This is a genomic window from Thioalkalivibrio sp. ALJT, from assembly GCF_000381825.1.
Classification (GTDB): Bacteria; Pseudomonadota; Gammaproteobacteria; order Ectothiorhodospirales; family Ectothiorhodospiraceae; genus Thioalkalivibrio.
In genome coordinates, this window is record NZ_KB907129.1 from 57,672 (window position 1) to 112,395 (window position 54,724).

The 54,724-nt window shown below is 67.5% G+C and carries 52 protein-coding genes (1 of these 52 running past the window's edge); 29 read left to right on the top strand and 23 right to left on the bottom strand.

The window, feature by feature from the left end:
• On the bottom strand, positions 1–1,700 hold the 5' portion of the coding sequence (locus tag G332_RS0110255; RefSeq protein ID WP_019626909.1) for a PEP/pyruvate-binding domain-containing protein. 925 nt of this gene lie to the left of the window's left edge; the window shows 1,700 of its 2,625 coding nt (coding positions 1–1,700); it begins with the start codon at positions 1,698–1,700; its stop codon lies beyond the left edge, outside the window.
• Between the two features lie 130 nt (positions 1,701–1,830).
• Here G332_RS0110255 and G332_RS0110260 point away from each other — a divergent pair, with 130 nt between their 5' ends.
• The 5 genes from G332_RS0110260 (at position 1,831) to G332_RS0110280 (ending at position 9,022) form a co-directional block, all read left to right on the top strand.
• Positions 1,831–2,376 (top strand): glycine cleavage system protein R, encoded by a 546-nt coding sequence (locus tag G332_RS0110260; RefSeq protein WP_019626910.1) that lies wholly within the window; start codon positions 1,831–1,833, stop codon positions 2,374–2,376.
• Positions 2,377–2,561: 185 nt separating this feature from the next.
• Complete coding sequence (locus G332_RS0110265) at positions 2,562–2,882, top strand: BolA family transcriptional regulator (RefSeq protein WP_018138964.1); 321 nt, start codon at positions 2,562–2,564, stop codon at positions 2,880–2,882.
• 4 nt (positions 2,883–2,886) lie between these two features.
• Positions 2,887–4,098, top strand: coding sequence for an alkaline phosphatase family protein (locus G332_RS0110270; RefSeq protein WP_026340778.1), 1,212 nt, complete (start codon positions 2,887–2,889; stop codon positions 4,096–4,098).
• Positions 4,099–4,159: 61 nt separating this feature from the next.
• Positions 4,160–4,462 carry a hypothetical protein gene (locus G332_RS0110275; protein WP_019626912.1) on the top strand — a complete coding sequence of 101 codons (303 nt, stop codon included), beginning with the start codon at positions 4,160–4,162 and terminating at the stop codon, positions 4,460–4,462.
• An 18-nt stretch (positions 4,463–4,480) separates the two neighbouring features.
• Positions 4,481–9,022 (top strand): DEAD/DEAH box helicase, encoded by a 4,542-nt coding sequence (locus tag G332_RS0110280; protein ID WP_019626913.1) that lies wholly within the window; start codon positions 4,481–4,483, stop codon positions 9,020–9,022.
• 206 nt (positions 9,023–9,228) lie between these two features.
• Here the strand turns inward: G332_RS0110280 and hisC are convergent, their stop codons facing one another.
• The 11 genes from hisC to G332_RS0110335 all read right to left on the bottom strand — a co-directional run bounded on the left by hisC (position 9,229) and on the right by G332_RS0110335 (position 19,018).
• Positions 9,229–10,323 (bottom strand): histidinol-phosphate transaminase, encoded by a 1,095-nt coding sequence (gene hisC / locus G332_RS0110285; RefSeq protein WP_026340779.1) that lies wholly within the window; start codon positions 10,321–10,323, stop codon positions 9,229–9,231.
• A complete protein-coding gene (hisD, locus tag G332_RS0110290; RefSeq protein ID WP_019626915.1) occupies positions 10,320–11,621 on the bottom strand; it encodes a histidinol dehydrogenase in 1,302 nt (433 codons plus the stop codon). Before hisD ends, hisC begins: the two co-directional genes overlap by 4 nt.
• Positions 11,622–11,645: 24 nt before the next feature.
• A complete protein-coding gene (locus G332_RS0110295; protein ID WP_019626916.1) occupies positions 11,646–12,713 on the bottom strand; it encodes a 3-deoxy-7-phosphoheptulonate synthase in 1,068 nt (355 codons plus the stop codon).
• Between the two features lie 10 nt (positions 12,714–12,723).
• Entirely contained in the window at positions 12,724–13,374 is a 651-nt protein-coding gene (gene hisG, locus G332_RS0110300; protein WP_019626917.1) for an ATP phosphoribosyltransferase, read from the bottom strand.
• Between the two features lie 37 nt (positions 13,375–13,411).
• Positions 13,412–14,671: a UDP-N-acetylglucosamine 1-carboxyvinyltransferase gene (murA, locus tag G332_RS0110305; protein ID WP_019626918.1), complete on the bottom strand. Its 1,260-nt coding sequence runs from the start codon at positions 14,669–14,671 to the stop codon at positions 13,412–13,414.
• Positions 14,672–14,781: 110 nt separating this feature from the next.
• Positions 14,782–15,099, bottom strand: coding sequence for a lipid asymmetry maintenance protein MlaB (locus tag G332_RS0110310; protein WP_019626919.1), 318 nt, complete (start codon positions 15,097–15,099; stop codon positions 14,782–14,784).
• Positions 15,096–15,767 (bottom strand): phospholipid-binding protein MlaC, encoded by a 672-nt coding sequence (locus G332_RS0110315; RefSeq protein ID WP_026340780.1) that lies wholly within the window; start codon positions 15,765–15,767, stop codon positions 15,096–15,098. Before G332_RS0110315 ends, G332_RS0110310 begins: the two co-directional genes overlap by 4 nt.
• A gap of 26 nt (positions 15,768–15,793) precedes the next feature.
• Complete coding sequence (gene mlaD / locus G332_RS0110320; RefSeq protein ID WP_019626921.1) at positions 15,794–16,252, bottom strand: outer membrane lipid asymmetry maintenance protein MlaD; 459 nt, start codon at positions 16,250–16,252, stop codon at positions 15,794–15,796.
• Positions 16,253–16,312: 60 nt separating this feature from the next.
• Positions 16,313–17,095 (bottom strand): lipid asymmetry maintenance ABC transporter permease subunit MlaE, encoded by a 783-nt coding sequence (gene mlaE, locus G332_RS0110325; protein ID WP_026340781.1) that lies wholly within the window; start codon positions 17,093–17,095, stop codon positions 16,313–16,315.
• Positions 17,088–17,915, bottom strand: coding sequence for an ABC transporter ATP-binding protein (locus G332_RS0110330; protein ID WP_019626923.1), 828 nt, complete (start codon positions 17,913–17,915; stop codon positions 17,088–17,090). The genes mlaE and G332_RS0110330 overlap by 8 nt, the downstream gene beginning before the upstream one ends.
• A 440-nt stretch (positions 17,916–18,355) precedes the next feature.
• On the bottom strand, positions 18,356–19,018 hold the full coding sequence (locus G332_RS0110335; RefSeq protein WP_019626924.1) for a hypothetical protein: 663 nt from the start codon (positions 19,016–19,018) through the stop codon (positions 18,356–18,358).
• A 74-nt stretch (positions 19,019–19,092) separates the two neighbouring features.
• Here G332_RS0110335 and G332_RS0110340 point away from each other — a divergent pair, with 74 nt between their 5' ends.
• From G332_RS0110340 to G332_RS0110410, 15 genes are all read left to right on the top strand, one after another.
• Complete coding sequence (locus G332_RS0110340) at positions 19,093–20,190, top strand: LLM class flavin-dependent oxidoreductase (protein ID WP_019626925.1); 1,098 nt, start codon at positions 19,093–19,095, stop codon at positions 20,188–20,190.
• Between the two features lie 3 nt (positions 20,191–20,193).
• On the top strand, positions 20,194–21,126 hold the full coding sequence (locus G332_RS0110345) for an NAD-dependent epimerase/dehydratase family protein (RefSeq protein ID WP_019626926.1): 933 nt from the start codon (positions 20,194–20,196) through the stop codon (positions 21,124–21,126).
• Positions 21,127–21,183: 57 nt separating this feature from the next.
• Positions 21,184–22,158 carry a calcium/sodium antiporter gene (locus tag G332_RS0110350; RefSeq protein WP_019626927.1) on the top strand — a complete coding sequence of 325 codons (975 nt, stop codon included), beginning with the start codon at positions 21,184–21,186 and terminating at the stop codon, positions 22,156–22,158.
• The gene (locus G332_RS0110355; protein WP_019626928.1) at positions 22,155–23,132 is read left to right on the top strand and encodes a KpsF/GutQ family sugar-phosphate isomerase; all 978 of its coding nucleotides are present in this window, start codon (positions 22,155–22,157) and stop codon (positions 23,130–23,132) included. Before G332_RS0110350 ends, G332_RS0110355 begins: the two co-directional genes overlap by 4 nt.
• Positions 23,132–23,671, top strand: coding sequence for a 3-deoxy-manno-octulosonate-8-phosphatase KdsC (kdsC, locus tag G332_RS0110360; RefSeq protein WP_019626929.1), 540 nt, complete (start codon positions 23,132–23,134; stop codon positions 23,669–23,671). The genes G332_RS0110355 and kdsC overlap by 1 nt, the downstream gene beginning before the upstream one ends.
• Entirely contained in the window at positions 23,668–24,243 is a 576-nt protein-coding gene (lptC, locus tag G332_RS0110365) for an LPS export ABC transporter periplasmic protein LptC (protein WP_051080550.1), read from the top strand. Before kdsC ends, lptC begins: the two co-directional genes overlap by 4 nt.
• 4 nt (positions 24,244–24,247) lie before the next feature.
• Positions 24,248–24,820, top strand: a complete 573-nt coding sequence (gene lptA, locus G332_RS0110370; protein ID WP_369699374.1) for a lipopolysaccharide transport periplasmic protein LptA — start codon at positions 24,248–24,250, stop codon at positions 24,818–24,820.
• Complete coding sequence (gene lptB / locus G332_RS0110375; RefSeq protein WP_019626932.1) at positions 24,817–25,581, top strand: LPS export ABC transporter ATP-binding protein; 765 nt, start codon at positions 24,817–24,819, stop codon at positions 25,579–25,581. Before lptA ends, lptB begins: the two co-directional genes overlap by 4 nt.
• 361 nt (positions 25,582–25,942) lie before the next feature.
• Entirely contained in the window at positions 25,943–27,424 is a 1,482-nt protein-coding gene (locus G332_RS0110380; protein WP_019626933.1) for an RNA polymerase factor sigma-54, read from the top strand.
• A gap of 16 nt (positions 27,425–27,440) precedes the next feature.
• Entirely contained in the window at positions 27,441–27,779 is a 339-nt protein-coding gene (gene hpf, locus G332_RS0110385) for a ribosome hibernation-promoting factor, HPF/YfiA family (protein WP_019626934.1), read from the top strand.
• 3 nt (positions 27,780–27,782) lie between these two features.
• On the top strand, positions 27,783–28,250 hold the full coding sequence (locus G332_RS0110390) for a PTS sugar transporter subunit IIA (RefSeq protein ID WP_019626935.1): 468 nt from the start codon (positions 27,783–27,785) through the stop codon (positions 28,248–28,250).
• A gap of 69 nt (positions 28,251–28,319) precedes the next feature.
• Positions 28,320–29,351: an HPr(Ser) kinase/phosphatase gene (gene hprK / locus G332_RS0110395; RefSeq protein WP_019626936.1), complete on the top strand. Its 1,032-nt coding sequence runs from the start codon at positions 28,320–28,322 to the stop codon at positions 29,349–29,351.
• A gap of 7 nt (positions 29,352–29,358) precedes the next feature.
• Positions 29,359–30,231, top strand: a complete 873-nt coding sequence (gene rapZ / locus G332_RS0110400) for an RNase adapter RapZ (protein ID WP_019626937.1) — start codon at positions 29,359–29,361, stop codon at positions 30,229–30,231.
• A gap of 52 nt (positions 30,232–30,283) precedes the next feature.
• Positions 30,284–30,709 (top strand): PTS sugar transporter subunit IIA, encoded by a 426-nt coding sequence (locus G332_RS0110405; RefSeq protein WP_019626938.1) that lies wholly within the window; start codon positions 30,284–30,286, stop codon positions 30,707–30,709.
• On the top strand, positions 30,681–30,950 hold the full coding sequence (locus G332_RS0110410) for an HPr family phosphocarrier protein (RefSeq protein ID WP_019626939.1): 270 nt from the start codon (positions 30,681–30,683) through the stop codon (positions 30,948–30,950). The genes G332_RS0110405 and G332_RS0110410 overlap by 29 nt, the downstream gene beginning before the upstream one ends.
• Positions 30,951–31,002: 52 nt before the next feature.
• On the opposite strand, the gene G332_RS0110415 is transcribed toward G332_RS0110410, so the two are convergent.
• Entirely contained in the window at positions 31,003–31,872 is an 870-nt protein-coding gene (locus G332_RS0110415; protein ID WP_019626940.1) for a PfkB family carbohydrate kinase, read from the bottom strand.
• A 228-nt stretch (positions 31,873–32,100) separates the two neighbouring features.
• Between G332_RS0110415 and G332_RS0110420 the strand changes: the two genes are divergently transcribed.
• On the top strand, positions 32,101–32,511 hold the full coding sequence (locus G332_RS0110420) for a nuclear transport factor 2 family protein (RefSeq protein ID WP_019626941.1): 411 nt from the start codon (positions 32,101–32,103) through the stop codon (positions 32,509–32,511).
• Positions 32,511–32,948, top strand: a complete 438-nt coding sequence (locus G332_RS0110425) for a nuclear transport factor 2 family protein (protein WP_019626942.1) — start codon at positions 32,511–32,513, stop codon at positions 32,946–32,948. Before G332_RS0110420 ends, G332_RS0110425 begins: the two co-directional genes overlap by 1 nt.
• 7 nt (positions 32,949–32,955) lie before the next feature.
• Here the strand turns inward: G332_RS0110425 and G332_RS0110430 are convergent, their stop codons facing one another.
• The 6 genes from G332_RS0110430 to G332_RS0110455 all read right to left on the bottom strand — a co-directional run bounded on the left by G332_RS0110430 (position 32,956) and on the right by G332_RS0110455 (position 38,497).
• Entirely contained in the window at positions 32,956–33,498 is a 543-nt protein-coding gene (locus G332_RS0110430) for a shikimate kinase (RefSeq protein ID WP_019626943.1), read from the bottom strand.
• Positions 33,499–33,601: 103 nt separating this feature from the next.
• Complete coding sequence (gene pilQ / locus G332_RS0110435; protein ID WP_019626944.1) at positions 33,602–35,734, bottom strand: type IV pilus secretin PilQ; 2,133 nt, start codon at positions 35,732–35,734, stop codon at positions 33,602–33,604.
• A 12-nt stretch (positions 35,735–35,746) separates the two neighbouring features.
• On the bottom strand, positions 35,747–36,289 hold the full coding sequence (locus G332_RS0110440) for a pilus assembly protein PilP (RefSeq protein WP_019626945.1): 543 nt from the start codon (positions 36,287–36,289) through the stop codon (positions 35,747–35,749).
• Entirely contained in the window at positions 36,289–36,870 is a 582-nt protein-coding gene (locus G332_RS0110445) for a type 4a pilus biogenesis protein PilO (protein ID WP_019626946.1), read from the bottom strand. Before G332_RS0110445 ends, G332_RS0110440 begins: the two co-directional genes overlap by 1 nt.
• A complete protein-coding gene (locus tag G332_RS0110450; protein ID WP_019626947.1) occupies positions 36,870–37,433 on the bottom strand; it encodes a PilN domain-containing protein in 564 nt (187 codons plus the stop codon). The genes G332_RS0110445 and G332_RS0110450 overlap by 1 nt, the downstream gene beginning before the upstream one ends.
• A complete protein-coding gene (locus G332_RS0110455) occupies positions 37,430–38,497 on the bottom strand; it encodes a pilus assembly protein PilM (protein ID WP_019626948.1) in 1,068 nt (355 codons plus the stop codon). Before G332_RS0110455 ends, G332_RS0110450 begins: the two co-directional genes overlap by 4 nt.
• A 144-nt stretch (positions 38,498–38,641) precedes the next feature.
• Between G332_RS0110455 and G332_RS0110460 the strand changes: the two genes are divergently transcribed.
• Together G332_RS0110460 and G332_RS0110465 are read left to right on the top strand one after the other, a co-directional pair.
• On the top strand, positions 38,642–41,017 hold the full coding sequence (locus tag G332_RS0110460; protein ID WP_019626949.1) for a penicillin-binding protein 1A: 2,376 nt from the start codon (positions 38,642–38,644) through the stop codon (positions 41,015–41,017).
• Complete coding sequence (locus G332_RS0110465; protein WP_019626950.1) at positions 41,017–41,649, top strand: hypothetical protein; 633 nt, start codon at positions 41,017–41,019, stop codon at positions 41,647–41,649. Before G332_RS0110460 ends, G332_RS0110465 begins: the two co-directional genes overlap by 1 nt.
• 90 nt (positions 41,650–41,739) lie before the next feature.
• Here G332_RS0110465 and hemE read toward each other — a convergent pair whose 3' ends face one another.
• From hemE to rpsU, 4 genes are all read right to left on the bottom strand, one after another.
• Positions 41,740–42,795, bottom strand: coding sequence for a uroporphyrinogen decarboxylase (gene hemE / locus G332_RS0110470; protein WP_019626951.1), 1,056 nt, complete (start codon positions 42,793–42,795; stop codon positions 41,740–41,742).
• Positions 42,796–42,802: 7 nt separating this feature from the next.
• Positions 42,803–44,206, bottom strand: a complete 1,404-nt coding sequence (locus G332_RS0110475; RefSeq protein ID WP_019626952.1) for an FAD-dependent oxidoreductase — start codon at positions 44,204–44,206, stop codon at positions 42,803–42,805.
• 288 nt (positions 44,207–44,494) lie between these two features.
• A complete protein-coding gene (locus tag G332_RS0110480) occupies positions 44,495–44,938 on the bottom strand; it encodes a GatB/YqeY domain-containing protein (RefSeq protein WP_026340782.1) in 444 nt (147 codons plus the stop codon).
• Positions 44,939–44,979: 41 nt separating this feature from the next.
• Positions 44,980–45,195, bottom strand: a complete 216-nt coding sequence (gene rpsU, locus G332_RS0110485) for a 30S ribosomal protein S21 (protein WP_012981683.1) — start codon at positions 45,193–45,195, stop codon at positions 44,980–44,982.
• 170 nt (positions 45,196–45,365) lie between these two features.
• On the opposite strand from rpsU, the gene aroB reads away from it, so the two are divergent.
• From aroB to G332_RS13705, 5 genes are all read left to right on the top strand, one after another.
• Positions 45,366–46,475, top strand: coding sequence for a 3-dehydroquinate synthase (gene aroB / locus G332_RS0110490; RefSeq protein WP_026340783.1), 1,110 nt, complete (start codon positions 45,366–45,368; stop codon positions 46,473–46,475).
• Entirely contained in the window at positions 46,459–47,649 is a 1,191-nt protein-coding gene (locus G332_RS0110495) for a deoxyguanosinetriphosphate triphosphohydrolase (RefSeq protein ID WP_019626955.1), read from the top strand. The genes aroB and G332_RS0110495 overlap by 17 nt, the downstream gene beginning before the upstream one ends.
• A gap of 10 nt (positions 47,650–47,659) precedes the next feature.
• A complete protein-coding gene (locus G332_RS0110500) occupies positions 47,660–49,588 on the top strand; it encodes an SPOR domain-containing protein (protein ID WP_026340785.1) in 1,929 nt (642 codons plus the stop codon).
• A 321-nt stretch (positions 49,589–49,909) separates the two neighbouring features.
• The gene (gene gltB / locus G332_RS0110505) at positions 49,910–54,373 is read left to right on the top strand and encodes a glutamate synthase large subunit (RefSeq protein WP_019626956.1); all 4,464 of its coding nucleotides are present in this window, start codon (positions 49,910–49,912) and stop codon (positions 54,371–54,373) included.
• Between the two features lie 145 nt (positions 54,374–54,518).
• Positions 54,519–54,724 (top strand): hypothetical protein (locus G332_RS13705; protein WP_038059721.1); only part of this gene is annotated, 206 nt, incomplete at its 3' end.

Consider the following 54,724-nt stretch of genomic DNA (forward strand, 5'->3'; position numbering starts at 1 on the left):
CGGTTGGCCTCGATGTCGAGTACGTCGGCGGCGTGCTGGGAGTAGCGGTAGGCCTCGTCCCGACTGTGGAACGGTCGCCGTTCGGGCTGATCCAGCGCCACCACGCAGGCGTGGTCGCGCGCGACCCGGTCCACCGCGCGAGTGCCCAGCCCCAGCACCAGGCGCAGCATCCCGGCGGACGGATCCAGCGCGCCGTCCCACACGAAGGTATTCCAGGAGACCCCGACGCCGGCGGCGTCCGGCAGGTAGCGGGAGCCGTGGTAGCGCCCGTTGACCCGCTGCAGCAGCAGCGCCATGGGCTCTTCCCGGTCCATCAGCCCGCGCTGCTGGCGGTAACTCAGCGCATCATCACTCATGGTCGAGGCATAGACCCGGCGGATGGCGTCCTCCAGCCGCGCCAGGCGCTCGCCGGGGCTGCCCTGGTTCACGCAGAACACGCTCTCGTACTTGCCGGCAAAGGCGTTGCCGAAGCCGTCTTCCAGCAGGCTGCTGGAACGCACCAGGATCGGGTACTGCCCGTAGTGGTCGAGCACCCGCTCCAGTTCGCGGCGCACCTCCGGCGGGATCTCGCCGTGCAGCATGTCTTGGCGCAGGCTGCGCGCCTCGTCGAAGTAGCCTTCCGGGGTGCGCTGGCGCATCAGCCGCGGCCACCAGCCATTGTGTACCAGATAGGCGTAGTACACATCCGCGCCGATGAAGTGCGAGTCGTGCGGTTCCAGCGCCCGCCCCCAGCGCTGCGGGTCCTGCGCGAGCAGGATGCGCCGCGCCAGCAGCATACCCGCGGCCTTGCCGCCGATGTAGCCGCTGCCGACCATGCGTTCGCGGATCGCCAGCAGCTCCTCCAGCCCGAGGTGGCGCCGCGCCAGTTCCAGCATGCGCTCGTCGCGGCCGATCAGCACCCGCAGGATGTCGTCCTGCACCCGGGCGCGGTCGGCCGCCGGCGTGCCCTCCGCCAGCGCGTCGGAGGCCGCGAGGAACAGGCGGTCCCAGTAGTCCAGCAACTGCCGCCCGTGCGGCTGGCCGGGGCGCTGTTCCTCCAGCAGCGCCTGCAGCCGCGTGGCCTCGCTGCTGTCCACCACCGGTTCGAACTGCATGCCGCACTGGCGGTGCGGCAGGAACATGGTCGGCGAGCTGCGCTGCCACACCTTCACCGGCTGCACGTGCACCGCGTCGCCGGCGCGGCGCACGTCGATCAGTACCTGCGTGGTCTCGCGGATGCGCGCCAGCGTGGTATGCGAATGGCTGTGCGGATGCAGTGCGAACCAAGCCACCGTATCCATCTCGTACAGATACGGACAGATGGCGCGGAAGAAGTTGCCCACCATGTGGTCGGTGGCCCAGGCCTCCAGCAGATCCGACAGGCAGTCGCACAGATAAAAGGCGCCGCGGCCATGCTCGGTGATCAGGCGGAACACGTGGCGGGTGAACGGCTCGAAGCCGCGCAGGGCGTCGATGGCCACCACCTTGACCCCCGGCCCCGGCTCCACCAGCGGCACATGGCGGCCGAAGCGCAGGTAGATAATGGTACGCCCTCGGGCACGAGCTGCCGCCACGAATGGCTCGACGAAGCGGCGGTAGTCCTCGATCGCGTCGACCCGCCAGACCACGTTATCGCCGACCCGCAGTCCGTCAAGCACATGGTCCAGGCCTTCCAGCCCGGTGGAGACGGCTGCCTGCTGCGCCTGCGGATCATGGGTCATGGCGTGCCCGTGCGGTCAGGGAAATCGGCTCAATGTACCTGTTTACGCTCGCCAGACACCACGATACCCCCGGAGGCTTTCTTTCCGTACGATGGTGGGCCGCGCGCTGCAGCGACACAGGAGACTGACCATGAAGACTTCGCTCATTCTGACGCTGGTAGGACCGGACTCTCCGGGGCTTGTCAGTACGGTGGCGGCCCGCGCCCGGGCGGCTGGCGGCAACTGGCTGGAGAGCCGGATGGCGCAGCTCGCCGGGCAGTTTGCCGGGGTCGTGCTACTGGAGGTAGATGCAGACAAGGCCGACACGCTAGAGGCCGCGCTGCGCGAGCTGGAAGGCGACGGGCTGCAGGTGCAACTCCAGCGCGGCAGCGAACGGCCGGCGGCGGCGCAGCATCCGGTGGTACTGGATCTGGTCGGGCACGACCGACCGGGGATCGTGCAGGACATCACCGCCGTACTCTCGCGCCACGGTGTGAGTGTCGAGACCCTGGAAACCGCCTGCGAGCCGGGCTCGATGAATGGAGAACCGATGTTCCGCGCAAAGGCCCGGCTGGGCGTTCCCGAGGGTCTGGACCTGCATACCGTACAGGACGACCTGGAGGCCCTGGCCAACGAGCTAATGGTCGACCTCGAACTCCACGACCCACTACAGGAACCACCCGAGGCCGTGGCCTGACCCTGACTGCAGCCCGCGATCAGCCCTGGAGTGCCGCCCGGCTACTGAAGGGAGCGCACGCGCGGCGAACGATGACTGCTCCGCCGGGCAGCGGCAGCCATGCGGCTGGCCAAGGATCTGGACATGCGGGTACGACACGGCACACTGAGTGCGATGTCCCGTTAATCGAAGCACTGGAGTCGTCGATGACCATGCAGGAGACCATTACCCGGAAGCTGGAGGAGCGCTTTGCGCCCGAGCATCTGGAGGTGGTGAACGAGAGCCACATGCACAACGTGCCCCCGGGTTCGGAGTCGCATTTCAAGGTGACGGTGGTATCCGAGGCCTTTCGCGACCAGAAGCTGATCGCGCGGCATCGGCTGGTGAACCAGGCCCTGGCCGACGAGCTGGCCGGCGGCATCCACGCCCTGGCGCTGCACACGCTGGACCCGGACCAGTGGTTCGAGCGTGCCGGCAAGGTGGCGGACTCCCCGCCCTGCATGGGTGGCGACGGCGGCAAGGCCTGATCCCTTGCCGCTAACGGATATCCCCGCGGCCGGCTCGGCCGTGGATGCCGTCCTGCGCGCCCGGCTGGAAGCACCCGGGCTGATGGATCTGCTCGGCCCCATCGAGGCCAGCCTGAATCCGGCGGCCAGCCACCCGCCGCTGCCGGGCGTATCCGAGCACCTGGGGCCGGACCGCCACATCGTGCTGTGGCTGATCGACGGCTTCGCCACCCGCTATCGCCGCCACACGCCGCTGCTGGGCGCGGACTACGTAACCGACCTCGAGACCGTGTTCCCCAGCACCACGGCCACCGCGATCACCAGCATCCTGACCGGACGTGCGCCCGCGCAGCACGGCCTGCTCGGCTGGAACACCCGCCTGCCGTCCGCCGAGCGCACGCTGACGGTACTGATGGGCCAGGAGCGCGACACCGAGGACCGCCCGGCCACACTCGGCTACCGCGAGCTGACCGGGCGCGTACAGCCGGACCGCCTGGTCGACCGGCTCGGCTGCCACACGACCATGATCGGACCGGACTGGATCGGCGGCACGCCGTACAACCGGATGATGAACAGCTCGGCCGCATTCATCGGTTTCGAGGACCTGTCCGAACTGCCGGCGCGGGTGGCCGCGCACGTGAACGCGACACCGGGACCGCATTTCACCTACGTCTACTGGTCGGAGCTCGACCACCTGGGCCACGCCTACGGCCCGGAGAGCCCGGAGGTGGAGCGCCACCTGAAGCAGCTGGACCTGGCCTACACCGCGACCTGCGCGCAGATCCAGCGCCCGGAAAGCATCTTCCTGACCACCGCCGACCACGGCATGCGCACCATGGAGCGCCGCCTGGACCTGCGCGAACACCCGGCGGTGCAGGCCTGCCTGCGCCACCGCCTGACCGGCGAGCCACGCGCGGCCATCGCCCATGTGCGCGAAGGACGCGACACGGACTTCCTGACGGCCCTGGACGCCGCCTTCGGCGCAGACGTAGCCGCCATCCCCGCCGCCGACTGGCTGGGGCCCGGCACGCTGGGCCTGCCCCCAGGGCATCACCGTGAGCACCCCGAGCTGCGGGCACGCGCCGGCGACTACCTGCTGCTGCCCGCGGAGGACGCCTACCTGGTGGACCCGCCGGACGACGACGAGGGGCCGTTCTTCGTCGGTGCCCACGGCGGATTGTCCCCGGAGGAGCGGCATATTCCCCTGTTTCTTCGGAATATCGGCCAGTCGCGGTAAACTGCCGGGTTCGTTCGCGGTCGAAGGATCGCGGCTAGCTGAAAACCGATTTCGAGAACCCATGAACGACACCGCCGACCAGACCTACAACAATGCCGCCCAGCACCTGATCGAGCTGGCGAACCGGCTTGCCGATGACGGCCAGGCCGCCGAAACCGGCGACGTCGCCGACGGCCTGCTGGCCGGTGCCGTGCACTTCTGGCTGTACAGCCGCCAACCCTGCGGCGATCCGTTGTGCAAGGACTGCGCCCCGTTCGCGGACGCCGAGAGCCGTCTGGCCATGCTGCACGAGCTGATCGACGAGCTGGCGCGCGACAGCGACTACTTCCACGCCACCACCGACACCACCGTCGGCCACGCCTGACCCGCCACGCCCGAGCCGATGCCGGTCACGCCCTTTCGCCCCGCGACCGACACCTGGTTCGGCGAGGCCTTCGGGCAGGCGACCGCGATCCAGTCGCGCGGCTGGCCCGCGATCCGGGCCGGCCACCACTGCCTGCTGATCGCCCCCACCGGGAGCGGCAAGACCCTCGCCGCGTTCCTGAGCGCCATTGATCGCCTGACCGACGAGCCCCCGCCGGATGCCCGTCGCGGCTACTCGGTGCTCTACATCTCGCCGTTGAAGGCGCTGGCCACCGACATCGAGCGCAACCTGCGCGCCCCGCTGACCGGCATCGCGCAGACCGCCGCGCGTCTGGGCCAGACCACGGGCCAGATCGTGGACGAAAACGCAAGCGAACCGGTGGTACACATCCGCACCGGCGACACCCCGCAGGCCGAGCGCCGCGCGCAGGCCCGCGAACCCGGCGACATCCTGGTGACCACGCCGGAATCGCTGTACCTGCTGCTGGGCTCAAAGGCCGCGGAGAACCTCGAGTCCATCCACACGGTGATCATCGACGAGGTGCATGCGCTGGCCGGCAACAAGCGCGGCGCGCATCTCGCCCTGTCGCTGGAACGCCTGGCCGAGCGCTGCGGCGAGGACCCGCAGCGCATCGGGCTGTCCGCCACCGTGCATCCGATGGAGGTGGCGCGCGGCTTCCTCGGCGGTGATCGCGAGGTGGAGGTGATCGACGCCGCCGAGCCACCGCGCCTGGACCTCGAGATCCTCGCCCCCGAGGAGCCGCCCGCCGAACACGCACCCGCCACCGTCGAGGCCACGGAGGCGCAAAGCCACATCCCGTCCGGCTCCATCCTCGGCACGGTGTACGGCCAGGGCACCGGGCAGCTCCCCACCGCTGGCGGCAACCGCGCCGCAAGGCTGGAGCCGCGCCTGCTGGCCGCGATCCTGGAGCACCGTTCCACCATCGTGTTCGTGAACAGCCGCGGGCTGTGCGAGCGCCTGGTCCAGCGCATCAACGAGGCCTGGCGCGAACAGCAGCCGGAGGATGCCGAACCGGTGGAGGACCTGGTCGCCGCCCACCACGGCAGCGTATCCCACGAGCGCCGCGCCGAGATCGAGGGCCGGCTGAAGACCGGGCGCCTGCGCGGCATCGTCGCGACCAGCTCGCTGGAGCTGGGCATCGACATGGGCGCGGTGGATCTGGTGATCATGGTCGAATCCCCCGGCGCGGTCGCCCGCGGGCTGCAGCGCGCCGGGCGTGCCGGGCACGGCGTGGGCCAGGTCTCGCGCTCGCTGCTGCTGCCGCGCTTTCGCGGCGACCTGCTCGAATGCGCGGTGATCGGCGAGCGCATGCAGGCCGGCGCGCTGGAACCGATCCACGCCCCGCACAACCCGCTGGACGTGCTGGCCCAGCAGCTCGTCGCGATGGTCTGCGAACGCCCGCGCACAGTGGACGAACTGCACGCGCTGGTCCGCCGCGCCGCGCCCTGGCGCGAGCTGTCGCGCCCGCTGCTCGAGGCCACGCTGGACATGCTCTCCGGCCATTATCCGAGCACCGACTTCGCCGACCTGCGCCCCTGGCTCGCCTGGGACCGCGCCCGCGACGAGCTGACCCCGCGACGGGGGGCGGCGCTGGCCGCGCGCCTGAACGCCGGGACCATCCCCGACCGCGGGCTATACGGCGTACATGTCGGCGAGGGCGGGCCGCGCATCGGCGAACTGGACGAGGAGATGGTGTTCGAGCTGAAGACCGGGGAGAACGTGACCCTGGGCGCCAGCACCTGGCACGTGGAGGCGATCACCCGCGACCGCGTGCTGGTCTCCCCCGCCCCCGGCGAGGTCGGCAAGCTGCCGTTCTGGCATGGCGACGGCCCTGGCCGCCCGATCCAGCTCGGCCAGGCCATCGGCGCCGCCACCGAGCGGCTGGCACGCATGGGCCGCGCCGAGCGCGCCGCCTGGCTCAGGGAACACGCGCCACTGTCGGAGGCGGCGGTGGAGACCCTCTGCGACTACATCGACGAGCAGCGCGAGGCCACCGGACAGTTGCCATCCGACCAGCGCATCGTGGTCGAACGCTTCCGCGACGAGGTCGGCGACTGGCGCGTCTGCATCCTGACCCCGTTCGGCGCGCGCGTGCACGCCCCCTGGGCGCTGGCCCTGCAGGGCGCACTGACCAGCCGCTCCGGCTTCGAGGTGCAGGTGATGTACACCGACGACGGCATCGTGCTGCGCCTGGCCGACAGCGAGGACCTGCCCGAGTTGGACGCCTTGTTTCCCGACCCGGAGGAGCTGGAGGAGGCGGTCACCCGCGAGCTCGGCAACTCCACCCTGTTCGCCAGCGCCTTTCGCGAGAACGCAGCACGCGCCCTGCTGCTGGTGCGCAACCGCCCCGGCCAGCGCACCCCGTTGTGGGCGCAGCGGCTGAAGTCGCAGCAGCTGCTGGCCTCGGTGCGCGAGTACGCGAGCTTCCCGGTGGTGCTGGAGACCTACCGCCAGGTACTGGCCGACGTGTTCGATCTGGACGCCCTGCGTCAGATCCTGCGCGGCGTGCAGGAACGCCGCATCCGCGTGCACGAGGTGGAGACGCCACAGGCCTCGCCGTTCGCCCGCAGCCTGGTGTTCGCCTATGTCGCAGCTTACATCTACGAGCAGGACGCGCCGATGGCCGAGCGCAAGGCCCAGGCGCTGACGCTCGACCGCGGAATGCTGGCCGAACTGCTGGGCCAGGCCGAGCTGCGCGAGCTGATCGACCCCGAGGCCCTGGCCGAGCTGGAGGCCGAGCTGGCGCACGCCACCGAGGCGACCCGGGTGCCGGACGCCGACGCCCTGCACGACCTGCTGCGCCGGCGCGGGGACCTGACCGCGGACGAGGTCGCGGCCGCCTGCGCCGAGGCGCCGGGGCCGTGGCTGGAACAACTCGCCCGGTCCCTGCGCGCGGTGGAGGTGCGCATCGCCGGCGAGCCGCGCTGGATCGCCGCCGAGGACGCCGCGCTGTACCGCGATGCCCTCGGCGTGGTGCCCCCGCCCGGCCTGCCCGCCGCCTTCCTGGAACCGCCGCAGCGCCCGCTGGAACAGCTGCTGCGCCGCTACGCCCGTACCCACGGCCCGTTCCGCGTCGAGGACCTTGGCGCACGCTACGGCCTCGCACCGGGCGCGCTGCTTCCGGCGCTCGAGAGCCTGGAGCGCGCCGGCGTGCTGCTGCGCGGCGAGATCCGCCCGCAGGGCACGGGCGAGGACTGGTGCGAACTGGACATCCTGCGGCGGCTGAAGCGCCGCACCCTGGCGCGGCTGCGCGACGAGGCGGCCGCGGTGGACGCCCGTGCGCTGGGCCGCTTCCTGCCCGCCTGGCAGGGCCTGGCCGAACCCGGCCGCGGCGCCAGCGCCCTGCGCGAGACGCTGACGCAACTGGAGGGCATCGCCCTGCCCTGGTCCGCCTGGACCGCCCATGTGCTGCCGATGCGGGTGCGCGACTTCTCGCTGGATGCGCTCGACCGCATCACCGCCTCCGGGGAGTTCGTCTGGGTGGGCAGTGGCGCGCTGGGCCAGCGCGACGGGCGCATCCGCTTCCTGCGCCGCGAACAGGCGATGGTGCTGCTGGAACCGGAGGCCGATGCCGCGGATACCCCGGCCAGCGACGACCCGCTGGCGCAGGCAATCCTGGAGGCCCTGGACCGGCGCGGCGCCTGCTTCTACCTGGAGCTGGAACGCGCGGCCCGCAGCGCACAGCCGGACGCCCGCCAGGACGCGATCGAGGCCGCGATCTGGGACCTGGTCTGGGCCGGGCAGATCACCAACGACACCTTCGCGCCACTGCGCAGCCTGGGCCAGCGCAAGACCTCCGCACGTAGCCGGCGGCGACCGGGACAGGGCCTGGCCGGCGGGCGCTGGTCACGGGTCGCCGAACTGATCGACCCCGGCGTGTCGCTGACCGAGCGCGCCCGCGAACAGGCCGAGAACCTGCTGGCCCGCTACGGCGTGGTCAGCCGCGAGATGGCCCGCGCCGAGGGCCTGCCGGGTGGCTTCGGGCGCGTGTATCCCGTCTACCGCGCGATGGAGGACACCGGCAAGCTGCGCCGCGGCCACTTCGTCGAGGGCCTGACCGGTGCCCAATTCGCCCGCGCCGGCGCGGTGGACCACCTGCGCGCCCTGGAACGCGCGGCCGACGACACCCCCGAGCCTCAGTGGCTGGCCAGCGTTGACCCGGCCAGCCCCTGGGGCCTGCTCCTGCCCTGGCCACAGCCGCCGCAGGCGGCCGAGGGCCGCCTGCGCCGCGTCGCCGGGGCACTGGTCGCGCTGGCCGGCGGCCAGCCGCTGCTGTACCTGGCCGCCTCCGGCCGCCAGCTGTTCGTCTGGGAGACCATCCCCGGCATCGACACCGGCGAGGCCCACGCCGCCCTCGTCACCGAGGCGATCCGCCAGCTCGCCGGGAGCCGCTGGCTGCCGAAGCGCCGCGGTGTGACCATCGAGAGCATCAACGGCGAACCGGCGCGCCAGTCCCCGTTCGCCGCTGCGCTGCGCGCCGGCGGTGCACTGGGCGAGGTGCGCGGCCTGCGCCTGGAGCCACCCGCCGGCCGCCGCTAACCCACCTGGCAGAGTGAAGGGCCAGGAAGGGCTTTTCACCACAGAGGACACGGAGAAATTCGGGTCTCGGTGAACAGAAAGATGAGAAGGCTGGGAGGAGAGCTTCGAGGGTGTGGCCGATTGGGTGGCATTCGCATTCCCCCCAAGCCGGCAGGAGCCTGCTCGCAGGCGAAGCCCCTGCCCACGGTGGTACGACCCGGAAGGCGTCAGATGGAGAGGGCCTGCCCCAGCGCCGCCAAGAAGGCGTCGTTCTCGTCGGGCCGGCCGACCGTGACGCGCAGGCAGTCGGCGAGCAGGGGATGCGCGCGGCCGACGTCCTTGATCAGGATGCCGGCGTCGCGCAGGGCCGCGAAGGTCGCATGCCCGTGTCGCTCGCGCACCCGGAAGAGGATGAAGTTCGCCTGGCTGGGAAAGACTTGCTCGACGCCCGTCGTCGCGACTAGGCGCTCGCCCAGGCGGTCGCGCTCGTCGATGATCCCCCGCGCCTGGGCATCCAGCGCATCGCGATGCTCCAGGGCGAAGGCGACGGAGCGCTGGGTCAGCGTGTTGATGTTGTACGGCAGCCGCAGCCGGTCCAGCGCGTCGATCCAGGCCGGGGTGCCGGCCAGGTAGCCGAGCCGAGCGCCGGCCAGCCCCAGCTTGGAGACCGTGCGCATCACCATCAGGCCGTCGTCCGCGCCGACCCGCGAGAGGAAGCTGTGGGCGGCGAACGGGGCATAGGCCTCGTCGACCACGGTAACCCCCGGATTCGCGTCGACGACCGCCTCCACCGTCGCGGCGTCGTCCAGCGTCCCGGTCGGGTTGTTGGGGTAGGCAAGGAACACCACGGCCGGGTTGTGCTCGGCCATCGCCGCGCGCATCGCCGCGAGGTCCAGGGTGAAGTCCGCGTTCAGCGGCACGCCGACGAACGGCACGCCCAGCGCCCGGGCCAGCACGCCATACATCACGAAGGTCGGCTCCGGCGCCAGCACCGGTCGGCCGGATCCGGCGATCGCCGTGATCAGGATCTGGATCAATTCGTCGGAGCCGTTACCGAACATCAGCCCGGCGGCCTCGGGCACACCGTGGGCGGCGCGCACTTGTTCAGCCAGATCGCGGGCCTGTGCATCCGGGTAGCGGTTCAGTTGCGGGTCGCGAAGGGCCTCCAGCCAGGCGTCTTCCAGCGCGCCGGGCCAGGGGTGCGGGTTCTCCATCGCGTCCAGCTTGATCAGGCCGGTTGCGTCAGCCACCTGATAGGCGGGCTGCGCCAGCACCTCCGGGCGCATCAGGGCGTCCGGGGTTCGTGTCGAGCGTGCGGTCATCGACTGCGCAGTTCGGCGGATCGCGCGTGCGCGGTCAGGCCCTCGCCGTGCGCCAGCGCGGCGGCGGTCGTGCCGAGCTTCGCCGCGCCCTCGGCCGAGCAGTGGATGATGCTCGAGCGCTTCTGGAAGTCGTACACGCCCAGCGGCGAGGAGAAACGCGCGGTGCGGGAGGTCGGCAGCACGTGGTTGGGCCCGGCGCAGTAGTCGCCCAGGGCCTCGGAGGTGTAGCGGCCCATGAAAATCGCGCCGGCGTGACGCAGGCCGGCGTCCAGCATCGCCTGCGGATCGGCCACCGACAGCTCCAGGTGTTCCGGGGCGATGCGGTTGGCGACCGCAACGGCCTCGGCCGAGTCGCGCACCTTCACCAGGGCCCCGCGCTTGTCGAGGCTGGTGCGGATAATCTCGGCGCGCGGCATCTCGGCCAGCAGGCGGTCCATGGCCTCGGCGACGCGATCGAGGAAGGCCGCATCCCAGGACAGCAGGATGGACTGGGCCTGCTCGTCATGCTCGGCCTGCGAGAACAGGTCGGCCGCGATCCAGTCCGGGTCGGTCTCGCCGTCGCAGACCACCAGGATCTCCGAGGGGCCGGCGATCATGTCGATGCCGACCGTGCCGAACACCTCGCGCTTGGCCGCGGCGACAAAGATATTGCCGGGGCCGACGATCTTGTCCACCGCCGGGATGGTCTCGGTGCCGTAGGCCAGGGCCGCGACCGCCTGGGCGCCGCCCACGGTGAACACGCGGTCCACCCCGGCCACGGCGGCCGCGGCCAGCACCAGGTCGTTCAGTTCGCCGCCCGGGGCAGGCACGACCATTACCAGCAGTTCCACGCCCGCGACCTTGGCCGGCACCGCATTCATCAGCACGGACGACGGATAGGCCGCCTTGCCGCCGGGGACATACAGCCCCACCGAATCCAGCGCGGTCACGCGCTGACCGAGGACCGTGCCGTCTTCGTCGGTGAAGTCCCAGTCCTGCATCTTCTGGTGTTCGGCGTACTGGCGGATGCGCGTGGCGGCGGTCTCCAGCGCCTGGCGCTGCTCCGCCGGGATGGATTCCAGTGCGGCCTGCAGGCGCTCCTGCGAGATCTCCAGTTCCGCCACCGCGCTGCGGTCGAGGCGATCGAACTTGGCGGTGTAGCGCAGCACGGCGGCGTCGCCCTCGGCGCGCACGGCGCTCAGGATCTCGTCCACCGCATCGCGCACGCCGGTGTCGGCGACGGACTCCCAGGACAGCAGGTGCTCCAGGGCCTGATCGAAGTCGGGCTGCTGGGTATCAAGTCGGGCAATGGAGGGCATGATCGGGGTCCTCTGGGCGTTTTCCTAGGCGGAGACAGCGGTCTTGCGGCGCGTCCGCACGGCCTCGGCCAGCAGGCGCAGGGTGGCCTCGCTGTCGTCCCAGCCCATGCAGGCATCGGTAATGCTCTGGCCGTATTTCAGCGGCTTGCCGGGCAGGATGTCCTGACGGCCGCCGGTCAGGTGGCTCTCCAGCATCACGCCCATAATGCGCCGGTCACCGCCGGCGATCTGTTCGCCCAGCACCCGTGCCACCTCGACCTGCTGTTGCGGGTCCTTGCGGCTGTTCGCGTGGCTGCAATCGACCATCACCATCTCCGGCAGCTCGGCCATGCGCAGCTCCTTGCAGGCCTGTTCGATGCTCTCGGCATCGTAGTTCGGCTGCTTGCCGCCGCGCAGGATGATGTGACAGTCGTCGTTGCCGGTGGTGGAGAAGATCGCCGAGCGCCCGGCCTTGGTCACCGACAGGAAGTGGTGCGGGCGCGAGGCGGAGCGGATCGCGTCGATCGCCACGCGCAGGCTGCCATCGGTGGAGTTCTTGAAGCCCACCGGGCAGGACAGCCCGGAGGCCAGTTCGCGGTGCACCTGACTCTCGGTGGTGCGTGCGCCAATCGCGCCCCAGGCGACCAGGTCCGCAATGTATTGCGGGCTGATCAGGTCGAGGTATTCGGTGGCCGCCGGCATGCCCTTGATCGCCAGATCACGCAACAGGCCGCGCGCAACCCGCAGGCCCTTGTTGATGTGGAAGCTGCCGTCCAGGTCCGGGTCGTTGATCAGGCCCTTCCAGCCGACCGTGGTACGCGGCTTCTCGAAATACACTCGCATCACGATATGCAGGGCATCGGAGAGCTCTTCGCGCAGAGCCTTGAGCCGATCGGCATAGTCCAGCGCGGCATCCACGTCGTGAATCGAACAGGGGCCGACGATCACCTGCAGGCGGTCATCCTCGCCGTGCAGGATACGGTGGCAGGCCTGACGAGCCGCGAACACGGTCTCGGAGGCCGCATCGGTGATGGGCAGTTCCTCGCGCACGGTGTCCGGGGCGGACACCTCCTGGATGGCGCGGATTCGGAGGTCGTCGGTATCGGCGGTCATGGTGTTCTCGTTACGTCGTCGCGGGCGTGACGGCGTCGCGCAGGCCCTCGATCAGATTTTGAATGGTTCCATGTCTCATCTTCATGGCTGCCTGGTTCACGATCAACCGGGAACTGATGGGGGTAATCAGTTCCAGCGGCTCCAGGCCGTTGGCCTTAAGGGTGTTGCCGGTGTCGACCAGGTCCACGATGTAGTCGGCCAGACCGACCAGGGGCGCCAGCTCCATCGAGCCGTAGAGCTTGATGATCTCGACCTGACGACCCTGCTCCGCAAAGTAGCGCTGGGTAATGTTCACGAACTTGGTGGCGATGCGCAGGCGCTGCTGCGGGTCCGGCTGCTGGCCCGGACGCCCGGCCAGCATCAGGCGGCAGCGGGCGATGTGCAGATCCAGCGGCTCGTACAGCCCCGCGGCGCCGTGCTCCATCAAGACGTCCTTGCCGGCCACGCCTATCGCCGCGGCGCCGTGCTGCACATAGGTCGGCACGTCGGTGGCGCGCACCACGACGATCTTCACATCCTCGCGGTTGGTGTCGAGGATCAGCTTGCGCGTCTTGTCCGGATCCTCCAGTAGTTCAATCCCGGCGCTGGCCAGCAGCGGCAGGGTGTCCTTGAGGATGCGACCCTTGGACAGGGCGATAGTCAGGGCATTGGGATCCATCATGGGTCAGGCGTTCGTCCGGTTCGGTGTCAGTCGCGTATCAGACCGGCTCGCGACGGATGGTCGCGCCGATCTGGCTCAGTTTTTCCTCGATGCATTCGTAACCGCGGTCGATGTGGTAGATGCGGTCGACCTCGGTCTCGCCCTCGGCCACCAGACCGGCGATGATCAGACTGGCCGAAGCACGCAGGTCGGTCGCCATGACCGGCGCACCCACCAGCTTCTCCACCCCCTCGACGATCGCGGTATTGCCCTCGATGGTGATGCGCGCACCCATGCGCTGCAGCTCCAGGGCATGCATGAAGCGGTTTTCGAAGACCGTCTCGACCACCGAGCCGGTCCCCTCGGCGACCGTGTTCAACACCATCATCTGCGCCTGCATGTCGGTCGGGAAGGCCGGGAACGGCGCGGTACGCAGGTTCACCGCCTTCGGACGGCGCCCTTCCATGTCCAGTTCAATCCAGTCCGGGCCGGTCTCGATGCGTGCGCCGGCCTCGACCAGCTTGGCCAGTACCGCATCCAGCAGTTCCGGACGCGTGTTGCGGGTACGCACGCGGCCTCGGGTCACCGCCGCCGCCACCAGGAAGGTACCGGTCTCGATCCGGTCCGGCATTACGTCGTATTCGCAACCGTGCAGGCGCTCCACGCCCTGGACCCGGATGGTGTCGGTCCCCGCACCGCGGATCTGTGCCCCCATCGCCGTCAGGCAGTCGGCCAGATCGACGACCTCGGGCTCGCGCGCCGCATTCTCGATGACCGTTTCGCCCGCGGCCAGGGTCGCGGCCATCAGCAGGTTCTCGGTCCCGGTGACGGTGACCTGGTCAAACACGACCCGCGCGCCCTGCAGGCGATCCGCACGCGCATGGATATAACCGCCTTCGACCTCGATCTTCGCACCCAGGGCCTCAAGCCCGCGCAGATGCAGATTAACCGGGCGTGAGCCGATCGCGCAGCCGCCCGGCAGCGAGACCTCGGCCTCGCCGAAGCGCGCCAGCAGCGGCCCCAGTACCAGGATGGAGGCGCGCATGGTCTTCACCAGGTCGTAGGGCGCAACACACTGGGTCAGCGTGGTCGGGTCGACCTCGATGCGCATGCGCTCGTTGACCGTCAGGCTGACGCCCATCCGGCCCAGCAGCTCCATCGTGGTGGTTACGTCCTGCAGATGCGGGACGTTGCCGATCGTCATCGGCCCGTCCGCCAACAGCGTGGCGGACAGGATTGGCAACACGGCGTTCTTGGCCCCGGAGGTCCAGACCTGACCCTCGAGTCGGCCGCCTCCGGTAATGATCAGCTTGTCCATGGGGTGCCCGGATTCACCACCGAACCGACCATGGTCCGGCGAAACGCCCCATAATAACGAATCCGCGCGGCAGGCGCCCGGCCAGCCGACCACCGTGCCACCGGGAGGGGTCAGGCCAGCGCGCGCGCCGCCGAGTCGGTAACGATATCTTCCAGGTCATACAGCTGGAGCAGCGGCCGCAGGGCGTCCGGGATCGGCTCGAAGGTCAGGGTCTGTCCCTTCTCGTACGCCCGACGCCACAGGATCACCAGAAAGGCGACCCCGGCACTGTCGATCCGACCGACCTGCTCCAGATCCACACGTGCGTATTCCGGCAGCACGGAGGTCAGTTCACGCGCGCGCGCATCCAGACCGGCCACGGTCGCCAGACTCAGGGGGCCTTCCAGCACCAGCCCCCCGGCATCCGCGCGTATACGGGCATCGCTCACGAGCCCTCTCCGCCCCCATTCATCTCGATATCGCCCACCGTGTCTTCGATCAGCGCTTCGTCACCATCTTCCAGGCGTGCGATCAGGGCATCCAGGCCATCCCGATTGATCTCCTCGTTGAAACGCGTGCGGAAGTTGCCAACGAAACTCAGACCCTCGGCCTCAACGTCGAACACCTTCCAGTCGCCATCCACCGGACGCATGCGGTAATTGACCTGGATATTCGACTGCCCGGAGCCCATGACCACCTCGGTAGCCACCACGGCCATGCGATCGTCCTGACGCGAACGCCGCTCGATGATGCGCACCTCCTTGTCGAGGTGTTCACCCAGTTGCACGCCATAGGCCTGAAGAAGCGCATCCGTGAAGGCCGCCGTAAAGCGGCTGCGCTGTTCGCTGGAGGCGTCGCGCCAGTGACGCGCCAGCACCAGTCGGGCCATGCCGTCCGCATCCACGTTGGGCAGGATCTCATCCTTGATCACCCCGATCACGAACTCAGGGTCCTCCCGGGCACGCGTTTCGTCGGCGCGCAGGGTCTCGTAGACCGCGTCGATCGACTGCTGAATCAGGTTAGAGGACTCATTCGCCTGCACCTTCGCCGAGACCATCAGCAGCAAGGCCAGCAGCGCCAGTGGCAGGATTCGCTTCGGTTCACGCAACCATTTCATGCTCTTCTGCTCCAGATTCCGGGCCATCAATCATTCCCCATATTGGTCAAGAAGCGGCCGATAAGGTTCTCCAGCACCACCGCGGACTGGGTAAACATCAGCTCGTCACCATCGCGCAGGGTTTCAAAGTCGCCACCCGGTTCCAGGGCAATGTACTGCTCGCCCAGCAGCCCTGCGGTGTGGATCGCCGCCTGGGTATCCTGCGGCAGATAGTCATGTTCCGCGCGAATCGCCAGGATCACCTCGGCTCGGAATCGGTCCGGGTCGTAGCGGATCTCCGCCACGCGCCCGATACGCACACCGGAGACCGTCACCGGGGCCCGCGTCTTGAGCCCGCCAATGTTGTCGAAATACCCCGTCACCGTGTAGGTGTCGCGGTCGTGGTAGTCGGTCACGTTACTGACCTGGACGGCCAGATAGAACAGCGCACCTATGCCCAGAAGCACAAACACACCGACTGCCAGTTCGAAGAAACGCATCTTCATTCTTGCCACCTGCTAGGGAACTCCGATTTCAGCGCTTCCGCCGGGGAAGCACCGGTTGGGTCAGCCCGCACCGAACATCAGGCCGGTCAGGATGAAGTCGAGGCCCAGCACCGCCAGCGAGGAGACCACGACAGTCTGGGTGGTCGCGCGCGAGATGCCCTCCGAGGTCGGCTGGGCATTAAAGCCCTGGAACACCGCGATCCAGGTCACCACAAAGCCGAACACGATGCTCTTGATGACGCCGGAAAGGACATCCTCGTTCCAGTCCGTCACCGCCTGCATCTGCGAGAAATAGGCCCCGCTGTCGACGCCCAGCAGGCCCACCCCGACCAGGTAGCCCCCCATTACGCCCACCGCGCTGAAGATCGCCGCCAGCAGCGGCATGGAGAGGAACCCGGCGACAAAGCGCGGGGCAAAGATCCGGCGGTACGGGTTCACCGCCATCATCTCCATCGCCGAGAGCTGTTCGGTCGTTTTCATCAGACCCAGCTCCGCGGTCAGCGCGGACCCCGCGCGCCCGGCGAACAGCAGCGCGGTCACGACCGGGCCGAGCTCGCGCACCAACGACAGCGCCACCACGCCCCCCAGGGCCTCGGCTGCGCCGAAGTTGACCAGCGTGATGTAGCCCTGGTAGCCCAGCACCATCCCCACGAACAGGCCGGAGACGACGATAATCAGCAGTGAGCGCACGCCCACCGAGTAGATCTGGAACAGGGTCAGTCCGAATCGACGCAGCACCACATCGAGACTGGCCAGAACCCGCAGCAGAAAAACAAACGCGCGGCCGAACACTTCCAGGGCGTTCAGCGCACTCCGACCGAGACCGGTGATGGCGTCAATCATCGCGGCGCTGCCCCAGCAGGTCATCTCGGTAGGATGCCCCGGGATAGTGAAACGGTACCGGTCCGTCCGGTCGCCCCTGCAGGAACTGGGCGCTCCAGTCGGAGGCACGGGCCTTCAACTCGTCGGGGGCGCCGGCGTCCACCACCTGCCCGCCCGCGATCAGCACCACCTGATCGGAGATGGCCATGGCCTCCGCAACATCATGCGACACCAGCACGCTGGTCAGCCCCAGACTCTGGTTGGTGCGCCGGATCAGGCTCACGATCTGCCCCATGGTGATCGGGTCCAGTCCGGTGAATGGCTCGTCGTACATGATCAGGTCCGGATCCAGCGCAATCGCACGCGCCAGCGCCACCCGCCGGGCCATGCCGCCGGACAGCGAGGCCGGGTCCAGATCTCGCGCGGCGCGCAGGCCCACCGCCTCCAGCTTCAGAAGCACCAGGGTCTGCAGCACGTCTTCCGGGAGATTGGTGTGCTCGCGCAGCGGGAAGGCCACATTCTCGAACACCGACAGGTCGGTCAGCAGCGCGCCACTCTGAAACAGCATGCCCATGCGCTTGCGCAACGCGTACAGACGACGGGTGGAGAGCCTGGCCACCTCCTGACCGTCGACCCAGATGCGCCCATTGTCCGGGCGCAGCTGCCCCCCGATCAGGCGTAGCAGGGTCGTCTTGCCGCTCCCGCTGGGGCCCATGACGGTCGTCACCTGCCCTCGCGGGATGCGCATCGACAGGTCGTCGAATATGACCTTGCGTCCGCGCCGAAAGCACAGGTTCTCGATAACGATATGCGGACTGTCTGCGACGGGCGGCTCGGCCACGCGCACTCCTGGGCATTGGGAATACGGAACCCCGGAGTCTGGCGCCCGTCCGTGCACCCGTCAAAAAACCGGAATGCGGGTGTCCCGGCGTATGCCGGGCGCCCGGCTACGCGTACCGCGGGTAATGATGCAATTCAGCCGGGCGCCGACCAACAGGAATGTCGGCTGTTCGTCCCCCATGCACGCGCGATGACCGCTCAGACATGGAACCGGTGCGCAATCCCGTACGCACCTTGGGATGCGCTGATTGAATCGCGCGTCCGCGCTCGAGTCGCTTTTGCGTGCGTTTAATGCGCGGTGACGGCCGTGCAGTCACTCTGCTACAGGTGAACCGCAACGCCGTGCGCGCGCCCGTGCTTGATCAACAACGGGCGGCCAAGCCCCTGCTTTCACTGGCTTGTGGGGTTGGTGCCTCCCCCGATCAGCGTCTCCCTTGATCATCACGCCCCCAGTAACGTGGCAATGGTGCGAAAGTCGGAAAGCCGCTCCGGCCGCACTCGCAGAAACACCGGGATCTCGCCACCCCCGCCTGCCGGGTCCGGGGCTTGCGCTCGGGCCAGGGCCTCGACCAGCTCGCGCCATCCGGGCGCATCCAGGCCGTCTTCCGGCAGGACCTGCCACGCCCCGCCGCCCGCCGTACCCGGCGCGGCATGGAACGAGGCCGTCACTGCCCGCGCCACCGACCGCGGCTCACCGGCGCCATACACCACCACCCGTTCGAGCCCGACCCCACCCAGAGCCGCCCGGATCGCCGTTACCTGTTCCGGGGCCATCGGACCTGGCGCAACCGCCCGCAGCCCCTCGCCAACGGCGGCCGCCAGTGCCGCCGCCTGGCGGGCACCCGCCTCCGGCGCGAGCACCTGCGGCCACTCGAGGGTCAGCCGCAGCCTGGCCGGAACCGCCTCGGACCAGTCCCCGAATACCGGATCGGGCGCAGTCCAGACCGCAGCTGGCAGCAGCAACCGACTGTAGTGGTGGGTGTAGTACTCCAGCTGCCAGTCCTGCGGCAGGTCTTCGGGAAAGAAGCCCTCCCACCAGTCTTCACCGGGCGCGGCCACGCCGGCAGCCTGCAAGCGGGGCGATGTTGTTGCTGCCTGGGTCATCTGTCCTCCGTTGTCCCCACAACCGCGGTCCGGGTCGCTTGTATCGCATCCGGGTGCGCGGCACAGTTGGCGCCATGCGCTTTGATCTGTTCCATGAACTCTCGGTGCCGGACTTCCTGCAGACCTCCGAATCGGAGGTGCTGGAGAACACCCTGCGCCTGTGGGAGCGGGCCGACCACCTGGGCTTTGGCACCGCCTGGCTGGTGGAACACCACCTGATGCCGGAATTCTCCCACAGTACCGCGCCGGATCTGGTGCTGGCCGCCGCCAGCCAGCGCACCGAACGCCTGCGCCTGGGCCTGGGCGTGGTCCCGCTGCCCTACCACCACCCGCTGCGGGTGGCCCAGCGGGTCGGCATGCTGGACCAGCTCTCCGGCGGGCGCCTGGATCTGGGCATCGGGCGCGGCTTTTCGCCGCGCGAATATGCCACATTCGGGGCCGAGATGAGCGAGTCCCGTGCCCGGGTCGACGCCGGCCTGGACGCACTGCGCCAGGCCTTCGCCAGCGGCCGCATCACGCAGGACGGCCCGTTTCATCATCTGGATGATGTCCCCGTGATGCCGCGTCCGGTGCAGGCCCCGCATCCGCCGATCTGGACCGCCGCGGTCAGCCCGGAATCCTTCACCTGGGCCGCCGAGCAGGGCATCGGCGCGCTGGCGGGGCCGTTCAAGCCCTGGCAGATGATCCGCGAGGACATCCGCCTGTACCACGAGGCGCGGGACGCCGCGCGCACCGACATCGCCCACCCGCGGCGCGTCGGGATGACCCTCGGAGTGCTGTGCCTGCCGGATGGCAAGCGCGCCCGGCGCGAGGCGAAACCCGCCTTCGAGTGGTTCTACCGTCACATGTTCCAGCAGACCCTGCCGGTGCTGGAACGCCTGATCGAGGGCTACGACTATTACCGTTCGCTGGGCCGCTTCCGCCATCTGGTCAAGGCCGGGATCAACCTGAAGATCCTCGACATGCTGGGCATGACACTGGTCGGCACACCCGCGGAGTGTCGCGAGCGCATCGAAAACCTGCGCGCGGCCGGCGTCGATCAGGTCCTGCTGGCCTTTGGCGCCGGGGCCGTACCCCACGAACTGGCCCTGGAATCCATGCAGTGTTTTGCCGAGGAGGTCATGCCGGCCTTCTCCGACCCTGTCGCCCCGCCCGCCCGCGTCGCCACCTAGTCCATGCGCGTCATCGTGACCGGCGCCGCGGGGCGCCTTGGGCAGGCGCTGCTGCCCGCCCTTGCGCGCACTCCCGAGATCCGGGAGATCCACGCCCTCGACCGGTCCCCCCCGACGCCGCCCGCCCTGGATGCTGGTGCGCACTACAGCGCCCGCATCCTGGACCTGAGCCAGGTCGAGACCGCGGATCTGGCCACGGCGGACACCCTGATCCATCTCGCCTTCCAGCTGATGGGGGGCCATGGCGGACGCCGGCGGCATGACCGGGCCTGGGTCCGCCAGCAGAACGTGGCCGTGAGCGAACGGGTCTTCCGCACCGCCGTGGCCGCCGGCATCCGCCACCTGATATTCCTGTCCAGTGCCGCCGTCTACGGCCCCTGGCCGGACAGCCCGCAACCGCTGACCGAAGACGCCCCGACACGCCCCCGCTTCCCCTATGCCGAGGACAAGGTAACGGTGGAACAGGCCCTGCTGGCCGTTGGCCGTGACCATACCGAATGCCGCGTGACCATCCTGCGTCCCCCCGCCATCGTGGGCCCGCATGCGCATCCATTGCTGCTGCGCATTGCCCGCGGACGGCTGTATCCCGCCGGAGCGGAGCAGCCGGTGCAGATCCTGTGGGAAGAGGATGCCGCCGCTGCCATCGTGCGTAGCGTCATTACGCGGAAAACAGGGGTCTTCAACCTGGGGGCGGAACCGGCCTGGACACTGCGTGCCATGGCCCGGCACCAGCGTCGCTGGGGCATTCCGGTCCCGCTCGGGCTGGTCCGCGGGCTGCACCCTCTGGCCTGGCGGCTGAGCGCCGGCGCCGGCGATCCCGGATGGGTCCGCGGCCTGGATGGCCCTCTGGTGCTGGACTGCGCCCGCGCCCGCGAGCAGCTCGGCTGGACCCCTCGGGTCAACACCGCCGAGTGCCTGGAACGCCTGCGCCCCTGAAACCGTGCCCCGATCCGCTACAATCGCGGCCTGACCGTCCCGGGACCCGTCTGCCCCATGGCACTACCCATTGCCGCGATCATTGGTGGCCTGATCCTGCTGACCTGGAGCGCGGACCGCTTTGTGTTCGGGGCCTCCGCCTTCGCCCGGGGCGTCGGGGTCAGCCCGCTGGTCATCGGCCTGACCATCGTCGCCTTCGGCACATCGTCCCCGGAGATCGTCGTCTCGGTGCTCGCCAGCCTGCAGGGCAACCCGGGTCTGGCGGTCGGGAATGCCATCGGCTCGAACATTGCCAATATCGCCCTGGTGCTGGGTGCCGCCGCACTGGTCGCGCCCCTGGCCATCGGCCACGGCATGGTGCGGCGCGAACTCCCGATCCTGCTGCTGGTCAGTTTCGGCGTGCTGCTATTGCTGGCCAATGGCGAACTGGGGCGGCTGGAGGGGGCGGCCCTGCTGGCCGGCCTGACAGCCCTCACCGCCTGGATGGCGTTCAGCGCCAGCCGCGCACCGCCGCCCGGAGACGACACCCCGGCAGTGGTGCGCGGCATGATCGAGACCATCCCGGACACGCCCCGAACGGGTTCGGCAGTGGCGTGGCTGGTCCTGGGCCTGCTGTTCCTGCTGGCCAGCAGCCAGATGCTGGTCTGGGGTGCGGTGGAGATCGCCGCACATCTGGGGGTGAGCGACCTGATCATCGGTCTGACAGTTGTCGCCATCGGAACCAGCCTGCCCGAACTCGCGACCTCGGTGGTCGCCGCGTTCCGCCGCGAGGCCGGGCTGGCCATTGGCAACGTGGTCGGGTCCAACCTGTTCAACCTGCTGGCCGTGCTGGCGGTACCGGCCCTGATCGCACCACTGGCAATCGACGCCGAGGTCCTGACACGCGACTATCCGGTAATGCTGGCACTGACGGTGGTCCTGTTTCTGATCGCCCTGGGCCGGCGCGGGCAGGTCCTGCGCTGGCAGGGTGCCCTTCTCCTCACGGCCTTCGCGGGCTACCTTGTCCATTTGGGAATTACGGCAACGGCATGAACTTCAACCCCGAAACCACCCGCAACCTGGCACTGGCCGTCCTCAATGACGAGGCCGAGGCCGTGCGCAATCTCGGCCAGCGCATCGACGCAGGCTTTCTCGAGGCCTGCCGGCGCATCCTCGAGTGCACGGGCCGCGTGATCGTCACCGGCATGGGCAAGTCCGGCCATATCGGCAGCAAGCTGGCCGCGACCCTCGCCTCCACCGGCACCCCGGCATTCTTCGTGCACCCGGGCGAGGCCAGCCACGGCGATCTGGGCATGATCACCCGCGAGGATGTCGTCATTGCGCTGTCGAACTCCGGCGAGACCGACGAGATCCTGACCATCCTGCCGCTGATCCGGCGCCTAGGCGTCCCGCTGATCGCGATGACCGGCAACCCCGGCTCGCGCCTGGCCACCGATGCCACCGTGCATCTGGACGTTAGCGTCGAACGCGAGGCCTGCCCGCTGGGCTTGGCCCCCACTTCGAGCACGACCGCCGCACTGGCGATGGGCGATGCCCTCGCCGTGGCGGTACTGGACGCTCGCGGCTTTACCGCCAACGACTTCGCCCGCTCGCACCCCGGCGGCCGCCTCGGGCGCCGGCTGCTGGTACACGTCGCCGATATCATGCACACCGGCAGCGCGATCCCGAGCATCGGGCCGGGCGCCGCACTGAAGGATGCCCTGTTCGAGATCACCCGCAAGGGTCTCGGGCTGGTCATCGTGGCCGGCGACGACGAGCGCATCCAGGGCGTGTTCACCGATGGCGATCTGCGCCGCACCCTGGACGCCGGACACAGCCTGGATGGCCTGACCATCGGCGAGGCGATGACGACCGGCGGTCACACCGCGCAGCCCGACTGGCTGGCGGTCACGGCCCTCGAGACCATGGAGAGCCGCCGTATCAACGCCCTGCCCGTCACCGACGCCGACCAGCGCCTGGTCGGCGTCATCAACATGCACGATCTGCTGCGCGCAGGGGTGGCCTGATGAACCTCGACGCGACCACCCTGAATACCCGCCAGCAGGCCGTGCGCCTGCTGATCCTGGACGTGGACGGCGTGCTCACCGACGGCAGCCTGTTCCTGGGGGATGCCGGCGAGCAGTACAAGGCCTTCAACAGCCGCGACGGTCACGGTATCCGCCTGGCCCTGGACGGCGGTATCGACATCGCCATCCTCACCGGCCGCACCTCCGGCGTGGTCGAACACCGCATGCGCGACCTGGGCGTGGAACACCTGATCCAGGGTCGGCGCGACAAGGGCGCGGCGCTGCACGAACTGCTGCAGCGCACCGGGCATGACCCGGCCGCAGCCGCCTTCATGGGTGACGACATCGTCGACCTGCCGGCGATGCAGCGTGTCGGGCTGGGGATCGCCGTAGCCGACGCCCACCCACTGGTGCGCCAGCACGCGCAATGGGTGACCGCCGCCGGCGGCGGCCGCGGGGCCGTGCGCGAGGCCTGCGAGATGCTGCTGGCCGCGCAGGGCCGACTGGATGCACTGCTCGACACCTACCTGAAAGGATGAACAGACCATTGCGCCGCCTGCTCATTACCGGCCTCGCCACCCTGGCCACGCTCGCGGGCCCGGTGCAGGCCGAGGAACCCCCGGCCGTCATCGCCATGCCCACGGATGCGCTGACCCTGCAGATCGACGGCTTCACCCTGCATACGACCGACGCCGACGGCCAGCCCACCCACCGCCTGCGCGGCACGCGCCTGCGCGAATTCGGACGCGACGGCCCGCAGTGGATCGATGACCCCGTGCTGGATCTCTACGCCGAGGGCACGATCGACTGGCACTGGACCGCACCCGCCGCACTGCACCGCCCGTCCGCGCAGACCCTCGACACCGTAGGACCTACCCACGGTCGGCAACCAGCCCTCGAGGACCGCGTGGAAACCGTGATCGAATCCAGCGATGTCCGCATCGCCACCGATACCATGGTCGCGACCTCGCAGGCGTTCTCGACCCTGACCCAGCCGGGCCTGTTCCAGCGTGGCACTGGCCTGCGCGTGGACTCGCAAGCGGATACCATAGAGCTGTTGAATGACGTGTACTCGCTCTACAGCGAGACGAGCGAGGAGGGCCACCCGTAACATGTTGACCCCTAGAAGCCTGTCGCATTCGGGACAGACCGGCCAGGCCTGCAGCCGCCCCGGTCGCCGGCCCCGCTCCGCCATCTCCGTCGTGGTGACCGGCCTGTGGCTGGCCCTGCTCGCCGCACCGACAGCCGCGCAGATGAATCCCACCGCGGCTTTGCCGGTGGAGATCACGGCAGATCGCGCGGAGATGGACGACCGCCAGGGCGTCGGAACCTACACCGGCGATGTCATCGTGACCCGCGGGGACATGACCCTGGAGGCCGATACCCTCTACGTGCGTACCCGCGACCGGCGGCCCTATGAAATGGAGGCGCACGGCAATCCTGCGCGCCTGAAGGCCCCGGATCCGGAAACGGGCGCCACGCGCACCGCTACCGCGCTCCGCATCGACTACCTGCTGAATGCAGACCGCCTGATCCTCACCGAACAGGCCCATGTGGCGACCCCCGGTGAGGAGGCACGCGGAAGACGTATCACCTACGACCTCGCGACCGACGTGATCGAGGCCGAGCGCGGCGATGGCGAAGGCGATCGCGTGCGCATCACCATCCAGCCGCGCAACCAGGAATGAACGCCACGCCTCCCCCCCCCACCAGCATACCCGCGGATGGCCGCCTGTGCGGACGCGAACTGACCAAACGCTATGGCCAGCGCACAGTACTGGACCGCGTGGATGTCGATCTGGCTCCCGGAGAAGTGGTCGGCCTACTGGGCCCGAATGGCGCCGGCAAGACCACCTGTTTCTACAGCCTGGTGGGACTGATCCGTCCCAACGCCGGCCGCATCACCCTGGGCGAATATGACATCACGCGCGCCCCCATCCATGTACGCGCCCGTGCCGGCCTTGGCTACCTGCCGCAGGAGGCCTCGATCTTCCGGCGCCTGAGCGTATGGAACAACCTGCAGGCGGTACTGGAGCTGCGCCCCGAACTGAGCCGACTCGAACGCCGCCGCATTGGCGACGAACTGATCGAGGAATTCCAGCTGGAAACCGTACGCCACAGTCCCGGGATTGCGCTGTCCGGCGGCGAACGCCGGCGTGCCGAGATCGCCCGCGCCCTGGCCGGGGACCCGCGCTTTATCTGCCTGGACGAGCCCTTTGCCGGGGTCGACCCCATCTCGGTGGGCGATATCCAGGCCGTGATCGGCCACCTTGCCGCCCGCGGCATCGGGGTGCTGATTTCCGACCACAACGTGCGCGAGACGCTCGGCATCTGCCACAGGGCCTATATTCTGAGCGAGGGGCGTCTGCTGGCCGCCGGGACACCGGAAGAACTGCTGGACAACCCCAAGGTGCGCCGCGTCTATCTCGGCGAGAACTTCCGGCTGTGATGCCGACCCACGCGCCCGCCGGCCACGACACAAGCCACGGGCCAGGCAGCAAGGACACACCAGCGAATGCTCGCACTCGCGTTAGCGCCTCAGACTCCCCGGGACCCGGCGTGTCGCGCAGCGGGCGGTGGTTCCGCTCGGCCGCTGTCGCTGGATTCATGGATACGCACCGGGTTGCGGCTCCCTTATGCAGAGTGACTGCACGGCAGTCACCGCGCATTGAACGCACGCAAAAACGACCCGAGCGCGGATGTGCGATTCAATCAGCGTCTCCGGAAAGGCATGTAGAGGCGACGAGCGTGCACATTCATCAGCGTTTCCTTAGGATTCCAGTCATGGTCACTCAGACCCCCTACACACGATGCTGAAACCCGGCCTTAATCTGCAGCTGGGTCAAACGCTCACGATGACCCCGCAATTGCAGCAGGCCATCCGGCTGCTGCAACTCTCGACCCTGGAGCTGCAGGCGGAGATCCAGCAGGCGCTGGAAAGCAACCCCATGCTCGAACAGGTGGAGGACGACGACGCCAACGCGGCCCACGAGTCCGCTGCTGCCGAGAGCGAGATTGTCGAAGGCGACCGCCTGGAGGCCACCACAACCCATGACGACGTCATTCCCGAGGAACTGACCACCGACAGTCGCTGGGATGACATCTACGAACCGCCCCCCGCCCCCAAGGGCGTCGACGACCGTGACCCGCTGGAAAACACCAGCGACGATGACGGGGAGGGCCTGCAGGATCACCTGCTCTGGCAACTGCACCTGAGCCACCTGACCCCGCGCGACCAGCGCATCGGTGCGGCCCTGATCGACGCAATCAGCCCGGATGGCTACCTCGAGGGCGACCTCGAAACCTTCGCCGAGACCATCAGCCGCGGGGAAGACGAACCCGTCGGCATTGACGAGATCGAGGCCGTGCTGCACTGGATTCAGCAGTGCGACCCACTTGGCGTAGGCGCCCGCGATCTGCGGGAATGCCTGGAGATCCAGTTGCGCGAACTGGCTCCCGACGCCCCTGCCCGCGACGCCGCGCGCGCCATCCTGGAACATGGCATGGACAGCCTCGGCAAGCGCGACTACAAGGCCCTGCAGCGTCAATCGGGGGTGCGCGACCCGGATGAACTCGCGCAGGCACTGGACCTGATCCGCACCCTGAACCCGCGCCCGGGCGCCCAGATCAGCAGCAATACCTCGGAATACGTGGCCCCGGATGTCTATGTCCGTCACGACCACGACGGCTGGCGGGTGGAGCTGAACCCGGAGATCGCCCCGCGCATCCGCATCAACGACCTCTACGCCGGCATGGTGCGCCAGGTCTCGGACGCCCGTGACAGCGCATTCATGCGCGACCAGCTGCAGGAGGCACGCTGGTTCCTGAAGAGCCTGCACAGCCGCAACGACACCCTCCTGCGCGTCGCCGAGGCCATCGTCCGGCGCCAGCAGGGCTTTTTCGAGCACGGCGAGGTCGCGATGCAGCCACTGATCCTGCGCGATATCGCGGAGACCCTGGAGATGCACGAGTCGACCATCTCCCGCGTCACCACACAAAAGTACATGCACACCCCACGCGGAGTGTTCGAATTCAAGTATTTTTTCTCCAGCCACGTCGGCACCCAGGATGGTGGCGAGTGTTCCGCCACGGCCATCCGTGCCATGATTCGCGAATTGATCGGCGACGAACCACCGACCAAACCGCTCAGTGACGCCCGGCTCGCGCAGATTCTCGCGGACCGGGGCATCAACGTCGCACGACGCACCGTGGCCAAATACCGCGAGGCCATGCACATACCCTCATCCAGCGAACGCCGGCAGATGGCTTCCATGCCCACCGGCAACAAGTAACCAAGGAGTCTTGAATATGCAGATCAACCTGACCGGCCACCATGTGGACCTCACCGACGCCCTGCGCGATTACGTCAACGAGAAGTTCGCGAAGCTGGAACGCCACTTCGACAAGGTCATCGACGTGCACGTCGTGCTGACCCACGAGAAGAATCAGACCCAGCACAACAAGGCCGAGGCGAATCTGCAGGTCAGCGGCAACCATATCCACGCCGAGGCCTCCCACGAGGACATGTACGCGGCCATCGACGGACTGATCGACAAGGTCGATCGCCAGCTGATCAAGCACAAGGAGAAAATCAAGGATCATCACCGCGCCGAGGGCGCCCAGCGCAACCGCGAGCAGGCCTCCTGATCCATGTCGATCGCCGAGCTGATCACTGCCGAACGCATCCGTCTGGAGCCCGAATGCTCCAGCCAGAAGCGGGCGCTGGAAACCCTTGCGGCCCTCCTCGCCAGCGGCGGTGATACCGCGGAACCGGGCAGCGGTGCGATCTTCGAGGCCCTGTCCGCCCGCGAAAAGCTGGGCTCCACCGGGTTGGGCCATGGGGTTGCGATTCCCCATGGCCGCCTCGCCGGCCTGGACGCCCCCCGCGTCGCCGTGCTGCGCCTGGACCGTGGGGTGGATTTCGATGCCATTGACCACGAGCCCGTGGATATCCTGATCGCGCTTCTCGTCCCGGAAGACGCGACCAGCGACCACCTGGAACTGCTGGCCCAGCTGGCCCGTGGCCTGTCCCGGCCGGATACCATCGCCACCCTGCGCCGGGCCGGAGATGTCCCGGCACTGGAACAGGGGCTCGTCCACAGCTTCGGCCAAGGCTGAGCCCGTGACTGGCAAACTGCGTCGAACCCGCCACCTTGTGGCCCCGGCCAGTGTCCTCCAGAACCGGCCATGAACGAGGCCCTGGGGGAAGGCGGGATCGCCCGCGACATCACCGTAGACAGCCTGATCCGGGCGATGGGCAGTCGTCTGGATCTGCGCTTTGTACACGGCGAACACAGCGCGCCCGAGCGCAAACTGGTCGGGACGGACGGCGACGACCTGCCGCTGGCCGGTCACCTCAACCTGATCCGCCCCAACCGTATCCAGGTCATCGGGGACTTCGAGGCCCGCTACATCGACAGCCTGAACCCGCAGCAACGGCTCGACCTGATTCTCGAGATGTCTCGCGCCGGCACTACCGCCGTGATCTTTGCAGAAGACACCTGCCCGTTCGCGGACATGCCCGCAGCCCCGCAGGCAGAGCTGCCACTAATCCTGTGCTCCAGCACCAGCAGTCACGAAATCATTGCGCTGCTGCGCTACTTCCTGCAACAGCGTCTGGCGCACTTCGAGGTCCGCCACGGCGTATTCATGGAGATCCTCGGGATCGGGGTACTCATCAGCGGGGCCTCCAGCGTCGGCAAGAGCGAAGTGGCCCTGGAACTGGTCTCTCGCGGGCACCGCCTGATCGCCGACGATGCCCCGGAGTTCGCGCGCATCGCCCCGGATATCGTACGCGGGCATTGCCCGGCCCTGCTCCAGGACCTGCTCGAGGTCCGCGGTCTGGGCGTGCTCAACATCCGCGCAATGTATGGCGATTCGGCGATCAAGAGCGGCAAGTACCTGCGCCTGATCATCGACCTGCGCGATCATGGCGAACCCTCACCGGTACCCGACGATCGCCTGAACGGCCGCCGCGGCGAGATCAACATCCTCGGCCTGCGCATCCCGCTGATCAGCCTGCCGATCGCCCCCGGACGCAACATCGCGGTGATGATCGAGGCCGCGGTGCGCAACCACATGCTGCATATGCAGGGCTACATCGCCGGCGACGACCTGCGGGCACGCCAGCGCCGCCAGATGAGCGGCGCAGCAGGAGAACCGCTCTACCATCACGCCGCCCCCACAACGACCGTTACCCACCCGGACCCGGAGAGCTGAACACCCCGTGCGTCTGTTGATCGTCAGTGGCCTGTCCGGCTCCGGCAAGACCGTCGCCCTGCATACCCTCGAAGATGCCGGCTACTTCTGCGTAGACAACCTGCCGCTGCCCTTGCTGCAGGACCTGATCGAACAGGTCCGCAACGGCCATTACGATACCGAAGGCGACCGCCATCTCGCCGTGGGCGTGGACGTACGCTCGGGCCTGGAAGCCCTGCGCGGCTTTGGCGATCTGTTACGCGTGCTGCGCGCGGACGGTCACCAGGTCGAGGTCCTGTTCCTGCAGGCGGCCAGCGAGGTCCTGCTGCGCCGTTATCACCTGACTCGGCGGCGCCACCCGCTGGCGCGGGACGGGCTGCCGCTGGTGGAGGCCATCGAACACGAGCGCAAATGGCTGGGTCACGTAGCGGCCGAGGCCGACCTGACCGTGGATACCTCGCGTCTTTCGATGCACGATCTGGCGCGCACCTTGCGCGACCGCATGGGCGGTCACGGCGAGCATGAGCTGTCCCTGTTGTTTCAGTCCTTCGGCTTCAAGCATGGCGCGCCGATGGATTCCGACTTTGTCTTCGACGTGCGCTGCCTCCCCAACCCCCACTACGAACGCGCCCTGTCCAGCCTGACCGGCCGCGACCAGCCGGTTTGCGATTTTCTCGATCGACATACCGAGGTCGCGGCGATGTTCGGCAGCATCCAGGGCTATCTCGAACAATGGCTGCCACGCCTGCTGGAAGACCATCGCAGCTACGTGACCGTCTCCATAGGCTGCACCGGCGGCCGCCACCGTTCGGTTTATCTGGTCGAACGCCTGGCGGAGGCGTGGCGCGGGCGGGAACATGTTACTGTTAGCATCCGCCACCGCGAACTGGGCAAGCAATAGTCAGCAACCGCGGGCAGAAAGCCCTCCAGGAACCCGTAATCGGAGCCGATCCATGGGCGTTGGTCTCATCCTGATCACGCATCAAAATCTGGGCGATACCCTGTTGCAGACCGCTCAAAGCATGCTGGGCGGCCTGCCCGATGACTGCGAGTCCATGGCGATGACCCAGAACGATGATCCCGACGTCATTCTGGCGCGCGCCCGCGAACGGCTGACCACCCTGGACAGTGGCTCCGGGGTACTGATCCTGACGGACATGTTCGGCTCCACCCCATCCAACGTCGCCAGCCGTGTGGCCCGCGGCGCCAACGCGCGCGTGATCGCCGGCATCAACCTGCCGATGCTTGTCCGCGTACTCAACTACCAGCACCTGCCGCTGACCGAGCTGGTCAACAAGGCCCTGTCCGGCGGACACGACGGAATCCTTCTCTGCGACCAGGAGTGCAGCGATGCCGCAGCGCGTAGTCCCCATCGTTAACCGTCTGGGGATGCATGCACGCGCGGCCGCCAAGTTCGTGGGGCTGGCCAGCCAGTATGCTGCGGACGTAACCGTGTCCCGCAACCAGCAGGAAGTGAACGGCAAGAGCATCATGGGCGTGATGATGCTGGCCGCCGCTCAGGGCAGCGAGGTCACCATCACCACCGAAGGCGCGGATGCACAAGAGGCGCTCGACGCCCTCACCGAACTGGTCGGAGACCGCTTCGGCGAAGAGGCCTGAGCCGCGCCTTCGGTTCCAGGACCACGGCTCGCACCGGCACCGCCCTGCCCGTTCAGAACCCGGCCGTCCCCAGCCCCGCAAACCCGGTCTGCTCGAGCTTGCGCTCGGCCAGCCGCACCGCGCTGCCCAGGGCCTGCTCCGGCGGGTTCCCGGACACCAGGGCATGGATCAGGCCAGCATTGAAGGTATCGCCCGCCCCCACGCTGTCGACGATCCGCAACCCCGACGTCGGCGCACAGTGATGCAGTGCACCGCGCGCCGCCAGCCAGGCCCCGGCGCCCCCCGCCGTTACCGTGAAGATGCGATCCGGGAAGCGCTCTGCAAGGGCCGTCACCGCGGCCTCCGGAGTATCTGCGATAGTCGCGGCCCATGCGCGCGAGAGCATGATCACGTCGGCATACGGCAAACAGGCGTCCAGGCCCGGCCGCGGCTTCTCCAGCTCCAGCGAGAGTGGCTGGTCCACGATCTCGGCGCGCGCATCGGCCAGGATTCGGGCCAGCTCGGCGGGATTGCGCCCCTCGAAGTGCAACCAGTCGTATTCGGCCCACGGGACGCCCGTCAGGTCGTTTGCAGACAGTTCCGGCAGATCACGGTGATGGACAATGGTGCGGCTCCCGGTTTCCCGGGAACGCAGGATGCAAGAAGTCGGGGTGCCCCCCGGGCGTCGCACGCAGGCCCCCAGTTCCAGCCCCAGGTCTTCCAGGCGGTCGCCCAGGGCATCGCCGGCAGCACCCTCTGCGATCACCGCAGCCAGGCCGGACCGATGACCGAACTGCGCCAGGATTGTGGCGGTATTGGTCGCATTGCCCCCCGGTTGCGTGGTACTCGCCAGGGCCCGGATTTCGCTATCTTCTGGCGGGTAGCTGGCCACATCGAGGGTATGATCGAGCGTGACAATGCCAGTGGCGAGAATACGCGCCATACGAACTCCTGAGGGTAGAGGACGGGTCATTCTGGCCGTTCCGGATCGCGGGGTCACGCCCTCGGGGCCCGCCGGATCGGGGACGGACCGGCGGCGGGTGCAGGAGAATGGTCTTTTGGCCACGTCTCCATCACGGCCGCGAGTTTCGCCCAACCCCGACAGACCGCATTCGTCAGGACCGGCCCGGCCTGCGACAATGGCCCCCTGTGTTCAGGAACGTCCTCGCCCATGGTCATCTTCCCCTCCCCCGATTCCGTCGAAGCCGCCTTCTACGAAGCCTTTCAGGCCGGTGATGCCGATGCCATGCGCGCAATCTGGGACGACAGCACGGAATGCGTGTGCATCCATCCCGGCGGGGAGCGTCTGCAGGGAACCGATGTGATTCTCGACAGCTGGGACGATATCCTTCCGGGGATGCGCGGTGTGATCGTACATCGCAGTCAGGTCACCGCGATCGCGGGACAGGACGTGGTCCTGCATATGCTGCGCGAGAACCTGTACGTCCACGGGGAGCGCCGCGGCGTCATGCTGGCCACCAATGGCTACCGGCACGACGGCGAAAGTTGGCGCATGGTCCTGCACCACGCCAGTCCGGACCCGGACCCCGACCCGGAATTCCCGTCCGGAGGGATACACTGATGTCCACAGACAGCGACCGCTGCCTCACGGCCTATTACGCCGCCTTCCGCGCCGCCGACATCGAACAGATGATGGCGCTATGGGCAGAACGCCCCGACATCGTCTGTATTCATCCGGGCAGCCCGCGCGCGCACCGCGGCGTGGCGGAGGTCATGGAGAGCTGGCTGCTGGTCTTCGCGCGGGAGCTGAATATCGGGATCGAACCGAAGCTGGTCGGACGGCAGGAAATCGGGGAGGTCATCAGCCTGGTGATCGAAGAGGCCATCACCCGGCCGGGAGATGTAGCCCCGACCGGGTCCATCCTCATCAGTCAGACCTGGCGCCGACAGGATGCAGGCTGGCGCCTGCAATTCCATCACGCCGCACACGGGCGCCGCCCAACGCCATCCCGGGCGGGTATGTTCATGCCCGAGGGGGGAGGCAACACCCGCCACTGACAGACACTCAGGGGCGCGTCTGGCAAAGGTCGGGGCGCTGTATCTGCAGGGCCGAACAAACCCCCTTGACCGCGTCGCGTACACGCCGGCCCTTTCCCTCGAGGGTCAGGTTCGCCACCTCCTGGTAAAGAGGATCGCGGGCCTCGAACAGCTCCTGCAACCGGGCCCGGGGATCGGCGGTCTCGGTCAGCAAGGGGCGTTTGCGGTTGCGGTTGCGGTGGGTGCGCCGAAATTGCTCCTCGACCGGTACGCGCAGGTAGATCACGAACTGCCCGCGCAACAGGTCCCGGTTCTCCGGACGCTCCACGATGCCGCCCCCCGTTGCGATCACCGCCCCCTCCCGTTCCAGCAGGGACTGCAGCATCGCCGTCTCGCGCTTGCGAAACCCCGCTTCCCCCTCGAACTCGAAGATGGTCGGGATATCCACACCGGTACGGCGCTGAATCTCCTGATCGGTGTCGAAGAAGGGACGCCGCAGCAGCCCGGCCAGACCGCGACCAATTGTGCTCTTGCCGGCCCCCATGGGGCCTACCAGTACGATGTTCTGCATGGGGGCAAGGCTACTGGCTGGGCCCGACAAAGAAAAGCCGGGGCTGGCCCCGGCTGTTCGGATCCATTCCCGGTGGGTACGACCGCCGGGGTTTCACGTGCGCTCAATCGAGCACACGCGGCGTCACGAAGATCAGCAGCTCGGCCTTGGCATTCTCCGTGGAGCGGTTGCGGAAGAAATTGCCGAGGAACGGGATGTCGCCAAAGAAAGGCACCTTCTCCAGGTTGGTACGGCTGTCGATCTCGTAAACACCGCCCAGTACCACGGTTTCGCCATTCCCGACGAAGACCTGGGTCTCGACCTCGCGCTTGTTGATCCCCGGCACACCCAGAACCACACGCTGGCTGGGTTCATCCTTCGTGACGTTGATATCGAGAATCACGTTCCCGTTGGGCGTAATCTGCGGTGTCACTTCAGTGGAGAGCACCGCCTCGATGAATCGGGTCGAGGTTGCACCAGAGGCCGTCGCTTCCTGATAGGGAATCTCCTCACCCTGCTTGATGACCGCCGTCTGACCATTGGCCGTAATGACCCGTGGACTGGAAATAATCTCGCCGCGTCCCTCCACCTGCAGGGCCGAAAGTTCGAGGTCCAGCAAGACGCCACTGCGCAGGATGCTCAGACCCGCCTGGCCAGCATCGCCCCCGGCCGGCAGAGAGCTGTTCAACCGATTACCGAGGGCCACACCACCCAGGCCACCCGTGGTGGAGGCCCGCGCGGTACTGGCACCTTCCAGGGAACCACTCACCCCGAGCTGGGTTCTCCGGTCAGTCCCACGCGTTCCACTGATGCCAAAACGCGCACCCAGTTCCCGATTGAAGGTGTCCTCCGCAATGACAATCCGGGTCTCGATCAGGACCTGCTGTACCGGCACATCCAGCGTGGACACCAGGCGCCGCACGTCTTCGATGCGACTCTGGGTATCCTGGACCAGCAGGGTATTGGTCCGGCTATCGATGGTGATGCTGCCGCGCTCGGAGAGGAACTGACCCGCCTCGTCACCACGAATCAGGGACGCGATCTGCTCGGCCTGGGCGAAGTTGATCTGCACGAACTCCGTGCGCAGGGGCTCCAGTTCCTGGCGGTCGCGCTGGGCCTCCATTTCCTGACGCTCGCGCGCAGCGATTTCCTGACTGGGTGCCACATAAAGCACATTGCCCTGCATGCGCTTGTCGAGGCCACGAGCCTGCAGAATGATATCCAGCGCCTGATCCCACGGGACATTATTCAGGCGCAGGGTAATGTTGCCACCCACGGTGTCACTGACGACGATATTCAGGTCGGTGAAATCGGCCAGCAACTGCAACACGGACCGCACTTCGATGTCCTGGAAGTTCAGTGACAGGCGCTCGCCCTGATACTCCTCTTCTTCCTCTGCACGGGCGCGGCGCTCGGCCTCGGAGATTGGCGCGACCTCGAGCACGAACTGGCGGTCACTCTGATACGACAGGATTTCATATTCACCGCGCGCCTCGACCTCCAGACGGACCCGGTTGCGCTCGGCGACGGTATCGATGGTGTGCACCGGCGTGGCGAAATCGACAACGTCCAGGCGGCGCTCGAGCTGCTCGTCGATCATGGCACGCGGGAAGGTCATCTCGATGCGTCCGGCCTGTTCGCGCACGTCGACCTCGGCCCCGGAACGGGAAAGATCGATCTCCACGCGGCCTTCTCCTTCCGCGCCGCGGCGAAAATCGATACCGGTAATCTCCAGCGGGCGCGCGCTGCGCGAGGTGGTCGGGGTCGCGCCAACGCGCTCGACCACCTGGTCCACTTCCGCATCCGCCTCGGACACACCGCCACCCAGGGTGAGGATCAGGTTATTGCCCTCGACACGCGTCGTGTACTCGGACGCCCGGGTCAGATTCAGAACCACACGGGTACGATCACCCGCCTCGACTGCACTGGCGCGCAGGATCGGGCCCACGTTCAGATCGGTTTCGCGTTGTGGCAGGGCATTGCCCACCTCCGGCAGGTCCAGCGCGATCCGGGGGGGAGAGTCGATCGCGAATGCGCGCACGTCCGCGGGCGGGCCATCCGAGAAACGCAGGTTGACCTGTACCCGGTCACCACTCAAGCTGCCGGCCCGAATCTCTTCCAGCTCGGTGGCGCCGACCCCCTGGGACACCATGAACAGCAGGCCGGCCACGACGGTGCCTGCAAAAGCGCGCATGGAAGAGCCCATGTTGAATCCCCTGTTGGTTATGCCGATCTTGCGGCGAATGCTCGTGATCATTTTCTTCCTGCCCTAGTCGGTCAGCGCCAGCGAACTCTCGCGTTCCACATGACCACCGAAGGCATCCGGAACCACCTCGACCAAATGAATCCGGGTGGGCGTGATCTCGACGATTTCGCCGTGGTTCTGCCCCATGTAGTTCCCCTCGGTCACACGCTGGATACCGCGGTCCGGCGTCCGCACCAGGGCAAAACGCACCCCGTGCTGTTCCAGGGAGCCGACCATCCGCAGCGAATCCAGCGGGAAGCCTTCCAGGAATTCCCGCGGGCGGTCAGGATCGAGCTCGGCGTCACCCGGCTGGCCTTCCGCCGCAGCCAGTTCCGGCTGAGCGATGACCGAGGAATCAAACGGGGACCGCGTATGGCCCGGATACCGATACGGCTCGTGCGGCACCAGCGTCGGGATCGGCTCGATACCACTGCCGGGACGCTCATGGATCTCGGCGATGTACTGTTCCAGATCGCGGGAGTCCTGGGTGCAGCCCGTCAACAGGGCCGCACCGATCAGGACCACGGCGAGCCCGGGCCAGACCGTTCGCTTGGAAGAAGGCGTCATCAATTCTCCTCCAGGTAACGGTAGGTACGGGCGACGGCGTCCATCAGCAGGTCTCGGTCGGAAGCACCGGGCCGGATCTGGATGTTGTGCATCGTGACCACGCGCGGTAACGCCGAGACCCCACTGACGAACTCGGCAAGTTCCTCGTAGTTGCCGCGCACGCGCAGCCGAATCGGCACCTCGGCGTAGAAATCGCGCCGGGTCTCGCCGCGCGGCTCGAACAGCTCGATTTCGAGGCCGGCCTGAAGTCCGGTCTGCGAGACATCCACCAGCAGGCTCGGGATCTCGGCGCTGCTCGGCAGCAGCTCGAGCAGCGAGGCGAACATGCGCTCCATTTCTTCCAGCTGGTCCTCGTAGGCCGCCAGATTGGCGGCCCGCTGCTGCTTGTCCTCGAACTCGTCCCGCAGTTGCAGCTCACGGCTCTCGGCACGTTCCAGACTGGTGCGCTGATCGCCAATGAACAGGTAATAGGACAGCCCCAGTATGAGCAGAACGATCACGACCAGGATGATGCCCTTGACTCCCCAGGAGGCCTCACCAATGTTATTGAAATCGATCTGGTTGAGTTCCTTGAGGTCCATCAGGAATCCCCCTCTTCGACTTCCGGCCGAGTCTGCGTGGCATCCAGTCGGAAATCACGCACCTGGAGACGGCCCTCCTCGCGGGTCTCGATGATCTGCAGGTTGGAACTGCCCAGCCACGGCGAGGCGTCGATCTGTCGCATCAACGCGGAGATCCGGGTATTCGACTCGGAACGGCCCACCAGACGGACACTCTCGCCCTCCTGCCGGATCTCGCTGAGGTAGGTCCCGTCCGGCAGGGTCTCGACCAGCTGATCAAACAGATGTACGGCCTCGGGCCGACGCGCCTGCAGAGTCTGGATGACCTCCATGCGCGCAATCAGGGCCTCGCGCTGTTCGTCGAGATCGCGGATACGCGCGATCTGACGATCCAGCTCGCGGATCTCGCGTTCGAGCATCTGGTTGCGCGATTGTTGATGATCGATCAGCGCGCCGATGAAGCTGTAGCCGGCAAAGGACAGCAGGACACCGACTACCGCAGCCCCCCCGGCGGCGGTGAAAAACTGCTTGCGGCGCTGTTCGCGTGCCTTTTCACGCCAGGGAAGCAGATTGATATTGATCATGACGCATACCCCCGCAGGGCCAGACCACAGGCCGTCATCAGCGCCGGGGCGTCATTGGCAAAGCGTTCCTGATTGACCCGTTTGGCCAGCGCCATGCCGCGAAACGGGTTGGCAATGGACACGGGCGTGCCCGCTGCCTGCTCGAGCAGTTCGTCGACACCAGGAATCGCCGCGCAACCGCCACCCAGCAGGATATGGTCGATGGTGTCATGCGGGCGCGTCACGTAGAAGTACTGCAGCAGGCGCTGGATCTGATCGACCATGGTCTGCTTGAACGGCTCGAGGGTAGTGCTGGCGTAGTCAGCCGGCAGATCGCCACTCATCTTGGCGGCACCGGCCTCCTGATAGCTCATGCTGTAGCGGCGCATGATCTCCTCGGTGAGCATGCGCCCACCGAAGTTCTGCTCGCGGGTGTAGATCACCCCCTCGCTCTGGCTGACCACGTAGACCGCGGTTACCGAGGCGCCGACATCGACCACTGCCACCACCGGCTTGCTCTCGCGGTCCGCGACCTGCTCCATCAGGCGCGCCGCCGTATGCTCGATGGCGTAGGCCTCGACATCCACCAGCTCCGGGGTCAGCTTTGCGGCCTCGGCAATCGCCACCCGGGAATCGACGTTTTCGCGGCGCGAGGCAACCACCAGGACGTCGACCATTTGCGGGTTCTTCTCGTTCTTGCCCAGGACCTGAAAGTCCAGATTGACCTCTTCCAGCGTGTAGGGGATGTACTGATCCGCCTCCACGAAGACCTGGCCCTCGAGTTCCGCATCGCCCAGCGCAGCGGACATCTGGATGGTCTTGGTGATCACCGCGGACGAGGGAACGGCCATCGCACAGTGTTTCAGTCGGGTGCCGGAACGCTTGACCGCCCGGGCGAGGGCATTGCCTACGGCCTCGGTGTCCTGACAGACCTTGTCAACCATGACCCCGTCGGGCAAGGGCTCGACCGCAAAGGCTTCGACCCGGTATCCCTTGCCCTGCCGCGCCAGCTCCAGCACCTTGACGGCGGCCGAACTGATATCAACACCCAGGACGCCATATTTGGATTTTCCGAGACTTAGCACACATCCCCCTGTATACCCCAGCGCATGTAACTGGTAGCGTTACATCCTAAGTATGCTAGCTCGTTCACAATATACACCGCGACTTCAAGGTTGCAAGTTGCATTGAAAGCGACTTCTCATCTTCGCCACACTATCTCTACTGCCATGACCCCCCTGCTAAAGATTGTTACCGCGCTGCTGGCCCTGGCCCTCGCAGCCGGGATTGGCCTTTCCATCGCCGTGGCCGGGCTCTACATCCATTACGCGCCCACCCTGCCCGACGCAGACGCGGTACGCGAGGTGCGCCTGCAAACGCCATTGCAGGTACGCAGCGCGGACGGGCGCCTGATGGGCGAATTCGCGGAAGAACGCCGCACCCCCGTGCCGATCGATTCCATCCCCCAGCAGGTGCGGGACGCCTTTATCGCTGCGGAGGACGAACGTTTTTATGATCATCCCGGCGTGGATATCGTGGGTCTGGCCCGTGCCGCGCTGAACGTCGTCTCCACCGGTGGCGACCGCACCCAGGGTGGCAGCACCATCACCATGCAGCTCGCCCGGAATGTCTTTCTGACCCGCGACCGCACCTACGAGCGCAAGCTGCGCGAGATCTTCCTGGCCATCCGCATGGAACAGGAGATGACCAAGGACGAGATCCTCGAGCTGTACTTGAACAAGATCTACCTGGGGCAGCGCGCCTACGGCATCGAAGCCGCCTCGCGAGTCTACTTCGGGCGCTCCCTGGATGAACTGGAGCTGGACGAGATCGCTACGCTGGCGGCCTTGCCCAAGGCCCCATCGACCACCAACCCGGTCACCAACGCCCAGCGCGCCGAGATCCGGCGCAACTACGTATTGCGGCGCATGCTCGAGACCGGCGCCATCGACGAAGAGGCATTCGAGGCCGCCCGGGCTCGGCCGGTCCTGTCGGAACGCCACACCGCCGCCACCGACATCGACGCCCACTGGGTTGCCGAGATGGCACGCCAGATGGTGGTCAACCTGTGGGGTGACGAGGCCTACCGCCGCGGGCTCCAGGTCTACACCACCATCGACTCACGCCAGCAGGAGGCCGCCAACCACGCCCTGCGCCAGGGTCTGCTGGAATACGATGAGCGTCACGGGTTCCGTGGCCCGGAACTGCAGATGCCCGCCGCTACCTTCCACGATACCGAGGCCCGTGAACACGCCCTGACCGCGATCGGGGTGCACGGGCGCCTGCTGTTTCCTGCCGTCGTGCTCGAGCACGCGGAAGACGGGGCCCTGCGTGTGGACGGCGGCCGTATCGGCGAACAAGTCATCCTGCCGGAGGATATGGAATGGGCAGACTCCCCGCAGTTCGAAACCGGCGCCGTGATCCGTATCCGACCGCACACCGACGGACGCTGGCGCCTCGCACAAAAGCCCGAGGTGACCGGCGCGGTCATTGCCCAGGCCCCGGAAGACGGCGCGATCCTCGCGCTGGCCGGCGGCTTTGACTTCTTCGACAATCGTTACGACCACACCACGCAGGCACAGCGCCAGGCAGGCTCCGCGTTCAAGCCGCTGGTCTACGCCATGGCACTGCGCGAGGGCCAACGGCCGGACGGCACAGTCATCGATGCCCCCATGGTATTTGATGACCCCACACTGGGCGCGGAGTGGCGGCCGCAGAATTACACCCGCCGATTCCACGGTGAAACGACGCTGCGCGAGGCCCTGGCCAACTCCCGCAACCTGGCCTCCATCCGGCTGCTGGACGCCCTGGGCACCGGGAACGTCCATGAACAACTCGAGCGCTTCGGGCTGGAGCTCGACACCCAGCCCAACAACCTGTCCATGGTCCTGGGTACCGGCACCCTCACCCCGCTGCAGCTGAATAACGCCTATGGCGTCTTTGCCAGCGGCGGCCAGTTGAACAGCCCCTGGATCATTGCCCGGATCGAGACAGTGGATGGCGAAATTCTGTACGAGGCAGCAGCGGAACGGGCCTGCGGCGCCCCCTGTGAAAACCCGGCCGGCCAGGATCTGCCGCTGGTGGCCAGCGGCGGCCCATTGCAGTACACCGATCCGGTACCGGTACTCGAACCCGGTGTTGCCTGGCAGATGAGTGACATGCTGCGCAGCGTCATCACCGCCGGTACCGGCCGGCGCGCGCTCGAACTCGGGCGTTCCGACCTGGCCGGCAAGACCGGCACCACCAACAGCTACCGCGACGCCTGGTTTGCTGGTTTCAACGCCGAGCTGGTGGCAACCGCCTGGATCGGTTTTGACGACAACCGCGAACTCGGACGGCGCGAGAGCGGTGGCCGCGCCGCCCTGCCCATCTGGACACACTTCATGGGCAGCGTCCTCGCCGATCGTCCGGAACGGCCGGTCGAACGACCGGATGACCTGGTGCGAGTCGCGATCCTGCCCAATGGACACCGCGCCGCGAGCGCTGACGCCCCGGGCGCACGTAACCATTGGCTGCTGCCGCAGCAGATCCCCGAACGCGGACATGCCATCCCGGAGGACAGCAACAACGGCGACAGCGCTCAGCAACCCGAACTGGTGTTCTGATGCCCGCTCCGTCACGCGTACGCCAGGAGCTGGCCCAGGAGGCCGCCCGCATCATGCTGGATGACGGTATCCGCGACTTCGGCCTCGCCAAGCGCAAGGCGGCCGAGCACCTGGGCGTGGATGCCCGCCACGAGATGCCCGGCAACCTCGAGATCCAGGACGCCGCGATCGAACGCAGCCGCCTGTTCGCCAACGCCGATAGCCGCGCAGCCTATCGCAGCCGACTACAGGCCGCGCTGGTAGTCATGGAACGTCTGGCACATCTGGAACCACGCCTGGTGGGGCCATTACTGCAGGGGCTGGTGGAATCACAACCGCTGATCAACCTCCATGGCTTCGCGGAGACGGTCGAAGAAGTCATCCTGGAACTGGGCGAACACGGCATCCACTGCGAAACCGGGGAACACCGCTACCGCAGCCGCCAGGGCCGCGAACAACGCATGCCGTTCCTGGCGTTTCGCGGCCCGGACGATACCGATGTGGAGTTGACGGTGTTCCCGCTGGACGGGATGCGCCAGGCGCCGCCGTCCCCGGTGGATGGCCGTCCGATGCCGCGCGCGGCCCGCCACGAGGTAGAACGGATGCTGGAGAATGCCGCGCAGAGCACCGAGTTGTCCGCCGCGGCGGACTGAGCGCAAACAGGCAGCGGGGAGCCGAGCCCCCGGCAAGCCGTCATCGCAAGCTACGCAGCGCGCGCCCCGGCGACCGCCGGGCGGCAGCCGTTAGCGACGGTAGCTCGTGACCGTGTCCACCATCGCGGCGACGCGCTCGGGGTCGATGCCGGGGTGGATGCCATGGCCGAGATTGAAGACATGCCCGGTGTCACGGTCGAAACCATCCAGCACCCGGCGCGTCTCCTCGCGGACCACGGCCTCCGGTGCATACAGCACGGAGGGGTCGAGATTGCCCTGCAGGGCGACCCGGTCCCCCACCCGGCCGCTGGCGTCAGCAAGCTCAATCGTCCAGTCCAGGCCGAGGGCATCGGCCCCGGTATCCGCCATCGATTCCAGCCAGGCCCCACCCCCCTTGGTGAACAGCGTAACCGGCACACGGCGGCCATCGTTCTCGCGGATCAGGCCATCGACAATCCGCTGCATGTACGCCAGCGAGAATTCGCGGTAGGCCCGTGGCGTCAGCGAGCCGCCCCAGGTGTCGAACACCATCACCGACTGCGCACCGGCGCGAATCTGGGCATTCAGGTATGCGGTCACCGCATCGGCGACCTTCTGCAGCAGCGCATGCATCGCCTGCGGCTCGCCATACATCAGTCGCTTGGTCTCGGCGAAGTCGCGCGAGCCCTGGCCTTCGACCATGTACGTGGCCAGCGTCCACGGGCTGCCGGCAAAACCGATCAGCGGCACTTCGCCATTGAGCTCGCGGCGGATCAGGCGCACGGCGTCCATCACGTAGCGCAGTTCCTGCTCCGGATCCGGCACCGGCAGATTCTCGATCGCCTCGAGCGAGCGCACGGGGTCGCGGAAACGCGGACCCTCACCCGTCTCGAAATACAGCCCCAACCCCATTGCATCCGGAATCGTCAGGATGTCCGAGAACAGGATCGCCGCATCCATAGGGAAACGGCGCAGCGGCTGCATGGTGACCTCGCAGGCCAGCTCCGGGTTCTGACACAGGCTCATGAAGCTACCGGCCTGGGCGCGGGTCTCGCGGTATTCCGGCAGGTAACGCCCGGCCTGGCGCATGATCCAGATCGGCGGGCGATCCACCGGCTCGCGCAGCTGGGCACGCAGGAGGCGATCATTCTTGAGGGGCTGGGACATGGGAGGCTCAGACGCCGAGGTATTCAAGGATGCCTGCGGCGGCCTCTCGGCCTTCGAAGACTGCCGTCACGACCAGATCGGAGCCCCGTACCATGTCGCCGCCGGCGAACACCCTGGGGTTACCGGTCTGGAAGGCATGTTCGCCGACGGTTTGCACGCGCCCGCCCTCGTCCACGCCAATCTTGTAGTTGGCAAACCAGTCCGACGGCGACGGGCGGAACCCGAAGGCGATCAGCACGCGGTCGGCCGGGATCACGTATTCGGAGCCCGGCACCGGCTCCGGACGGCGACGCCCACGCTCGTCGGGCGCGCCCATCCGGGTGCGCACCACCTTCACGCCTTCGACCTTGCTGTCACCGACGATCTCGACCGGCTGCACGTTGAATTCGAACTGCACGCCTTCTTCCCGCGCATGCACCACTTCCTTGCGCGAGCCCGGCATGTTTTCTTCATCGCGGCGATAGGCGCAGGTCACCGCGGCCGCGCCCTGGCGGATCGAGGTGCGGTTGCAGTCCATCGCGGTGTCGCCACCGCCGAGGACCACGACACGCTGCCCGGCCATGTCGATGAAGCCGGCTTCATCGTGCTCCCAGCCCATCACCTGGCGGATGTTCGAGACCAGGAACGGCAGCGCCGGGTACACGCCCGGCAGGTCCTCGCCGGGGAAACCACCCTGCATCGCTGTGTACGTACCCATGCCGAGGAACACGGCGTCGTATTCCTCCAGCAGCGCGTCCATCTGGATGTCGCGACCGATCTCGGTATTCAGGCGGAACTCCACACCCATGCCCTCGAGGATCTCGCGGCGGGTACGGATCACCTGCTTTTCCAGCTTGAACGGCGGGATGCCGAAGGTCAGCAGACCACCGATCTCCGGGTAGCGATCAAAGACCACCGCCTGCACGCCGTTGCGCGCGAGGATATCCGCACAGCCAAGCCCGGCCGGCCCGGCACCAATCACGGCCACGCGTTTGCCGGTGGCGACCACATCGGACAGATCCGGGCGCCAGCCGGCCTTCAGCGCCTCGTCGGTGATGTACTTCTCCACCGAACCGATGGTGACCGCACCGAAACCGTCGTTCAGCGTACAGGCGCCCTCGCACAGGCGATCCTGCGGGCAGACGCGGCCGCAGACTTCGGGCAGGGAATTCGTCTTGTGCGAAAGTTCCGCGGCGGCGAACAGGTTGCCCTCGTCCACCAGCTTCAACCAGTTCGGGATGAAGTTATGGACCGGGCACTTCCACTCGCAATACGGGTTGCCACAGGCCAGGCAGCGGCCGGCCTGCTGGCCCGCGGTCGCCGGGTCGAACTGACCGATGATCTCGCCGAATTCGTGGATTCGGATCTCGGCCGGGGTCTTCTGGGGGTCCTGGCGCGGCAGGTCCAGGAACTGCATCGGATTGGAAGCCATGGATCACTCGCTCCGGCGAACACTCGCAGGCGCGGACGCCACGGGTGCCCCGTTGTTGCGTTCAGGAAACGAACATTTCGCGCAACCGCGCAAAACGGTCAAGAAATCTCCAGGGTAACGCGGGTGAATGTACGCATTCACGCTCGAGCCGATTCTGCATGCTGACCACCCGCGGCAAGGCCGGTGCAGCCGCGTTCCATCAAGAGAGCAGCACCCCGTCGGCCAGCAAAATCGGCCCAGCGCCTTCGCCCACCAGATGCCGGGGGCAGGTGCTTGCACGTGCCCGCGTTATCCGAGTGCAGTACGAACCTTCTGACTGACAACACCCAGGTCGGCACGCCCGAAGACCCGGGGCTTGAGGATGCCCATGACCTTGCCCATGTCACCGGGCGCGGTGGCCCCGGTCTCGGCAATCGCCGCGGCGATCATCTGCTCCAGTTCGGCGTCACCCAGCGGTTCGGGCATGTAGGCCTCGATGATGGCGACTTCGGCCGCCTCGCGCTCGGCCAGATCCTCGCGACCGCCCTTGCGGAACTGGTCAATGGAGTCGCGCCGCTGCTTGAGCATGCGGTTGAGGATCGCGAGAACCGCATCGTCATCGGCGTCGCGGCGCTCATCCACCTCGAACTGGGAGATCTCGGCCTGAACCATGCGCAGCGCACCCAGCCGGTCTTTCTCCCGGGCGCGCATGGCCTGTTTCACGTCATCCTGCAACCGGGCCTTGAGTGACATGTTGAAGTCCTCGGGTCCGAGCACGCGGCCCGGACAGGGGTTCAGTACAGCCGCACCCGGCGGGTCATATCGCGGGAATTCTTTTTCAGCTGGCGCTTCACCGCCGCGGCAGCCTTGCGCTTGCGCTCGGTGGTCGGCTTTTCGTAATACTCGCGGCGGCGGACTTCCGCGACCACGCCGGCCTTCTCGCAGGTGCGCTTGAAACGACGCAGGGCAACCTCGAAGGGCTCATTCTCGCGAACTCGTACGTGCGGCATACAATCTCCGAATCAGATGCAGATCATCTCGATCAAAAACAACAAAGTTGGCCGCCCGACATACCAGGCAACCATGCAGAACCCCGCATGATAATCCAACCTGCGCCGAATGCCAAAGTCCGTGAAGCGATCCACAGCGTGCGGCTTACGCCACCACCGGGGCGCACGCTATCATTGGTGACATGGAAAGTCTGAACGTAGAACTGGGTGAACGCAGCTACCCGATCCACATCGGCCCGGGGTTGCTGGACGCGGCACAACACCTGCGTGCCGCGCTGGAAGGCCGGCGCGTCGCGGTCATCACCAACACCACCGTCGCGCCCCTGTATGGCGAGTCGCTGCGCCGCAGCCTGGCCGCGTGCGGAATCAGCGGTGACCCGCTGTGGATCGAACTGCCCGACGGGGAACAGCACAAGACGCTGGCCACGGTCGAGACCATCCTGACCCGGCTGCTCGAGGCCCGCCTGGACCGGGGCAGCCGCATCGTCGCACTCGGTGGCGGCGTGGTCGGAGATATCGCCGGGTTCGCGGCCGCAATCTATCAGCGCGGGATCGACTTCGTTCAAGTCCCCACCACCCTGCTGGCTCAGGTCGACTCCTCGGTAGGCGGCAAGACCGGGGTCAATCACCCGCTGGGCAAAAACATGATCGGCGCCTTCCATCAACCGCGCACGGTGCTGATCGACACCGGCACCCTGAAGACCCTGCCCGAGCGCGAGCTGCAGGCCGGGCTGGCCGAGGTCATCAAGTACGGGCTGATCCGTGACGCCGACTTCTTCGCCTGGCTGGAGGAGCACATCGACGCCCTCGGCGCGCTGGACCCGGAGGCACTGGCCCACGCCATTCGCCGCTCCTGCGCCTGCAAGGCCGAGATCGTCGCCGCCGACGAGCGCGAGGGCGGCATCCGCGCCCTGCTGAACCTGGGCCATACCTTCGGCCACGCGATCGAGGCCGGCATGGGCTATGGCGCCTGGCTGCACGGCGAGGCCGTCGGCACCGGCATGGCCATGGCCGCACGCATGTCCGAACGCCTGGGGTGGCTGGACCCGGCGGAACGCGAACGCGCGGAGGCCCTGATCGCACGCGCCGGGCTGGCCCTGGCACCCCCGGATGCCGTCACGCCCGAGCGCTTCCGCGAACTGATGGCGATCGACAAGAAAGTCGCCGCCGGCCGCCTGCGCCTGGTGCTGCTGCGCGGCATCGGCAACGCGGTACTGACCGACCAGTTCGAGGACACGGCACTGGAACACACGCTGCGCGAGCATGCCCGTGTCGCCTGAGGCCCTGGCCACACCCAGTGTCGCCGCCCCGGGGCTGGCCGCATATGCCTCTGACCCCGCGCGCTCGCGCGGACGCGGTCACCACGAACCTGCACCGCAGCATCGCAGCGACTTCCAGCGCGACCGCGACCGGATCGTGCATTCCAGCGCCTTTCGCCGCCTCGAATACAAGACCCAGGTCTTCATCAGCCACGAGGGCGATCTTTTCCGCAATCGCCTGACCCATTCACTGGAGGTCGCGCAGATCGGCCGCTCGATCGCCCGCGCCCTGCACCTGAACGAGGATCTGGTCGAGGCCATCGCCCTGGCCCACGATCTCGGTCACACACCGTTCGGGCATGCTGGCCAGAACGCCCTGAACGCCTGCATGCGCGCACACGGCGGCTTCGAGCACAACCTGCAGTCGCTGCGCATCGTCGACCTGCTCGAGCGCCACTACGCCGACTTCGACGGCCTCAACCTGACCTTCGAAACACGCGAAGGCATCCTCAAGCACTGCTCCCCGGACAACGCGCGCCAGCTCGGCGAGATCGGCGTCCGCTTCCTGCAGAAGGAGCAACCGAGCCTGGAGGCCCAGCTCGCCAACGTCGCCGACGAAATCGCCTACAACAACCATGATGTCGACGACGGCCTGCGCTCGGGACTCCTGTCCATGGACGGGCTCTCCGAAGTCACTCTGTTCCGCGACTGCCACGACGCGGTGCAGGCCCGGTATCCCGGACTGGAACCCCGCAGGGTCCAGCACGAGACCTTGCGGCGCATGATCGATGCCCTCGTGGGCGACCTGATCGAGACCAGCCGTGCGGCCATCGATCGCTATCGCCCGCAGGACCCGGATGCCGTGCGCCAGGCCGAATCCGCGCTGATCCGGTTCAGCCCGGAAATGGCCGAGCAGGCCCGCGAGCTCAAGGCATTCCTGCGCGAGAACCTCTACCATCACCACCAGGTACATGGCGTGATGCACAAGGCCCGCCAGATCATTCAGGATCTGTTCGCTGCCTTCGAATCGGACCCGCGCCTGATGCCCGAACACTATCAGCGCCATGCGAACGCCATGAGCACGCAGGACCCGCACGGCCCGCAACGCGCCATCGCGGACTACATCGCCGGCATGACCGATCGCCATGCCATCCGCGAACACCACCGCCTGTTCGACCTCGGCACGCTGACCTGAGAACCCGGCGATGGCGCTCTCCGAACAATGCCTGGAACCGCTCGGCCTGGACGCCCCGCCGTTCGAGGATGCCCCCGACGAGACCTTCATCTACAGCGACCCGTTGCTGGACGGCCTGCTCGAGTCCGCCCGCACCGCATTGAACAAGCCCGGAGCGGTCGTCCTGATGACCGGCGAGAACGGCTCCGGGCGCAGCCTGCAACTGATGCGGCTGCTGGCCCTGCTGCCCGAGCCATTCGAACTGATCGCGTTTCGTGCCCGCATCAACACCCAGTTCGAATCGGTGGACAACACCATTCGCAGCTACCTGCGCGCGCAAAACGCCGACGACCCCGATCGCGCGCTCACCGAGCTCCTGGGCGACCGCGTGGCTGCAGGCGTGGACCCGGTCATCGCGATGGACGACGCCCACCTCGTCGGCACCGACATCGTCAACAACCTGATGCGCATGCGCAACGCGATCCTCGCCCGGCACGGACGTGCGCCACGCATCCTCCTGGTCGGCTCCGACGGGCTGCTGCGCCGGCGCCTGTACCTGCCGGACCCGTCCGACGAAGACCAGGTGACCCGCGTCGGTCTGCGCGCCTTCAACCTCGAACAGACAGCGGCCTACCTGCGGCACCGCCTGCAGGCCGCAGGCCTGGCCGACCCCGAGCGCCTGATCGACGCCGACACCATCCACCAGCTGCAGACCACCAGCCAGGGCCTGCCCGGCAATCTCAACCGCGAGGCGAACAGCTTCCTGGAGCGCCAGTGCCGCAACGAACGACGCAACGCGGCGGCCAGCGCCAGCGCAGCGGCCGGCGTGTCCCCCCGTGGTAGTGCCGCGGACACGTCCTCCGCCTCGGAGCGTTCGCAGGAACCCCAACAACCCGCATTCTCTGCGACTCGCGACGACCACCCGAGCCCCGCGCCGGACACCAGGCTCACCGCCACACGCGACACGGAACACAGCGACTTCACCCCGGCCGCCGAGGCCCTGGCCACCACGACCGGACAGCAGCAGATGGAACCGAACAAGCCCGCGGACGACTTTGATTACGACAGCTTCGACTACGACACCTACACACCGCCGTCCTCGGCCACGCAGAACCCCGCTTTCTGGAACCAGCGCTGGTTCGTGCCGGCGGTTGCCCTGACCGTCGCCGTCGGAATTGCGGCACCGGTCGCCTGGCAACTCCTGGAAAGGGAATCCGCCCCGACCGACAGCGAGGTCATCAAACTCCCCCTGCCCGAGCCCCGCATCACTGAGGCCGAACCGGCCGCAGAACCGCCTCTCCCGACGGAAGATACCCTCGCCCTGGGCGACCCCCTGGATCTGCCCGCGCCCACAGAATCCACGCCGGAACCGGACATGGGACCCACCGAACCAGCGCCGCCCCCCGCGCGCACCCCGGAATCGGGCATCCCGGAACGGACAACGGCCCCTGAGCCCGCGCCCACGCCCGAACCGAAACCGGAACCGGTGCCAGAGCCAGAGCCAGAGCCAGAGCCAGAGCCAGAGCCAGAGCCAGAGCCAGAGCCGGAGCCGGAGCCGGAGCCGGAGCCGGAGCCGGAACCCGCGCCAGAACCGGAACCCGCGCCAGAACCGGAACCCGAGCCAGAGCCGGAACCCACCACGACGGCCGCAACCGACGCGGACCGCCTGAGCAACGACCGCGCCTGGCTGAACAATCAGGACGGCAGTGCCAGCACCATCCAGCTCCTCGCCGCACCCAACCTGTCCGCCGCACGCGCCTACGCCGACCGCCATGCGCTGGGCGGTATTCGCTACATCCCGACCCGTGTCAATGACCGCGACTTCGTGATCATCCTGGCCGGCGCCTTCGCCAACCGCGAGGCCGCCCAACAGGCTGTGGAAGGCCTGCCGGAGGCGGTGCGCGACGACGGCCCGTGGATTCGCTCCATCGGTTCTGTACAGAACGTCGTTCGCGACTGATCCGCCGCCCCGGGCGCCTTACCGGCAACAGAGCCTCCGAAGACAGGACGACGGGCGGACCGTCACCAACGCTTCTCCCGCCCTTCCGATCCACCTGTTCCATCCCGGGACAGCCTGGCCAGGCCTTTGCAGCACACCGGCACTCACCGCCCGAACTTAACCTGCGCGGGCCGCATGCCTATTTGACCGCCCCCGGTTTGCCGGGAGAATGACGATTCAGTATATTCCTGCGCCTTTTTTCGTGTTCCTGTTTCCAGGGGCGCCCCTGGCCAACGTACCGCGCCCGCGCATCCGCCCGCGCGCTGCGACCGGAGTTCACCGATGCGACAGAACCAACTGAACGGCACCCTGTACCGCCCCGAATTCGAGCGCGACAACTGCGGCTTCGGCCTCATTGCGCACATGGACGGCGTGGCCAGCCACTGGGTGGTGGACACCGCGATCAAGGCCCTGGAACGCATGACCCACCGCGGCGCGATCGCCGCAGACGGCAAGACCGGCGATGGCTGCGGCCTGCTGATGAAGACCCCCGAGGCCTTCCTGCGCACCCTCGCCTCGGAATCGAACATCGAACTGGCCGCGCGTTTCGCCGCCGGCATCGTGTTCATCAACCCGGACCGGATCGCCGAGACGCGCGCCGCCGTGGAGGACGCGATCGAGCGAGGCCCGCTGGCACTGGCCGGCTGGCGCGAGGTCCCGGTCAACCCGGAAGACGCCTGCGGTGCCGAGGCCCTGAAGAGCCAGCCGCACATCCTGCAGGTGTTCATCAACGCCCCGGCCGACATGGACGGCGACGCCTTCGAGCGCGCGCTGTTCGTGTTGCGTCGCCGCGCCGAGATCGCGATGGGCGACGACCCGGTGTTCTACGTGCCGAGTCTCTCCGCGCACGTGGTCTCCTACAAGGGTCTGGTGATGCCGGAGAACCTGCCGGTGTTCTACCGCGACCTGCAGCGCCCGGAACTGGAAACCGCGATCTGCGTGTTCCACCAGCGCTTCTCCACCAACACCTTCCCGCAGTGGGGCCTGGCGCAGCCGTTCCGCTTCCTCGCCCACAACGGCGAGATCAACACCGTGCAGGGCAACCGCAACTGGGCAGTCGCACGCCAGCACAAGTTCGCCACCGAGAACCTGCCGGAACTGGCCGAGCTGGAGCCGCTGGTCAACCTGGAAGGCTCCGACTCGCAGAGCCTGGACAACATGCTGGAGGTCCTGCTGGCCGGCGGCATGGACCTGTTCCGCGCGATGCGCCTGCTGGTCCCGCCGGCGTGGCAGAACGTCGCGCACATGGACTCCGACCTGCGCGCCTTCTACGAATACAACTCCATGCACATGGAGCCCTGGGACGGCCCGGCCGGGATCGTGCTGACCGACGGCCGCTACGCCGCCTGCACCCTGGACCGCAACGGCCTGCGCCCGGCGCGCTACGTGATCACGAAGGACCGCCACATCACCCTGGCCTCCGAGATCGGCGTGTACGACTACGCCCCGGAGGACGTGGTCGCCAAGGGCCGCCTGAAGCCCGGGCAGATGCTGGCCGTGGATACCGAGTCCGGCGAGCTGCTGCAGCCCGAGGACGTCGACCGCATCAACCGCACGCGCCAGCCCTACCGCCAGTGGCTGCGCGCCCACGTGAAGCACCTGAAGAGCCAGCTGGACGACAACCAGCTGTTTTCCGGCGAGCCGATGCCGCCCGAGCGCCTGGAGACCTACGAGAAGCTGTTCGACGTGACCTTCGAGGAGCGTGACCAGATCCTGCGCGTGCTGGCCGAGGCTGGCCAGGAGGCCGTGGGCTCGATGGGCGACGACACCCCGTTCGCGGTGCTGTCGCAGCACACCCGTTCGCTGTACGACTACTTCCGCCAGCAGTTCGCCCAGGTCACCAACCCGGCGATCGACCCGCTGCGCGAGAGCATCGTGATGTCGCTGGAGACCTGCTTCGGCCGCGAGCAGAACCTGTTCGAGGAGACCCCGGACCACGCCCATCGTCTGGTCTCCGACTCCCCGGTGCTGTCCGAGGCCAAGTTCCGCGAGCTGTGCAACCAGACCGAGGACGCCTTCCGCGTCGAGCGCATGGACCTGAACTACGACGCCCATTCCAGCTCCCTGGAAGACGCCGTCAAGGCCCTGACCGAAAACGCGGTACAGGCCGTTCGCAACGGTGCCGTCGTATTGGTGCTGTCCGACCGCGGCATCGACCCGGAACGCCGGCCGATTCCGGCCGCGCTGGCCGTAGGCGCGGTGCACCACGCGCTGATCCGCGCCAAGCTGCGTACCGACGCCAACATCGTCGCCGAGACCGCCACCGTGCGCGACCCGCATCACTTCGCGGTCCTGCTCGGCTTTGGCGCCACCGCGATCTACCCGTACCTGGCCTACTCCGCGCTGCACGGCATGTGCGAGTCCGGCGAGATCCCGAACGCGGACCCACTGACGCTGGCGCAGAACTACCGCCGCGGCATCAACAAGGGCCTTTTCAAGATCCTGTCGAAGATGGGCATCTCCACCATCGCCAGCTACCGCGGCGCGCAGCTGTTCGAGATCGTCGGCCTGGCCGACGAGGTCGTGGACACCTGCTTCACCGGCACCACCAGCCGCATCAAGGGCACCCGCTTCGCCGATATCGAGGCGGACCTGGAGACGCTGTCCAAACGCGCCTGGAACCCGCGCAAGAGCGCCGGCCAGGGTGGCCTGCTGAAGTACGTCCACGGTGGCGAGTACCACGCCTACAACCCGGACGTGATCCAGACCCTGCACCGCGCGGTGCAGTCCGGTGACTACGGCGTGTACAAGGAATATGCGGACCTGGTGAACGAACGCCCGGTGACCGTGCTGCGCGACCTGCTCAAGGTGCGCGACGACATCGAGCCGATCGCGCTGGACGAGGTCGAGTCCGAGGCCGAGATCCTGCCGCGCTTCGACTCCGCCGGCATGAGCCTGGGCGCGCTGTCGCCGGAGGCCCACGAGGCCCTGGCCACCGCGATGAACCGCCTCGGCGGGCGCTCCAACTCCGGCGAGGGCGGCGAGGCCGTCTCCCGCTACGGCACCGAGCGCATGTCCAAGATCAAGCAGGTGGCCTCCGGCCGCTTCGGCGTGACTCCGCACTACCTGGTCAACGCCGAGGTGCTGCAGATCAAGGTCGCCCAGGGCGCGAAGCCCGGCGAGGGCGGCCAGCTGCCGGGCCACAAGGTCAACAAGATGATCGCGGAGCTGCGCTATTCGAATCCGGGCGTGGCCCTGATCTCGCCGCCGCCGCACCACGACATCTACTCCATCGAGGACCTGGCGCAGCTGATCTACGACCTCAAGCAGGTCAACCCGAACGCACTGGTCTCGGTGAAGCTGGTCTCCGAGGCCGGGGTCGGCACGATCGCCGCCGGCGTGGCCAAGGCCTACGCCGACCTGATCACCATCTCCGGCTATGACGGCGGCACCGGCGCCAGCCCGCTGACCTCGGTGAAGTACGCCGGCACCCCGTGGGAACTGGGCCTGACCGAGACCCACGCCACCCTGCGCGGCAACGACCTGCGCGACAAGGTGCGCCTGCAGACCGACGGCGGCCTGAAGACCGGCCTCGACGTGATCAAGGCGGCGATCCTGGGTGCGGAGAGCTTCGGCTTCGGCACCGGCCCGATGGTCGCGCTGGGCTGCAAATACCTGCGTATCTGCCACCTGAACAACTGCGCAACGGGTGTCGCCACGCAGGACAAGGTGCTGCGCATGAACCACTTCATCGGCCTGCCCGAGATGGTCATGCACTACTTCCAGTTCGTCGCCCGCGAGACCCGCGAGTGGATGGCGAAGCTGGGCGTGCGCAGCCTGACGGATCTGATCGGCCGTACCGATCTGCTGGAGATCCTGCCGGGCGCGACGCCGAAGCAGCAGCACCTGGACCTGAACGGCCTGCTGGCCAGCGGCGACCTGGACGGCAAGCCGCGCTTCTGCAAGGAGCCGAAGAACGAGCCGTTCGACAAGGGCGAGCTGGCGGAAAAGATGGTCGCCGAGATGCTCGAGGCGATCGAGAACAAGGCCGGTGGCGAGTACCGCTTCGACGTCGCCAATACCGACCGCTCGATCGGCGCGCGCCTGTCTGGCGAGATCGCCAAGCGCCACGGCAACCAGGGCATGTCCGATACCCCGATCACCGTGCGCATGAAGGGCACGGCCGGGCAGAGCTTCGGCGTCTGGAACGCCGGCGGCCTGCACCTGTACCTGGAAGGAGACGCCAACGACTACGTCGGCAAGGGCATGACCGGCGGCAAACTGGTAATCCGTCCGCCGGAAGGCTCGGGCTTCGCCAGCCAGGACACCACCATCATGGGCAACACCTGCCTGTATGGCGCGACCGGCGGCAAGCTGTTCGCCGCCGGCCAGTGCGGCGAACGCTTCGGGGTGCGCAACTCCGGCGCGATCGCCGTGGTGGAGGGCATCGGCGATCACGGCTGCGAGTACATGACCGGCGGCGTGATGGTGGTGCTGGGCAACACCGGCATCAACTTCGGTGCGGGCATGACCGGCGGCTTCGCGTTCGTGCTGGACCGGGAGAACGACTTCCCGGACCGCATCAACAACGAGCTGATCGACCTGCACCGCCTCGACACTGAGGAGATGGAGGCGCACCGCAACTATCTCGAGGAACTCATCACCGAGTTCGTGCACGAGACGGACAGCGCCTGGGGCCGCGAGATCCTGGAACGCTTCGACGACTACCAGGGCTCGTTCTGGCTGGTGAAGCCCAAGGCCTCCGAACTGCGGGGCCTGCTGGCCAACCTGCGCCAGGCCGCCTGACCCGACCATGCCGACCCACCCAAAGGCCCCTCAACAGGGGCCTTTTTTGTGCGCCTGCCTGCTGGCTTGCATTCCCCTGCCGGGTTGTGGATAAATACTGGCGTAACCCGGGCGACGGCGTCGCTCAACTACCAAGGACAAACTCATGAACAAAAGCCTCATCGCGCTTGGCATTCTCGCATTCGTTCTCGGCGCCTCTGGCTGCGGCAGTTCAAGTGACAGCGACAGCGCCGACAGCGGCAATGGCGACATAAGCAACGGCGACACCGGCAACGGCGACACCGACAACGGGGACACCGGCAACGGGGACACCGGCAACGGGGATACCGGCAACGGGGATACCGGCAACGG

Coding starts and splice junctions, on each gene's coding strand:
- G332_RS0110260 (WP_019626910.1), top strand. CDS start 1,831: ATGAAGACTTCGCTCATTCTGACGCTGGTAGGACCGGACTCTCCGGGG.
- G332_RS0110265 (WP_018138964.1), top strand. CDS start 2,562: ATGACCATGCAGGAGACCATTACCCGGAAGCTGGAGGAGCGCTTTGCG.
- G332_RS0110275 (WP_019626912.1), top strand. CDS start 4,160: ATGAACGACACCGCCGACCAGACCTACAACAATGCCGCCCAGCACCTG.
- G332_RS0110280 (WP_019626913.1), top strand. CDS start 4,481: ATGCCGGTCACGCCCTTTCGCCCCGCGACCGACACCTGGTTCGGCGAG.
- hisC (WP_026340779.1), bottom strand. CDS start 10,323: ATGACCGCACGCTCGACACGAACCCCGGACGCCCTGATGCGCCCGGAG.
- hisD (WP_019626915.1), bottom strand. CDS start 11,621: ATGCCCTCCATTGCCCGACTTGATACCCAGCAGCCCGACTTCGATCAG.
- G332_RS0110295 (WP_019626916.1), bottom strand. CDS start 12,713: ATGACCGCCGATACCGACGACCTCCGAATCCGCGCCATCCAGGAGGTG.
- hisG (WP_019626917.1), bottom strand. CDS start 13,374: ATGATGGATCCCAATGCCCTGACTATCGCCCTGTCCAAGGGTCGCATC.
- murA (WP_019626918.1), bottom strand. CDS start 14,671: ATGGACAAGCTGATCATTACCGGAGGCGGCCGACTCGAGGGTCAGGTC.
- G332_RS0110315 (WP_026340780.1), bottom strand. CDS start 15,767: ATGAAATGGTTGCGTGAACCGAAGCGAATCCTGCCACTGGCGCTGCTG.
- mlaD (WP_019626921.1), bottom strand. CDS start 16,252: ATGAAGATGCGTTTCTTCGAACTGGCAGTCGGTGTGTTTGTGCTTCTG.
- mlaE (WP_026340781.1), bottom strand. CDS start 17,095: ATGATTGACGCCATCACCGGTCTCGGTCGGAGTGCGCTGAACGCCCTG.
- G332_RS0110335 (WP_019626924.1), bottom strand. CDS start 19,018: ATGACCCAGGCAGCAACAACATCGCCCCGCTTGCAGGCTGCCGGCGTG.
- G332_RS0110340 (WP_019626925.1), top strand. CDS start 19,093: ATGCGCTTTGATCTGTTCCATGAACTCTCGGTGCCGGACTTCCTGCAG.
- G332_RS0110345 (WP_019626926.1), top strand. CDS start 20,194: ATGCGCGTCATCGTGACCGGCGCCGCGGGGCGCCTTGGGCAGGCGCTG.
- G332_RS0110350 (WP_019626927.1), top strand. CDS start 21,184: ATGGCACTACCCATTGCCGCGATCATTGGTGGCCTGATCCTGCTGACC.
- G332_RS0110355 (WP_019626928.1), top strand. CDS start 22,155: ATGAACTTCAACCCCGAAACCACCCGCAACCTGGCACTGGCCGTCCTC.
- kdsC (WP_019626929.1), top strand. CDS start 23,132: ATGAACCTCGACGCGACCACCCTGAATACCCGCCAGCAGGCCGTGCGC.
- lptC (WP_051080550.1), top strand. CDS start 23,668: ATGAACAGACCATTGCGCCGCCTGCTCATTACCGGCCTCGCCACCCTG.
- lptB (WP_019626932.1), top strand. CDS start 24,817: ATGAACGCCACGCCTCCCCCCCCCACCAGCATACCCGCGGATGGCCGC.
- G332_RS0110380 (WP_019626933.1), top strand. CDS start 25,943: ATGCTGAAACCCGGCCTTAATCTGCAGCTGGGTCAAACGCTCACGATG.
- hpf (WP_019626934.1), top strand. CDS start 27,441: ATGCAGATCAACCTGACCGGCCACCATGTGGACCTCACCGACGCCCTG.
- G332_RS0110390 (WP_019626935.1), top strand. CDS start 27,783: ATGTCGATCGCCGAGCTGATCACTGCCGAACGCATCCGTCTGGAGCCC.
- hprK (WP_019626936.1), top strand. CDS start 28,320: ATGAACGAGGCCCTGGGGGAAGGCGGGATCGCCCGCGACATCACCGTA.
- G332_RS0110405 (WP_019626938.1), top strand. CDS start 30,284: ATGGGCGTTGGTCTCATCCTGATCACGCATCAAAATCTGGGCGATACC.
- G332_RS0110410 (WP_019626939.1), top strand. CDS start 30,681: ATGCCGCAGCGCGTAGTCCCCATCGTTAACCGTCTGGGGATGCATGCA.
- G332_RS0110415 (WP_019626940.1), bottom strand. CDS start 31,872: ATGGCGCGTATTCTCGCCACTGGCATTGTCACGCTCGATCATACCCTC.
- G332_RS0110420 (WP_019626941.1), top strand. CDS start 32,101: ATGGTCATCTTCCCCTCCCCCGATTCCGTCGAAGCCGCCTTCTACGAA.
- G332_RS0110425 (WP_019626942.1), top strand. CDS start 32,511: ATGTCCACAGACAGCGACCGCTGCCTCACGGCCTATTACGCCGCCTTC.
- G332_RS0110430 (WP_019626943.1), bottom strand. CDS start 33,498: ATGCAGAACATCGTACTGGTAGGCCCCATGGGGGCCGGCAAGAGCACA.
- pilQ (WP_019626944.1), bottom strand. CDS start 35,734: ATGATCACGAGCATTCGCCGCAAGATCGGCATAACCAACAGGGGATTC.
- G332_RS0110440 (WP_019626945.1), bottom strand. CDS start 36,289: ATGACGCCTTCTTCCAAGCGAACGGTCTGGCCCGGGCTCGCCGTGGTC.
- G332_RS0110445 (WP_019626946.1), bottom strand. CDS start 36,870: ATGGACCTCAAGGAACTCAACCAGATCGATTTCAATAACATTGGTGAG.
- G332_RS0110450 (WP_019626947.1), bottom strand. CDS start 37,433: ATGATCAATATCAATCTGCTTCCCTGGCGTGAAAAGGCACGCGAACAG.
- G332_RS0110460 (WP_019626949.1), top strand. CDS start 38,642: ATGACCCCCCTGCTAAAGATTGTTACCGCGCTGCTGGCCCTGGCCCTC.
- G332_RS0110465 (WP_019626950.1), top strand. CDS start 41,017: ATGCCCGCTCCGTCACGCGTACGCCAGGAGCTGGCCCAGGAGGCCGCC.
- hemE (WP_019626951.1), bottom strand. CDS start 42,795: ATGTCCCAGCCCCTCAAGAATGATCGCCTCCTGCGTGCCCAGCTGCGC.
- G332_RS0110475 (WP_019626952.1), bottom strand. CDS start 44,206: ATGGCTTCCAATCCGATGCAGTTCCTGGACCTGCCGCGCCAGGACCCC.
- G332_RS0110480 (WP_026340782.1), bottom strand. CDS start 44,938: ATGTCACTCAAGGCCCGGTTGCAGGATGACGTGAAACAGGCCATGCGC.
- rpsU (WP_012981683.1), bottom strand. CDS start 45,195: ATGCCGCACGTACGAGTTCGCGAGAATGAGCCCTTCGAGGTTGCCCTG.
- G332_RS0110495 (WP_019626955.1), top strand. CDS start 46,459: ATGCCCGTGTCGCCTGAGGCCCTGGCCACACCCAGTGTCGCCGCCCCG.
- G332_RS0110500 (WP_026340785.1), top strand. CDS start 47,660: ATGGCGCTCTCCGAACAATGCCTGGAACCGCTCGGCCTGGACGCCCCG.
- gltB (WP_019626956.1), top strand. CDS start 49,910: ATGCGACAGAACCAACTGAACGGCACCCTGTACCGCCCCGAATTCGAG.